Raw genomic sequence first — 41,403 nt, 5'->3', positions numbered from 1 at the left:
GCCCGTTCCGGTCGGGGCCACGATCGCGGCAGCGGATGCCCCGCCTGCCCGCGCCGCCGTCAAGGCCGCGCCCGCAGCACGCCGGGCCGCGACCATCGTGCCCGCAACGCCCGCGGCGGCGCAGCATCCGGGCCTGTTCGATTTTGACGAGCCGGAATTCGGAGAGTCCGAAGACGACCTGAGCACGGTCACGGTGACGCTGTCGCCGCTCGAGCTGACCCGGCTGCAGCAGCGGGCCGCCCGCGCCGGCGTGGGCATCGAGGAGTTTCTGCGCGGCCTGATCTGAGCGGCACCGGTGCCGCCAGACGCGGCGTGAGACCATGGACCAATGCCCTTGACACCACTCACCCCTGACGAACTGCACGCCTTCAACCTGCTCCTGACCGAACACCGCACCGAGATCACGGACAAGATCCAGGCGCTCGCCGATACGTTCGCCGGCGTGCAGGGCGCGCGCGGCGACGGATCGACGGATGGCGCCCACGACGCCGAAGCGTCGTCGCTGCGCACCGAGTGGTCGCGCATGTCGAAGTTCCAGGGCGAATTCGAGGTCGAGCTCGGCGCCATCGACCGGGCGCTGGCCCGCGTGGCCGACGGCAGCTACGGGTTCTGCACCCGCGCCGGCGAGCGCATCGGGCAGGAACGCCTCGAATACCGTCCGGCCGCCGAACTCTGCATCGCCTGCGCCCGCCAGCTCGAAAGCTCCCGCCGCCGCTGACCCCCAGGCGCTGAACCCCAAGGCGCTGAACCCCGAGGCGCTGACCCCGTCGGCAGCTAATCCGAGTCGCTGATCCCCTGCTGGGCCAGGCTCGCCGAGTACTCCTCGATCAGGTGATCCGCGGTCAGGTAGGCGAGGGCCTGGATGGTCTCGTTCGGGTTATAGCCGCCGTAGCTGACGAATTGGCCGCCGCCGACGGCGTAGAGGCCGGCGCATCCGTGCACTTCGCCGTAGGCATCCGTCACCGAGGTCGCCGGATTCTCGCCCATCCGATGCACGCCCACGTCATGCGTGGAGAGGTGGTACGGCGGCCGCGGGGCGTCCATCCAATAATCGGTCGCCCCCATCTCCCGGGCGATGTGCTGCTTGTAGCGGCCCAGCAGGGCCACCGAGTTGGCATCGTGGTCTGTCCAGTCGTGGGTTACCCGCAACGCGGGTTGCCCCCAGCGGTCTTTCACGAGGGGGTCCAGGTCGCAGAAATTCTGCGGGTGCGGAAAGTTCGTCGTCTGCGAGTACATGCGGTGCATGAAGCGGTAATTGTCGCGCATCCAGTGCTTGAGGTCGAGGCCGAATTTCTTCACCCGTCGATCCATCAGGTGATACGCCTCGATCGGCTGCAGATCGCCGGCCACGCTCATGATCGGAGACCCCCAGAGCACGCCGAGGTCGTTGTCGGGGACCATCTCGGAGGTGAAGTCATCGACCGCGCTCGACGCGTTCGCCGACCCGATGAACGGGTTGGTGGCCACCGGCAGCACCGAGGTGAACCGCCCGAAATTGTGGGTCATGAAGTTCTTACCGACCTGGCCGGTGGCGTTGATGCCGGACACCAACAGCAGGCGCACGTTCTGCAGGGCGTGGGCGCTGAGGATCACCGACCGCGCCGTCGCCTCGCGTTCCGCGCCCGCACTGTCGATGAACGTCACGCCGCGCACCTGCCTGCCGTTGGCCGACCGATTGATGCGCAGTACCCGGCTCAGCGAGAGCAACACCAGGTTGCCGGTGGCCTGCGCCGCCGGAATGCTGGTGATGTGGGTGCCCGATTTTGCGCCGACGTGGCACGGGTAGCCGTGGCAGAAGCCACAGTTCACGCAGGCCGGGCGCCCGCGGTACTCCTCGGAGTTGATCGCCACGGGCTGGCGAAACGGATGCAGCCCCAGCCGGGTTGTCGCTTGAACGAAGGGCACATCGCCGGGGCCCTGGGGCACCGGCGGCATCGGGTAGTCCCGGGCCCGGAACGGATCGAACGGGTTGCCGCCCTCCTGCGGTTCCCCGTTGATATTGCCGCCGCGCCCGGACACGCCCTGCTCGTATTCCACCCGCTCGTAGTACGGTTCGAGGTCGGTGTAGGTGATCGGCCAGTCGGCGAGGGTCGACCCGTCGGGAATGGCGGCCTCACCGAAGCGGTCGGCGATGGCGGTGCGCATCTGAAAGTCGGATTCGCGAAACCGGTACGACGACGCGGCCCCATGCAGGGTGCCGCCGCCGGTCCCGGTGGACGACTGGCCGAAATAAGAAATCGGTTGCCCGAACGGCCCTGACGACCACGGCAGCAGGCGCGCCTGCGCGGTGACGGTCGGTCGCCAGGTGACCGGATCTACCGCGATCGTCGTCAACTGGGATCCGTTCTGGTGATAGCGCATTTCGTCCTGAGTCACGGCAAAATCCTCGGGACCGTGGTCGGCCCCCTTTTCAATGGCCAGCACCCGCAGCCCCGCCTGGGTCAGCTGCTCCGCGATGACGCCGCCCGCCGAACCCATCCCGACGATGATGGCGTCGTAACGTTCGGTCATGGTCGGTCCGCCGGCACGGTGGATCCCAACACGGCAACCGGGTCACCCCCGGCCCCCTCCTCGAACTGGTCGTCATTCTCGGCCGCTGCCGTGCCGTGGCGCTTCTCGTGAATGCGCCGGTACAGGTCGTTCACCGTGACGATCGGCACCTCCGACGCGTTGAACCCGGGCATGAGCTGCTCGTTGGAATATCTCTGTTGAGCCCCGGGAAAGCCGATGAGCGCCCAACTGGCGGCGTCCCGGTTGCCGCCGTAGGCCGGGTCACCGAAGTATCCCTGCACGGTGTGTTCGCGCACGATCCGAAAGAATTGGCCGAGAAAAGCCTGTTCGTCCGCCGTGACGAGCCGGTCAAGCTCCTCCACCACCGCCTCCTGCAAACGACCGTCGAGAAAACGGAACAGGGACCCGAAGCGTGCCTGCGAGTACGCCGACAGGGCGCGCAGCCCGTCGCGGTAGACCGGCTGCAGGTCCTGCAGGTTGCCCGCGAGGGCATGGTCGATGTACTCGGTCACGCCCGCTCCCTTCGCCCCGGGCGAGCCCGGCTCATCGGGGATGATGCGCGCCAGGAGTGCGTCCATGAGGGATGCCTCGGCCGGGGTGAAAAAGAGCAGCGTGTAACCCGACGTGACCGGGGCAGTGGAAAAAGCCATAAGAAGGTGAATCTAAATCACTTAAGATCGGTTTGCAAGCATCCGCTCGGTAATGTCGGCTCCGGCACATTGAAGGGCGTCGGGGCCGGTGCTAGCGTGCCTGCATGGTTCAGGACCAGGTTCTCGGCGGCGCCCGGCCGGACGGCGCCCAACTCTTCGTGCGCTACGCGTATCCGCCCAACGCGCGCGGCAGTTGCGGGCCGCCCGACAGCGACGCGCTGCTGCACTATGGCCAGGCGGGCGTGACGGATGCCGGACTGCGCGAACTCGCGAAGGGTTTCGCCGGCGCGTGGCCCTACCTCGAACTGATCGCCGCGAGCACCGGGATTCGCGATCCGCTCGACCACCGCGTCGTGGAGGCTTACTGGGTGGGCAATCCCCTGCTCGAGCGGGTCGGCATCACGAACATCGGCAACTCCATGGAGGACCGGTTTCGGGCGCGCACCGGGCGCCAGTTTTCCCACCTGATGGAGGGCGTGCTGGCCGGCGGGGTGCCCAACCACAGTTTCCACGTCTTCGAGGTGTACCCGTGGCTCGGCCTGCTGCGCGACGACCGTCGGGCGGGAACGGCGCTGACGGTGCTCGATGGCTGCCGCATCCGCTGGGGAGAAGTCGTGGAGATCAGCGGTGATGAGGCCGTGGTGAAATCTCGACACCTCGCGTGGGACGGGATCTCCCTGACGCTGAGCGGCTCGACGGTGGAGACCGCCCGGCACGCCGTCGCGGGCACCGGGTTCATGGCCGATCTCGCAGTGGGCGACACGGTGTCGCTGCACTGGGACTGGATCTGCGACCGCCTCACGCCGGGGCAGGTGCGGCAGCTGCACGGTTACACCCAGCGGCACCTGCGCATCGCGAACTCCGGCGTCGAGCACCGCGGCACCGCCGTCGCCCTCGACCACACCCTCTGACCCGGCGGCTCTGACCCGGCGGCTCTGACCGCGGGGGCGGGCGCAGTGCGCGGCGACGGATGCTGCGCCCCGCGTCCGTGAAGCACCCAGAGGTCGACCGGGCCACACTTCTCCCGCGCAGCGGCGCAGTACGGCGCTCAGGCGACCGTTGACGGTCCGCAGAAGTCGGCCAACGAGTTGCGCGGTAGGTGCGCCGCTGCGCCGCAGGCACGCCCACCGCGCAGCGGCGCACCTACCGCGCTCGAGCCGCCGAGTGTGCTCACTGCCCCGCGAACGCGGGTGCGTTCGCGGCCGGAGACGCGGCCCGCGCGGCGGACCGGGGGCGGCGGCGGGCGAGCACACCGTGGCGGGGGGCGAAGACCCAGGCGAGCAGGAACGCTGCGGTCAGTACGAGCACGATCGTGCCGCCGGTCGGCAGATCCCACGACCACGACACATAGAGCCCGACCAGAGCGGATGCCGCCCCGATCACCGGCGCGAGCAGCATCATCACGCCGAGCCGGTCGGTCAACAGCCGCGCCGCGGCGGCCGGGGTGATGAGCAGTGCGAGCACCAGGATGTTGCCGATCGTTTGCACCGAGATCACCACGGCGAGGGTCACGAGCACGTACAGCACGATGTCGAGCCAAAACACCTTCACGCCCATCGAACGAGCCATTTCGCGGTCGAGGGTGATCGCCACGAGTTCCTTGTGCAGCAGGAAGGCGACCAGCAGGATCACCAGGCCGGTGCCGCCGACGACGAAGAGGTCTTCGTCGGGGATGCCGGTTATCGATCCGAACAGAAACTGCTGCAGCGACCCGGCGTAGCCCGGCGCCTGCGAGATCACCACGATGCCCAGGGCGAACGCGGCGACGAAGAAGACGCCGATGATCGAGTCCTCCTTGAGGCGCCGGTTCTGCGAGAACAGGGCCACGAGCACCGCGGTCAACACCCCGGCGATGGTGCCGCCGAGCACGAGGTTGCCGCTGATCACGAAGGCGACGGCGAGGCCCGGAAACACGGCGTGCGCGACGGCATCGCCGATGAAGGCCATTCCGCGCAGCACCACATAGGTGCCGATCACCCCGCAGACGATCGACGACATGACGGCGATCAGCAGGGCCTTGGGCAGAAACGACAGGTCGGGATTGATCAGGTCGAGAAAGAAGTCGATCGGGCTCATCGGGCCAGCTCCAGAATTCGTAACAGCGGGCTCGTCTCGCCGACGCCGAAACAGTCCATCCAGACCTGGGCCTCGGTGAGCTCGTCGGGGCGACCGGCGGCGACCACCGTGCGGTTGAGCAGCGCGAGCCGGTCGCAGCTGTAGAGAGCGGATGCCAGGTCGTGTGTGGTCATCAGCACCGCCCGGTCATCGCGGGCGAGCGACATGAACAGTTCCGAGAGCAGTTCCTGCGTGGGCATATCGAGCCCGGTGAAGGGCTCGTCGAGCAGCAGCGTCGACGGCTGCAGCGCGAGGGCCCGTGCCACGAGCACCCGCTGGCGTTGCCCGCCGGAGAGTTCCCCCACCGGACGCTGCCGCAGGTCGTTCATGCGCACCCGGTCGAGAGCATCACCGACCGCAGCCCAGTCGGCCTGCTTCGGCCGTCGAAACAGGCCGAGGGCGCCGGTGCGGCCGCTCATCACGACGTCTTCGACGGAGATCGGAAAGTCCCAGGCGAACTCGTGCCGCTGCGGCACATAGCCGACGTTGTTGCGGCCGGCGCGGGTCGGCTGGCCGTTGATGAGCACGCGGCCGGCCACGGTGGGCACCAGCCCGAGAATGGAGCGCAGCAGGGTAGTCTTGCCGGCGCCGTTCGGCCCGATCAGGCCGACCAGTTCGCCGCGAGCGACCTGCAGGTGCACGTCGTCGAGCACGAGCCGACCGCCGAGCTCGACGGCCACCCCCTCGACCCGCACCGCGGCATCCGTCGACCGGGCTCCGGGCGAAGCCGCACCAGTCGAGGCGGCCCGTGCCGGCTCAGCCCCGGCAGGATCAGCCCCGGCAGACACAGCCTCGGCAGTCGCCGAACGGGCAGACGCCACGTGGGTCACAACCACGCCGGTCACCGGGTCGCCCGAGCGGCCAGCGCGAGGCGCTTGGCGCGGTTGCCGCGCAGCACCACGAAGGTCAAGCCCACGATCAGCAGTAGGGCGACGAGCGCGATCACGGCGATCAGAATCACGGTTGTCGATGACGCTTCATCGGCGGGTTCGGCAGCGGTATCGGCGGTCGAGTCGGCCGCGTCTGCGGTGTCGGCGGCGGCATCCGATTCGGTACTGACCAGGCTCGCGTCCAGCGCGGCCTGCGGGTCCGTGGCGTCGCCGACGGCGAAGCGCAGCGACTGGGTGTCAGAGGCCGTGCTGCCGTCGACGAGGTCGGCGTCGATGCGGAACTCGGCCAGGTAGACGCCGGGCTCGGTGAAGACCCAGTTGGCGTGGGTGTGCGTGTTCACGTCGACCCAGACCGAGGCCGGTTCGGTGCTGCGGGAGTCCCAGAGCACCTCGGGCTCGCCGAATGTGCCCGACTGCAGGTAGACGACGAGCGCGCCGGGGCCGTCGACGCCGGCCAGCGACAGGGTCACACCGCGGTCGATGGTGTCCATCACCTCGGGATCCTGGGTGTTCCAGCCGACCCAGGCCACGTCGGGGTTCTGCGTCTGCGGGATCACCGACACCGATTCCCCGGCCGGAACGCCGAGAAAGGCGTAGGCCGGATCCTCGGGCACGGGCAGCAGGGCGGCATCCGTCAGCTGGATGACCGTCTGCGACGCCTGGCGCCACACGGACTGGGCGGCGGCATCCGCCTTCGCCGCATCGTCGTGCACGAGCAGGGTGAACGTGCCGTCGATGATGCGCGGGCCGAGGTCGATGTGGCCGCGGCTCAGCACGGCGGTGTCGGTGGCAACGGTCTGGCCGGAGTCAATGCTCTGGTTCAGCGGGTCGTCGAGCGGGTCGGTGGTCGTGGCGGCGGCGGATGTCGCCGCCGCCCCCCCGAGGACGATCAGCAGCACGGTCGCGGCCGCGAACGGCAGGCGCCGGGAATGTCGGGTGTGAAGCACGTGGGTCCTGAACTTTCTCAATATCAAGGTGGGTAAGCGGATGCGCGCGGGCCTCAGCCCAGGCACCGCAGCAGGCTGTCGGCGTTGAAGCGCATCATCTCGACGTAGCTCGTGACGGTGGCATCGAAGGTGTCGCCGTAGATGGTGCACACCTCGATGCCCTGCTCGCCCGCGACCTCGGTGAGGGTCGAGGCGCGGGCGACGAGGTTGGGTTCGAGGAACACCGCCGGCACGCCGAGGTTGCGGATCGTCTCGGTGAGTTTGCGCCGGTCGGCCAGGCTCGGCTCGGTCGCCGGGTTCGGGGTGACGAATCCGGCCACGTCGAGCCCGTAGGCATCCGCGAGGTAGGCGAAGGCGTCGTGGGTGGTGACGAGCTGGCGATCGGCCGCCGGAATCGTGTCGATCGTGGCCTGCAGGTACCCGTCGAGCTCATCGAGTTCGGCGAGGTAGGTGTCGGTGTTGTCGCGGTACTCCTTGGCGCCGGCCGGGTCCTGCTCGGTGAGGGTGTCGCGCATCAGCTCGGCGTAGGCCATCACGTTGCGCACGTTCTGCCACAGGTGCGGGTCGATCTCGCCGTGCACGTGTTTGCCGAGCACGGCCTGCGGCAGCTGGTAGATCTGCGCCCCGGCCTCACCGAGAAAGTTGAACTGCGACGACGCCGGAATCTCCGCGATCGCCGTGCTCGGCACCTCGATGACGACCTCGTCGGCGGCGTACACCGTCTGGGTGCCCTCGCCGCCACCCTCCGCGTCGTACTGCACGTACAGCTCGTCGGTGTCGAGGTTGGCGGTGAAGTCGGCGTGGCCGAGATCCAGAATCGTGTGGTCTTCGGCGACGTCAGCGGGGTTGATGCCCACGGCGAAGGTGAACGTCTCGGTCGCCAGTTTCACCGGCTTCGCGTTCTGGTCAGCCTGCAGCCGGGTTTCGAGCGTCAGTTCGTAGCGGCCCGGTGCGGTGAATACCCAGGACATGTGCGTGTGCGCGTCGACCGGCAGCCGGGCGGTGTCGCCCCGGTATCCGGTGGCCTGGTCGAAGCCGTCACTCGAGTCGAAGTACACCTCGGGGTCACCGAAGGTGCCGGTGAGGTAGCCGAAGACGTCACCCGGCCCGGTGACCGCGGTCGCGCTCACGAGCACGTCCGAGGACCGGGTCGCCCCGTACTCGGTGCCGTCCCCGGCGGCCCGCAGGCCGAGCCAGACCGTGTCGAGCGACACGTTCTCGACGAGCGGGATGATCTCGGCCGCATACTTCACGGCCCCCTCGGCGAGCGAGATGTTCGGCACGCCCTCCCGCAGGTTGGCGTCGAGGGTCTTGATAATGCTGTGCTCCTCGAGCAGCATGTAATTGCTGAAGGCGACATCCGCCGTGACCACGTTGCGCACGTCGCGCAGGGACGGTTCGTAGGTGTGCGGATCGGCACTGTCGGGCACGAGCGAGGTGACACTGACCCGGTCACCGCCCACGTGCTCGGCGACATCCCGCAGGATGCCGGTCGTCGCGATGACCTGCAGGTCGGCGTCGGACTGCGGGGTGGCCGTGGTGGCGCATCCGCTGCCGCCGATCAGCACGGCAGCGCCGACCAGCAGCGCGGCGGCCCGTGCTGCTGGTCGAATTCGTGCCACGGTCATCAGTGGTCTGCGCCCGCGCTGGTCGGCAGGGCGCTCCAGCGGCGTTGACGCTGCCACAGGATTCCGCCGGCGGCCGCGCCGAGCACGAGCAGCAGCCCGAGGCCGAGCAGCAGGGCCGGTACGGGGTTGCCGGCGGCGAGGGCGGCCAGCGGGTCGCCGCTCACGTCGTCGATCGTGTCGACGGATGTCTCGGCCAGCTTTCTCTCGGCGGCCTCCGCGGCCGCCTCGGCCTCGACCTGGGCCGCGGCGAGCACCGCCGCGTCTTCGAGCGCCTTCAGCGAGGCAGCCTCGACGGCCGCCGCGTCGGCGGCATCCTCTGCTGCAATGGTCGAAGTGAGGAGCGCCGCGTTCGAGACCACGCCGCAGCCGCCGGTTCCGGCGAAGGCGGTCGCGGGGTCGACGTCGCCGACGGCGACGGTCAGCGTCTCGGTGTCGCGGCTGACCTGCCCGTTGGCCAGTGTCACGGATTGGGTGAAGGTGAGGTGGTAGGTGCCCTCGGCGCTGAACGCCCAGTTGCCGTGCACGTGCTTTCCGAGGTCGACGCTGTGGGTGCCGCCGTTCGCGAAGACGACCGACTTCACCCCGCCGAACTCGCCGTTCAGGTAGACGTTCACGCTGCCGGGGCCGTCGACGGCGTCGAGTGAGAACGACACCGGGCTGCTCGCCTGAGCGGCGTTGAGGGATTCGGTGTTCCAGCCGAGCCAGACCAGGTTGGTGTTCTGGGTCTGCGGAACCTGCCAGATGCTCGATCCGACGGTGCCGATCGAGGAGTACCCGGCGGGCAGGGTCACCCGCGACGACGGCTTCAGCCACAGCACGACCTGCGAGGGTTCCCGCCAGACGGTGGACTGGGTGCTGCCGTCCTTGATGAGCGATTGCAGCCGTCCGTTCACGAGCCGCGAGGCATAGTCGACGTGACCGGCCGAGAGAATGGTGCCGCCGGCCACGCACTGAGTCGCGGCCTGGGCCTGTGAGGCCGGCGTCGTGACCGTCGGCGCGGTCGTGCCGGTGCCGATGCCAGCGCCCGTATCGCCGGAACCGGCGCCCGCGTCGACATCGGTGCTGCCGTCATCGGGTTCGCCGGCGCCGGGGTCCTCGGTGTTCGGAGTGCCCGCGAAGCAGTCGGCAGGGTCGATGCCGGTCACGTCGACCTCGCCGACCGCGAAGGCCAGCACGAAGTCGTCGACCGCGGCTGCGCCGCCAGCCAGTGTTGTGGACCGAGTGAACGCGAGGCAGTAGCTGCCCTCGGCGCTGAACGCCCAGGTGCCGTGGGCGTGCGTGTTCTTCGGGATGACATAGCTGTCGGCGCTCGTGAGGCCGTCGCGGGTGTTGAAGCGCACGTCGACACCGCCGATGACGGTGGAGCTCGCCTCGTAGAGGGCGAATTCACCGGGGCCGGAGGCATCCGTCAGCGCCCAGTCCACACCGGTCTGGGTGCCCTCGACCGCGATCTGCTCGGTCGACCAGCCGGGCCAGAGCAGGCCCTGCTGCTGGGTCTGCGTCACCTGCCAGAGGGGGTCGCCGCGCTCGCCGAGAAACGCATAGTCGCCGCTGCCTGGAGCGGATGTCTGCGCGCCGGGCAGCACCTGCAGCACCGTCTGTTCGGGGTCGCGCCAGAGGGCGTCGCTGGATTCGGTGGTGTCCTTGATCTGGGTCTTCAGCGCGCCATCCACGAGCGCGTTCTTGTTCAGCACCGAAGCGATGTCGACGTGTCCGTCGTTGAGGATCACGGCGCCGGAGTCGGTCAGGGTGCCGTTGGGCACGTTCCAGTCGATCGGGTCGGGCTCGGACGAACCGTCGTCGTCGCTGGCAGCTTGCGTCGGCTGCTGGCCGTTCGCGCAACTGGTGAGGCCGGTCCGGTCGACGTAATCGGCGTCGTCCGGGTCGATACTGCCCGCCACGAAGGTGAGGGTGGTCGACGCGCTGCTGGTGGTGCCGTCGACCGCGGTCGTGGAGAAGGTCAGCGGCACACAGTAGACGCCGGCCTCGGTGACGTCCCACCAGACTCCGTCGCTGCGGGACATCGCCGAGAGTGTCGTGCTGCGCGGGCCGCCCGGGGCCGAGTCGAGGGCCGCCGTCTTTCGATCGCCAAAGTTGGTGAAGCTGAACTCGCCGGGGCCGGCCACGTCACCGAGGTCCATCGTCACACCGGTATCGACCCCCAGGGCGCTCGGCAGCACCCCGGTCGTGTCGATCACCAGGCCGGGAAAGTACCGGCCCGCGGATTGTCCATACCGCGAGGACGTCGTGGAATCCCAACGCCAGGTATCGGCGAAGCTCCACGAGCTCGTCGAGATCACCAGGTCGTCGGCCCGACGATTGCTGGTCGAGCCCACCGAGTCGCTCGCCGTGCTGGCCACCAGGTCGAGGCCGCCGTCGGCGAACAGGTCCAGCGAGATGTCGCCGTCGGTGGCGAGGTAGACATCCGTCGTGTCGATCGCGGGTGCGCTCTTCTGCGCAACCGGCGGCACCTCGAGATTCTGCAGCTCGCAGGGCACAACGGTCGACGCATCGACGTCACCGACGACGAGCGTGAGGATTCCGGAGTCACTCGAGCGATGTCCGTCGGCCATGATGGCGCTCGACGTCAGGTTCAGGCAGTACACGCCCTGGGCGGTGAAATCCCACTCGAAGTGCGTATGCCGGTTCACCGGGTCTTCGAAGGACTGCGGCAGCTCACGGGCGGTATTGATCGGGGTTTTCGAGCGGTCGTGCGGAGCAGTCCAATCGCCCTGCAGAATGACATCGGCGTTGTCCGGCTGGCGCACACCGTCGACCCAATAGTCGGTGAGCGTGGTCGTGATCGGGGAGATGACGGCGTCGCCGTCGACGTCTTCGGTGTTGAGTCCGGGCCAAACCCATTCCTCGGCTCCGCCGGCTCGAGGAAAGTGCCAGTACTCGGTACCGACCGGCCCGATCGCCGTCAAGTCCATCGCGTCGGTCGGCTCGGGCACGGTCTGCATGGGCTTTGTACGAGCAAGGACGATGTTGTCAAAGGACGCATAGTAGCGTTCCCGGTCGAGTCCGAAGCTCATGGCGGTGGCAATTTCGCCGTCGACGAGGTGCACGCGATAGTCGATGTGCCCGTTCTGGTGGATGAAGTGGGTTTCGACCTCGGGTTCTTCCTCGTCTTCTTCGATCACGTCGGGCAGATCGGTATCCAGCGCGCACGGCACCACGGTCTCGGGCAGATCCCCCACGTAGAAGGTGAGGGTGTCGGTCGCCGTCTTGACGCCGTTCGCCGTCGACGTCAGGCCGACGGTCACAGAGACGCAGTATCGGCCCGGGTCGCTGAACGACCAGCCGGAGTAGTGGGTGCGAACCGCCTTGCTCCACTCGGTCACCGTGGTCTGCGCGCTGGTACCGAAGCGGCTGCTGTCCCAGACCTCTTCGGTCGACATCGCATCGGTCACCCGCACTATTCCCGGCGCGGCAGCGGCAGCACCGCCGGTCACGCCGCTGAGAACGGCCGTTCCGCTCAACATCGGCAGGTCCCAGGTGAAGGACACATTTCGCCCGCGCCCGGAGATACCCTGCTCCATACCGAGCACCACGCGGGCATCGTCACCCCGCGTATAACCGTTCAGGTCGGGCACGATCGATGGGGTCGCCCACCGACCGCTGTCAGCATCGAGTTCGTCGTTGCCGAGGTGGATGATCGTGGAGTCGAACGCCGACCAGGGCTGCACCCCGAAAACGCCCTGCGTGCGGTCTGAGATTCCCAGGTCGATGTGATCAAAAGTTCCCGCGGCGACCTCGGCAGAGGCGCTGAGCTGCGGAGCGATGGCGAGGTTACCGGCCGACAGCACCACGGGCGCTTCGGCCGTCTCGGTCTCGGTCGAGCTGTCGTCGGCAGTGACGGCGGATGCCATCGTTGATGCGTAGGTGGTCGCCGCGCTCACGTCGTCACCGCCGTCGATTTCGCTGTCGGTCTCGATCTCGGTCTCGATCTCGATCTCGGTGTCGATCTCGGTGTCGTTGTCGTTCTTCCCGGCAACGCTGACGGATGCGTCATCGCCCGTCGTGACTTCGACCTCGGTCTGGTCTGCGGCCGACTCGGTGACCGCCGAGTCAACGATCTCCGGGGTTGCCTCTGCTGCGGCAGCGTCAGCGGCCACCGCTGCTGCTGCAGCTGCAGCTTCGGCCTCGGCTTCGGCTTCGGCTTCGGCGGCAGCATCCGCTGCGGCACCCACGCTGAACTGGTAAGTCGTGGCGGCCGTCGCGAGCGAGTCGGTGACGCCGGCGGCGTCGGTGACGGGCAGCGCCGCGTCGAAGGTTATCGTGTAGTCGCCGTGGGCGCTGAACGCCCACAGCCCGGTCAGGTCCGAGGTGCCGTCGAGCGACAGCGTCACGGGGGCCGCGTCGCCCGTGGGCAGCGGCGCGGTGCCGAGCAGAACGGTGCCCGCGGCATCCGTCACCGAAACGGATGCTCCCTCTGGCCCGGTCACGCCGGTCAGGTTCACGTCGGCCGCGCCCGCAGCGGTGTAGCCCGCAGGCAGCGCGAGGTGTGCGGCGCTGAACAGGCCGGTCACGGCCGACACGTCGTCGACGACGAGCAGCGTGTCGGCCGGGTCGACGGCCATGGCCGTGCCGTGCGGGTCACTCGACGCGGGCAGAATACCGAGGCGCAGTGGCGCGTCGACCGTCGTGTCGATCGTGGTGTCGAAGACGAGGTCCAGCAGGGTCGCACCGTCGGCGGGCACGGCGGTGAGAGCATCGGAAGCCGAATCGGTCGCGACGGCGTCGGCCGTCTCACTCGCCGCGGCGGGCGACGTCACGAGCAGGGAGGCGAGCAGGGCGAGAACCGTGGTGACGGCAGCGGCAGCGGTGGGCCGGCGAACGTGGGGGTGCATGGATGCTTTCCACTCCCCCGCTTGCGGACGGAGAAGATGTGTCGAAGTCTGTGTGTCATGGAGACCGGGCGGTGGCCGGACGAACGCGACGCGAATAAAGAGAACGAGAATCGTTATCGTTAACGGCGCAAGCCCCTACTGTAGCGCTACACGCATTGCCGCCGGGCACCATCTGTGCCCGGTGGCAGTGTGCAGAGGGTTCGAACTAGCCGACGACGAAGGTGAACGGGGTCAGATCGGCCGCGAGCCCGTTGCCCTCGGCGGTGAAGTCGAAGGTGTAGGTGCCGGCCTTCTCGAAGGTCCAGGTCGCGTGCTCGTGGAAGGCTTCCGGGGCATCAAGCGCATTGACGGTGAAGTCCTGCACATCACCGGTTCCGTCGAAGAAGATGTCGCTGCTGGACTGCTGCTCGACCAGGAACGTCGCTCCGGCCGATTCACCGGCGGCCGGCACGAAATCCCAGTCTTCGAGGGTGACCGAAATCTGATCGCCGTACCCGAAGATGCCGGATTCGATCAGGTCGCCGGAACCGGAGAACCCGGCGAACAGCACGCCGTTCGCATCCGCCACGTCGGGGTTCTCGGGAAGCACGAAGCCACCGAGAGCAGGAGTGTCAGTCACCTCGAACTGCGAGTCAGCCGCGGCATAGACGCCCTCGGCGTAGGCCGGGTCGCCCTCGTTTCCGACGAAGAGTCCGAGACCGGCACCGGCACCGGTCGAATCGAAGCCCACGTGGACAACATCGACGTGGCCCTCACTGAAGGAATAGTTGGCGGCGGCACTCGCGCCGGTCGCGGCGGTCAGCGTGAGCGCGACCGCACCGGCGAGGGCGGCGCCGCCCAGCACGCCGCGACGGCGGGACCGAGTGACGGACGACGGCGCGGTGGCAATGTGATGGCTCGAGGCTGCGGAAGGAGCGTTGGTGGGAAGTGTCGAGATGGAGATGATGGTGCCTTTCCAGTGGCGTGCGCGGCTCGGTCGCCGCGCTTAGTGAGAACGTTTCTCGTTAAGCCACGCTACACCCGCGCCGCCCGCGCCCCAAAATCGCCCCGGGCATCCGCTCACCTAGTTCGTGTCGAGGTCTGGACCAGTGGGTGAATCCGAGCCACTCGCGCCGTCAGGGTCGGCGCGACCGAGCATCTCGAGCCCCTCCTGGGCCTCACCGGCGGCCGTCTCGTCGACCACCTCGAGGGCGAAGCCCATGTGGATGACGACCCAGCTGCCCACGTCGAAGGCTCCGTCGTCGAGCAGGCCGACATTGATGCGCCGCGGCACTCCGGCCACGGTCACGAGGGCCAGCTGGTCGCCGAACCCTTCCACGCGTTCCACGACGCGCCCCGGAATTCCCAGGCACATTATTCGCCTCCACTCTCTTGGGTCGTGAATCCTGTCAGGTCAGCAGCCAGCAACGCGCGCACCGCGGCGAGCGCTTCGGGAACGGATGCGGCGACCTCGTCGCTCAGGCCCATCCCCTCCTCGGTGTCCCCGGCCACGCAGCCGACGAGGTAAGTGAGCGGCAGCGTACCACCGAGCGCGTGCAGTCCGTCAAGGGCCGCGAGCGGATCCATACTGTGGGCATCCGGGGCGTTCACGCCTCGGCCGGACCGGCCCGCCACGTCTTCGGGGCGAATCTGCAGCACCCGGATGTCCCCGGCCGCCGCCCGCGCGCCACGCGCCGGTAGCGCATCCACGAGAACCAACCGGTCGACGCCGTCGAGCAGGTCGTAGACCAGGTGCATGCCCCGAATGCCGTAGTCCACGACGCGCACGCCCGGCCGGGAGGCGGCGGCATCCGTCATGAGCTGACGGGCCACCTCGGGGCCGAACCCGTCGTCGCGCAGAAAGATGTTGCCCACGCCGGCGACCAGGACGCGCGCCGCCACTACATCTCACGCATCTTCAGATAGCGCTGAATATCGGGAATCGAACGCATACCGACCACCACGGCGACCGCTGCACTCGCAATGAGCGCGAAGACCGTCACGCCTCCGATGAATTTCATGACCTTCCTTTCTGCTGAAAATCCGCGTCGGGAGGCTCGAGGGGCTCGAGCTCGTCGGGCGCGAAGTAGAGGTAGCGGCCGAACCAGTCGTGCAGGTCGGCCGCGGGATCGATCTCGAGCGTGACCGCGACGTGGGTGCTGCCGTCGACATCGAAATGCACCCCGGCGACCCGTGCGGTCTCACCGGCGGAGAAGAGGTCCTGCGCATCCGCATTCCGGCGCGGGTGCAGGCGCACCCGGCTGCCGCGCGCCACGGGCACCCCGTCGATGACGACCACGTCCTGGTCGGGCCGTACACTCTCGTCGGCCTCGGGGCTCCACCAGGGCACGTCCCCCGGGTCTTCGATTTCGAACGCGGCCGTGCCCTCGAAGGCACGGGGGCTGCGCAGCGCTCCGTGCAGCTGCTCGAGTTCATCGGCGGTCATCGACTCGCAGCGGTCGATGATCGCCGCGGCTCGTGGGTCGGTGACCCGCGCCTCGGCTTTCTCTTCCTCCGTCAGCGTCAGCACCCGCAGGGTCAGGATCTCGTCGATCTCGGTCGAATCGAACAGGGCCACAGCACTCTCGGGGGCGACCGAAGGATGGTCATAGAGAATGATCGGCGACGCCAAAAGCACGTCGTCCTGCCCTTCCGGCCCCGCGAGCACGGGCCAGCAGCGCTCGTGCACACACTCGGCAGCGGATGCCTGTGCTTCGACGGGCGGGTCGAGCACCGACATGAAACCCGCGTTTTCGCAGGTCACCAGCAGATGCGTGCCGATGAACGAGGTGGCGACGGCATCCGCTTTCATAGACGGAACGCCCACCGCCACGTTTTCGACCGCGACCCGCAGGCGCAGTAGCCGGTCACCGCCGGCATCACCACCGGGCAGCGCCTCGGCCTCCAGACGCAGCGAGCCGCTCAGCGCTCGGCGACGACGCACCAGCCGACCCGGTGCCGCACCGGGCCGGCCAGATTTTTCGGAGGAGCCCGACTCGGCAAGCCACTCCAGGTCTTCGCCGGCCGGAACCGACAGGGGCACGGTCAGCCCGCGTTCCAACTGTTCCAGCGCGAAAGGGCCGAGTTCGAGCTCGCACGGCACGGCCTCGTCCCAGCTCAGCCACCGCGCTCCGTGCACCTGCAGCTCGGCAACGGGCTCGAAGTCGTTTCCGTCAGCCACGGCCCGTTCCACCGTGCGGGTTTGCAGCTGCAGAAAGCGCACGCAGACCGAAACGGTGACGGCGACCGACCGGGCAGCGGATGCCGGCGGCGCGACCCGCAGCAGGGTATCGGTCAGCATGTGGGGTTCTTCGCCGACTCCGGCTGCGGCGGCGCCGGGAGGGCCGAGGATGCCGAACTGCCAGCGGGCCTGGTTCTTCTGCGCCGACGCGCGGTAGGGGTAGAGCAGGTAACCCTCGTAGAGCACGGCGTCGGCCACGGCGCGAGCGAGGGTGAGGCCAGGGTGTCGGCCGCCGGTCATGAGCGCACCTCCCGACCCGACACGTGCTGCCGGCTCGGAGAATCCTGCGCCTGGGCGCCGGCCAGCAGGGTGGCGATCGCCGCTTCCCACGAGGTCAGCCCGAGCGAGGCCTTGTAGTGGGCGAGGTCGCCGAGCACGTCCCGGTCAAGACGGATCCAGCCGGCGTTCGGAAAATAGCGGTCCATCAGGTCGCGCCACACCAACACGGGCAGCGCGTACGAGGCTTCACAGTTCCACGGCACCTGCTCGACCGCGAACCCGGTCGCGCCGGTCATGGACACAGCGCCCTTCGTGAACACGCTGCCCGAGAACAGCAGTTCGAGCGGCACCGTGCTGCCCCGCAGGGCGTGCAGGTACTTCGCGGCGGCCACGTCGAAGTCATAGGTGCACACGAGCGGCAGGTCGACCTCGGTTTCCCCGGTGAAGCCCGACACCGTCGTGCTGCACTGCAGCCACAGAAACGACCGCAAGGTCGAGGTCCACCGGGCCCGTTCACCGAACAGGTCGAGCAGCCCGGCCTCCTCCTCGGCATCGTAGGCACGCCGTTGCGGATGAATGCGCACCTGCGAGCGCAGCGCGATCGCGTGCACGACCGCCCCGGTCGACTCGGTCACCCGCAGCCGCGCGGTCAGCTGCGGCGCGGCGGCATAAGGCTCGGCCGCGATATCGAGCACGCTGAACCCGAGGTCAAGCATCCGTGGTCCCCCTGCTCGGTCGAGCCGGTGCCTGGACACCCGTCGCGAGGCCAGCGGATGCCGCCCCGGCCGGTGCCGGCCGGCTGCGCGCCTCCACCCGGTCGAAGAAGGCGGTCAGCTGGGCGCGCGCCTCCTGGCCGCCGTCGAAACCGCGCCACACCCGCCGCAGCGCGCCGACGAGTTCGTAACAGGCGTCGATGGGCACGAGGTAGCACTCGAACTGCCCGGAGCCGACGCCGACCCTGGCACCCCCGCCGGCACCCCGCGGCCCGACCCCGTCGGCGCCGGGCGCCCGCACCAGCAGCGCTTCGGTGTCGGGAGCCACGATGTCCAGGCCCGGGTTGCGGGCCCGCACCGCGTTCCACGCGCCGAGCGGAAGCTCAGACTCGGTTGCCCCGGCCGGCCCCGGATAGAACGCGATCGTCTGCTCGGCCTGGGCATTGTCGAAGAAGAAAGCGAGCCCCACCGGAATCTCCAGTTCGTCCCACTGGCCGGCCCCGAGGTCGAAGTCGGTGAAGCGGCGGTAGCGGTCGGGCACCGAGCGGTAGCGCAGGTGCGCGGTGGCGTCGGTGAAGAGCAGGTAACAGGGCCGGCAGGTGCACAGCATGGCGCGGCTGTCGATGTCGACGACGTGCTGGTGCGGTTCGCCAATGGGTTCCCCGCACATCTCGCAGCGCGGCCCCGGGTCCACGGTCGGGCGGGTGCGGGTGATACGGCGCAGCACCGCGAATGCGGACTCCACCCCTGCTCCCCCGCTGCCGGCGTCGCTCACGAGGGCACCCCGCCGGCCAGACTGGGCATCTGGCTGCTGGGCATCAGGCTGCTCGGCACCGCCACGCTCGGCACCCCTGCGCGCAGCAGCAGCGGCAGTGGGTCGAGGTGCACCCCCTTGTCTTCGATACAGGCCCCGGCGCCGCGCACGTCGAAGTGCTTGCGGCAGGTCGGGCAGCGCAGCAACCCGCCGCCGGCGGGTGCGGCGAGCGCCCGCTGCAGGGTTGCCCCCGCCATCGAGGCCGCGCAACGCGGGCAGTAGTCCCGAAACACGAACACCTCAGCGCTCGTGCGGGTCGCCAGAATCGGCACCCCCGCCACGATGAATCCGGCCACCTCCCCGGGGTCGAGGTCGGCAAGCTCGGGGACGGGCTCCCAGGAACCGCCCGCATCCGCGCTCGCGGGAACGGGTTCCGGGGCATCGGCCAGGCGGATGCGCAACGCCTCCACCGGGATCACCGCCGCCACTTTCGCGGGTTGCTCCACGTCAATGCGGGTGACCTCGGGGGCTGCCCGTTCGATGGCGTCCTCGACGGCGAGCTTCAGGGTGACCGACGAGGAGGGGCATCCGTTGCAGCTGCCGAGCAGCCGCAGCCGCACGACCCCGTCGTCGCTGAGGCCGAGCAGTTCGACGTCGCCGCCGTGCGAGCCGAGGTAGGGGCGCACGCTCTCGAGGGCGGCGGCGACCCGGGTCGGGGCGTCCTGTGGATGCAGGCCGTGCACCAGCAGCAGCCCCGAAATCAGCTCATCGGAGACGAGGGCATCAACGATCGACGACGCGCCGGGTGCGTGCGTGCCGGGCGCGGCGTCGAGCGCGGATGCCTCGGCCCGGCCGATGCGGGCATCCGTCTGGCGGGCGTCCGTCTGGCGGGCGTCCGTCTGGCTCGCGTCGGATTGGCTGGCAATCGTGAGCACGTGTTCGAGTGCTTCTCCGTAGAGGTCGGTCACCTGACGCACGAGGTCTTCGGCGCGCTCCCGGGCCAGCATGCCGCCCGCCCCGAGCGCATCGATCAGCGTCGCGATGCCGGTGGCACGCACCTCGCCCATGGCTACTCGCCGGTCAGCGTCTGCGTCGGGGAATGCAGCAGGTCGAGGGTCTTGCCCTCGCCGAGGTACATGTGCACCCCGCACGGCAGGCACGGATCGAAACTGCGTACGGTGCGCATGATGTCGATGCCCTTGAAGTTTTCCCGGTCATTCTCCTCGAAGATCGGCTGGCCCTGCACGGCGTCTTCGTAGGGGCCGGGGGTTCCCGAGGAGTCCCGCGGGCTCGCATTCCACGGGGTCGGCGGGTAGGGGTGGTAGTTGGCGATCTTGCCGTCGCGAATCACCATGTGGTGGCTGAGTACACCGCGCACGGCCTCGGTGAAACCGCAGCTGACGGCCTCGTCAGGCACCTCGAATTTCTCCCAGGTCTTGGTGCGCCCGGCCCGAATCTCGTCGAGAGCCTTCTCGGCGAAGTGCAACGCCGCCGCGGCCGCGTAGGCCTGAAAATAGGTGCGCGCCCGGTTGCGTTCGAGGGTGTTGCTCCACTGCGGAATCGTCCACTCGAGGCTGACCGGCCCTTTCAGGGCGGTCTTGGGCAGCTCGATCTGCACGCTGGTGCCGGTGGCCTTGAGGTAGCCGATGTCGACGAGCCCGGCGAGCGCGGTCGTCCAGAGCCGGGCGAGCGGGCCGCCGCCGGTGTCGAGGGCGAGGTTGTCGGTGCCGTCGAACCAGCGCGGCGACATCACCCAGCTATATTTGTCGTCTAAGTCCCGGCGCTGCGGCTGGGGGTTGGTGTGCTGGTTCCACGGATGCCGGCGGTCGACGGGGTTACCGAGCGGGTCCTTCGTGACGAACATCTCCTGCCCGGTCCAGTCCTGGTAGTACGACGAGCCGAGCATGATGCGGATGCCGAGGTTGATGCGCACGAGGTCGGTCGTGACGAGCTTGCCGTCGACGACGACACCGGGGGTGACGTACATCTTGCGGCCCCACTCGGTCATGTCCTTGTATTCGAAGTTGCAGTACTCCGGGTCCTGGAAGGCTCCCCAGCAACCGAGCAGGGTGCGCCGCAGCCCGACCTGTTCGTAGCCGGGCAGTGCTTCGTAGAAGAAGTCGAAGAGGTCGTCGTGCATCGGCACGACCTTCTTCATGAATTCGACGTAGCGCATCAGGCGGGTGATGTAGTCGGTCATCAGCTGGATCGTCGCGACCGTGCCGACTCCGCCGGGATACAGCGTCGACGGATGCACGTGCCGGCCTTCCATCAGGCAGAACATTTCGCGCGTGGAGCGGCTCACCTGCAGTGCCTCGCGGTAGAACTCGCCCGTGAAGGGGTTGAGGGTGCGCATGATGTCGGCGATGGTGCGGTAGCCGTGGTCACCCTCGTGCGGGGCGCGGGTGTTCTCGGCGAGCGCGAGAACCCCGGGGTTGGTCTCCTTCACCATCTTTTCGCAGTAGTCCACGCCGACCAGGTTCTCCTGGAAGATGTTGTGGTCGAACATGTACTCGGCCGCTTCGCCGAGGTTCACGATCCACTCGCCGAGGTTCGGCGGTTTCACCCCGTAGGCCATGTTCTGGGCGTAACACGAGCAGGTGGCGTGGTTGTCGCCGCAGATGCCGCAGATGCGGCTCGTGATGAAGTGGGCGTCGCGCGGGTCCTTGCCCTTCATGAAGATGGAATAGCCGCGAAAGATCGACGAGGTGCTGTGGCACTCCACCACCTCACGGTTGTTGAAGTCGATCTTCGTGTAGATGCCGAGGCTCCCCACGATGCGGGTGATGGGGTCCCAGTTCATCTCGACGAGGGAGTCATCCCCCGGCGCCGAGTGTGCGGGGGTCGGGATGGTCGAGGTCATTGCTGGCGCCTTTCTCGTGGCCAGGTGGGGCGAGATGTGTCGGGGGTGTTCCGTCAGGGGTGCGGCTACCAGGTGCGCACGGCACCGCTCAGAAGTTTGTTGCCGGGCTGGCGCCAGCGCGGTTCCTTGTCGAGCGTGGTGCCGGTGATCTTCCTCAGCGCTCGAATGGTCGTGCCGTAGGGCATGATCGCCGTCGTCGACAGTTTGCCGCCGGGCGGTTCGTCCATGAAGGGCATGAATTTGTCGGGAAAGCCCGGCATGGTGCAGCCGATGCAGATGCCGCCCACATTCGGGCAACCGCCGATGCCGTTCATCCAGCCGCGCTTGGGCACGTTGCACTTGACCACCGGCCCCCAGCAGCCGAGCTTCACGATGCACTTGGGTGAACCGTATTCGGTCGCGAAGTCGCCCTGCTCGTAGTAGCCGGCCCGGTCGCATCCTTCGTGAACGGTGTGGCCGAACAGCCAGGTCGGCCGCAGGTTGTCGTCGAGCGGGATCATCGGCGCCTGCCCGGTCGCCTGGTAGAGCAGGTAGGTGATGGTTTCGGAGAGATTGTCGGGCTGGATCGGGCAGCCCGGCACGCAGACGACCGGGATGCCGGCCTTGCTGGTCCAGCCGTAGCCGAGGTAGTCGGGCACCCCCATCGCGCCGGTCGGGTTGCCGGCCATCGCGTGGATGCCGCCGTAGGTCGCGCAGGTGCCGGCGGCGATGATCGCCGTGGCCTTCGGGGCGAGTCGGTCGAGCCATTCGCTCGTGGTGATCGGCTGCCCGGTGTCGGGATTGTTGCCGAAACCGCTCCAGTAGCCGCCCTCGGCGTGCAGTTTCTCGTTCGGGATCGAGCCCTCGACGATCAGCACGAACGGTTCCAGTTCGCCACGGTCGGCCTTGCGGAACCACTCCAGAAAGTCGTCGGCGCCGTGTTCTGGGCCGCACTCGAAGTCGATCAGCGGCCAGTGCATCGCGATGTGCGGCAGGCCGGGCAGGGCACCGAGCGCGATCTCCTCGACGCTCGGCTGGGTGGCCGCGGTGAGGGCGACGGAGTCACCGTCGCAGCTGAGGCCGGCATTGATCCACAGCACGTGGATCAGGGCCTCTTCGGCGGGGGTCGCGTCGGTGCGCTTGGCAGCGGGATCAGTAGTGGGTGTAGTAGTGGGCATCGGTGTCTCCTGGGTTCGCCTCGCCGCGGGTTGCGTCGCCGCGGATTGCGCCGGACGGGCGCGTCAGCCAGTGGTACCAACCGTCGAGGCCTGCGCCCGTCGTGGCCGACACCACCAGCACGTCAACATTCGGATTCAGTTGTCGGGCCTGGCTCGCGCACCGCTCGACATCGAATTCAACGTAGGGAAGCAGGTCGCTCTTGTTGATCACCACAAGATCGGCCGCCGCGAACATGTGCGGGTATTTTCGGGGTTTGTCGTCGCCCTCGGTGACCGAGACGATGACGACCTTGGCCGCTTCGCCGAGGTCGAACAGGGCCGGGCAGACGAGATTGCCGACGTTTTCGATCAGCACCGTGCATCCGGGGTCAGGGTCGAGGGTGTCGAGCGCGTGCCGGAGCATGTCGGCGTCGAGGTGGCAGCCCGCTCCGGTGTTGACCTGCACGACCGGCACTCCGGTGGCGCGGATGCGGTCGGCGTCGATCGAGGTCTCCTGGTCACCTTCGACGACGGCGAACGGCATCCGCCCACCGGACGCGGTGAGGGCAAACTCTGTGAGGGCGCACTCGGTGAGGGTGCGCACGAGCAGGGTGGTCTTGCCGGAGCCGGGTGAACTCATAACGTTCAGCGCACGGATGCCGCGGCCCTCGAGCCAGCCCCGGTTGCGGGCCGCGAGCAGGTCGTTGTGGGCGAGCAGGCTCTGCTCGAACAGCACGGTCTCGGTCGGGTGAACATCGGAATCGTGGCCGTGCGGGTGGGAATGCGGGTGGTCGTGGGGGTGGCTGTGAGGGTCGTGGGCGGGATTGGCGATCAGTGTGAGGCCGGTCACGGATCTCCCGTCGACCCGCACTCCGGCGTCGTCGTTACAGCCACACGTTGAACACACGGTTGTCCCTTCCTAACCGGCAGCCTCGACGGCGGCCAGTTGCACGGCGACCAGGTCGAGCTCGCGGCCCGCCGTCACCTGAACGTCGGCGCTGCCACACGCGCACAGCAGAAACTGGTCGACCAGGCCGGAATCGAGCCCGTAGGTGCGACAGCGGATGCGGCCGGCCGGCTGCTCGAGAATCAATTCGGCCCCCTCGAGAGCGGTGTTGGCCGCGGCGATCTCGAAGCTGAAGCGGAGGGCATCCGCCAGAACGCCCGACAGTTGCCCGATCCGCAGGTGAACGGACGCGACAGTGCGCTCGCCGGTACGGTCACGGATCGTGTCGACGAGGCTGGACGCAATCGACAGTTCATGCACGGTATTCCACCTCGAAGAAACAATGTAGACCCGGGTCTCGGTCCTCGCAATGCCGGATTCGGGCCGTATCGTTCGGCGGCCGTCGAACCGTTGACAGTGCCCGGGATCGGGCGGATGCTGTCTGGAATTCCGCTTCCGGCACTGCCGCGCCCACCCGCGCCCACCAGGAGGATCTTGATGACGACACCGGAAACGACACCCCCCGCAGCGGCCCTCCTCAGCAGACGCACCGTGCTCGCCGGATTCTTTCTCGTCGGAGGCACGGTCGTGCTCGCGGCCTGCACCGATTCCTCGGCCACGCCGGCCGTGCCGAGCGGATCGGGGAGCCCGACGCAAATCGAGGTGACCGACAACCGCGGCACGGTGCTCACCTTCAACCAGGCCGTGACCCGGGTCGTGACGATTCCGATGCCGTCGGCGTCGCTGATCGTGGCCGTCGACCGGTCGGCGCAGCACCTGGTCGGCATGCACAATGCCTCCTGGATGGCGATCAAAGACGGCATCCTCGGCCAGTTCTTTCCGGAGCTGCTGAAACTTCCGCACGACATCGCCACGAGTGATTTCACGCCCAACGTCGAGAGCATCCTCGATCTCGAGCCCGACGTGGTGGTGCAGTGGAGCGACTCTCCCCTGGTGGAACCCCTCGAAAACGCCGGTCTCACGGTCATCGGTCTCACCAATAACGGCACCCAGGAAGACGTCGACTCCTGGGTGCAGATTTTCGCCACGATGCTCGGAAAACCCGAACGCGCCACGGAGATCAAGGCGCGCAGCGATGGTGCCCTCGCCCAGGTGCAGGCCGACGCCGCCGCACGCGCGCAGCCTGGCCCGAGCATCCTCTATTTCAACCGGTTCACCGAGGGTCTCAAGGTCGCCGGCGCGAACACCTACAACGATTTCTACATCAAGCTCGTGGGCGGCACCAACCCGGCGACGGGCGATGCCCCCGCCCCCGGAACCGGCATGGTCGGCGTCGACCTGGAGCAGGTGCTGACCTGGAACCCCGAGGTGATCCTGCTCGGCAACTTCGACGGAGCGATGCCCGACGACATCTACTCGAATCCGGCCTGGTCGGGGGTTCGTGCGGTCACCAACCGGCGCGTCTACAAGGTACCGCTGGGCGGCTACCGGTGGGACCCGCCCGGTCAGGAGTCCCCGCTGATGTGGACCTGGCTGGCGGACATCGCCTTCCCTTCCCTCAGCACGAGCACCCTGCGCGCCCAGATCACAGCCGACTATCCGTTTCTCTATGACCACACCCCCACCGACGCCCAGATCAACACCGTGCTCTGGATGGATGTGAACGACCGGTCCTCCAATTACCAGCAGTTCCATGCTGGATGAGAGCCATGCCCGGATCGACCGGCGCCGCGCGCCGCGCGAGCACCGCGGCCCCGGCCGCGCTCCCACGCCGGAACGCGTTCGCACCCTGCGCCCGATTCTCATCTCCCTCGGCGCACTGCTGACGGTCGCGCTGCTCGCGCTGACGCTCGGCCGCTTCGATGTTCCGTTCGGCCACGTCGTGCAGATCCTGCTCGGCACCGACCCCGGGGGCGCATTCGGGGGTGAGGACATTCCGCCGACCGAACACAACGTCGTGCTGCTGGTGCGGATGCCGCGGGTGCTGTTGGCGGCGCTGGTCGGCGGCGGTCTCGCCCTCGGTGGCGCCGCCCTGCAGGCGATCTTTCGCAACCCCCTCGTCAGCCCCGACATCATCGGGGTCTCGGCCGGGGCATCCTTCGGCGGGGCCCTCGCGTTGCTGCTCGGACTCGGCCCGGTGATGCTCGTCGGTGGGTCGTTCGCCTGCGGGCTGCTGGCCCTGGTGCTGGTCTTTCTGATCACCTCGGGCCGCGGCGGCACCCCCGTGCTCATGCTGGTGCTCGGCGGGGTGGTGACCGGGTCATTCTTCTCCGCGCTCGTCGCCCTCGTGACCTACCTCGCCGACCCGTTCACGACGCTGCCGGCAATTGTCTTCTGGCTGCTGGGCAGCATCGCGGGGGCGACTCCCGGACAGGTGCTCGTCGCGGTCGGCCCGATCCTGCTCGGCACGGTCGTCGTGCTGGCCCTGCGCTGGCGCATCAACGTGCTCTCGCTCGGGGACGACGATGCGGCGGCGCTCGGGGTGCGTCCGCGGCGGCTGCGCTGGGTGGTGCTCGCATCCGTCGCCCTGATCGTCGCCGGCGCGGTCGCGGTCAGCGGCGTGATCAGCTGGGTGGGCCTCGTGATTCCGCACCTCGCCCGCATGTGGGTCGGCCCCGACAACCGCGTGCTGCTGCCGGTGTCGGTTCTGCTCGGCGGGGCCCTCCTCATCGTCGTGGACACGGTCGCGCGCTCGCTCACCGCCGGGGAGATTCCGCTCGGCGTGCTGACGGCGCTGATCGGGGCGCCGGTGTTCTTTGTGCTGCTGCGACGCCACCGCGACCGGATTTGGGACAGTGCCTGACGTCGCCCCGGTCCTGCTCGAGTTGCGCGAGGCAGGGTTTGGGTACCCCGGGCAGCCTGCGGTGTTTCGGAACGTGACCCTCCAGGTGGCGGCCGGATCGGTCACGGCGGTGCTGGGCCCGAACGGCAGCGGCAAGACGACCCTGGTGCGCTGCGCGGCCGGGTTGCTGCCGGTGCAGCAGGGCAGCGTGCGCCGGCGCGAGGCCGTCGGCTTCGTGCCCCAGGCCCGCGGAACGTCGTTCGCATACCGGGCCTTCGACATGGTGCTGATGGGACGGGCCCGGCACGTGCAGCTGTTTCGCAGCCCGGGGGCCGGCGACCGGGCCGCCGCCCTGTTCGCAATGGAACGGGTCGGCATCGCGGCCCTGCGCGACCGGTCTTTTCCGACCCTCAGCGGCGGGGAACAACAGCTCGTGCTGATCGCCCGGGCCGTTGCCGCCGAAACCAACCTGCTGATCCTCGACGAGCCGTCCACCGGGCTCGACCTGAAGAATCAGGTGCGGGTGCTGCGGCTGCTGCGCGAACTCGCCGCCGACGGCATTGGAATGCTGCTCAGCACCCACGACCCCGACCATGCCCTCTACCTCGCCGACACCGTCGTGCTGCTGCACCCGGGCGAGGCGCAGCAGGGGCCTGCGGCAGAACTGCTGACCGAAACCAGCCTGTCGGCGCTGTACGGAGTGCGGGTCAGCGCCGTCGACTACCTCGATTCGGGTGCTGAGGCGACCCGTGCGGCGGTTCCGGCCCCGCGCCGCACGATCGTCACCCACTACGACGATTCCCCGGCCGCGCGGCACGGTGAGGGCGCCCCATGAACGCCGCGCGGTGGCAGCGGATGCGACGGGCCCTCAGCCGGGGCGAGTGGGCCTCGCTCGGGGGAATGGCCGGTTGTGTGATTCTCCTGCACCTGATCGGCTGGGGAGTACTGATCGCCCTCGTCGTTCCCCAGCAGCTGAGCATTGGTTCGGCCGGGCTCTTCGGGGTGGGAATCGGGTTGACCGCCTATACGCTCGGGCTGCGGCACGCCTTCGACGCCGACCACATCGCGGCCATCGACAACACCACCCGCAAGCTCATGAACGACGGGCGCCACCCGCTCTCGGTGGGCTTCTGGTTTTCGCTCGGCCATTCGACGATCGTCTTCGGGCTGTGCGCGCTGTTGGCCGCGGGCATCCGTGCCCTCGCCGGGCCGGTCGAGGAGGACTCGTCGACCCTGCAGTCGGTGCTGGGCGTGATCGGAACCGGCATCTCCGGCTCGTTCCTCTACCTGATCGGCATCATCAATCTCGTGATCCTGCTCAGCATCGTGAAGGTCTTCCGCCGCATGCGCCACGGCGAGTTCGATGAGGCGGCGCTCGAAGACCAGCTCGCCAACCGTGGTTTCGCCAACCGCATCTTTGGCCGCGCCACCCGGGTCGTGACCCGGCCCTGGCAGATGTATCCGATCGGCCTGCTGTTCGGCCTCGGTTTCGACACCGCGACCGAGGTCAGCCTCCTGATCCTGGCCGGCGGCGCGGCGGCTTTCGTCCTGCCCTGGTATGCCATCCTGACGCTGCCGATCCTGTTCGCGGCCGGCATGAGCCTGCTGGATTCCCTCGATGGCATCTTCATGAACTACGCCTACGGCTGGGCGTTCACCAAGCCCGTGCGCAAGGTCTATTACAACCTCGTGATCACGGCCGTGTCGGTGGCGGTCGCGCTCGTGATCGGATCGATCGAACTCCTCTCGATCCTGGTCGACCAGATCGGCATCGTCTCCGGTCCGCTCTACGCGATCGGCTCACTCAACCTCGAAAACGTCGGTTACGTCATCATCGCGATCTGCGTGCTCGCGTGGATCATCGCGTTCGCCGGCTGGCGCCTCGGCCATGTCGAGGAACGTTGGTCGGCGGCCGTGCGCCCCGCGCCCACTGATACGGATTGAGCGTCAGAGGGCGAGGTCAGCCAGCAGGGCGGCCAGCACGAGTTCTTCATCCACGGCGAGGCCGACGGATGCCATGGCTTCGGCGAGGTCAGCATCCCACGGTGTTTCCACGCTCGCCGCGCTGACCCCCGGCAGCACGAGCAACGCCGGCAAGGCGCTCCGCTCCGCACACGCCGCGGAGTAGTCCGCGGCGGAAAACCGCCAGGGGGTCCACGCGACCCGTTCGGCGAGGGCCCGGGCGACGCCGATTCCGCTCCAGTCGAAATCGCCGTGGAAGCGCAGGGCAGCGCCGTCGGCCACGAGCCGCTCGAGCAGCCGAATCGCCGCCGCCCCGGGCTGGCCGTTCAGGCAGACGAGCGGCGCCGAGGTCGCGCCGAGCGCGTCGGCGGCGGCCGCGACAACGGCCGGGTTTTCACAGACGAAGACCACCGGCGGCACCGTGCCGAGCTCGTCGGCGAGAAGCTGCCGCAGGGTGAGCACGACCGGCTGACCGGCCTCGGCGAGGGCCGCGAGGGCGCGTGCAGTGGGTGACGTGTCACCGCCAGGCAGGCCGAGAACGAGCACGCTCGACGAGAGCTCGTCGAGCACGACGCCCACCGAGTGCCACGCCTCGCGGCGCCAGCGCGCGGAGTCGGCCGAGGCATCCGTCGGCGACGACGTGGGCACCGGCCCGCGCAGGGCGTCCGTCGCGGTCGCTGCACCGCCCGTCTGCTCGCCGGAGCGTGCAGCGGAGGGCGAGCTGGCGAGGGCCGAACCCAGTGCGCTCGCGAGGCCGACGGCGAGGGTGCCGAGCGGGGTGTGCACGTCGAGGGCGTGGGCGTCGTGCACGGTGCGGGACGCGAAGGCGCCGAGGGATTCCCCGCTCGTCGGCAGGGCGCCGGCCACGGTGGCGAGTTGGGCGGCGAGGGCCTGCGCGCCCGCGGCCGTCGGGGCAGCCCGGCGCAGGGCACCGGTGCGGATCACCCGATCGGCCCAGCCGGAGAGCTCGGGCCGTCCGAGTCGGCGCAGGGTGTTCGCGGCGGCCTGCCAGGCGTCGCGTTCCCCGGCCCGTTCGAGCGGGTCGACGACCGTGCCGGTGAGCGCGACCACGGCCGCGGCGAGCCCGGCCGGCCAGAGGCCCGACCGGCGCAGCACGTCATCGAGGGTGTCGAGCGAGACGGATGCCGAGGTGCCGGCTCGCACGGGCCGATTCAGCAACCGCGCGACCGCGGCGCGCTCCCCCGCCGATGCCTGTGGTTTGGTGACCGTTCCGGTGAGCTGCCCGGTGCTTTCGAGGCGGGTGCGCAGCCGGGCGAGCAGCCACGCGAGTTCGGGGGTGCCGAGGGTTCGGCGCAGAGTGGCGAGGTCAGCGGTGCTGGGGTTGATCGGGGTCACCCCTCCTGTTTATCAGGTTCGTCGGGAACGGGCCGGGATTGGAGCGGGACGCGCGGCGCGCGCAGCCTACTTGGAGGTCGCCCTGGCCGCGGCCTTGGCAGCGTTCCGGGCCGCGTTCTTCGGCGGCAACAGCGTGTTGGCCTCTTCGAGGGACATACCGTTGGTCTCCGGCACCTTCGTCATGACGAACCAGAACGACAGGGCGGCAAAGAGGGCGTACATGCCGTAGGTCAGAGGCAGCGAGGTATCCGACATGGGCGGGAACGTGACCGTGATCAAAAAGTTCGCGATCCACTGGGCGGCTGCCGCGAGGCCGAGGGCCTTGGCCCGAATCGTGTTCGGGAACATCTCGCCGAGCAGCACCCAGACGACCGGGCCCCACGAGGCACCGAAGGAGATCACGAAAACGTTGGCGGCGACGAGGGCGATCGGGCCCCACGCGCCGGGCAGGCTGAGCTCGCCGTCGACGGTGATCGACTGGCTGAAGGCGATGGCCATGGTGGCCAGCGACGCCGTCATGCCGACCGAGCCGAACAGCAGGATCGGGCGGCGGCCGACACGGTCGACCAACGCGATCGCGATGAGCGTGACCAGGATGTTGGTGACCGAGGTGGCCACCGAGATGGCGTGGGAGTCGCGTTCCTGGAAGCCGACGGCCTCCCACAGGGTGGTCGAGTAGTAGAAGATCACGTTGATGCCCACGAACTGCTGGAACACCGACAGGGTGATTCCGACCCAGACGATGGGCTTCAGGCCGAAGCTCGAGCCGCGCAGCGACCCGGTGGTCTTTGCGCGGCGATCGCCCTCAATCGACGCGCGCATGTCACGGATCTCCCGGTCGACGTCGCCGTCCGGCCAGACCTTGTTGAACACGGCTCGGGCATCCGCTTCCCGATCTGTGAGCACCAGGAAACGCGGGGATTCCGGCAGCAGGAACGCGATCACGCCGTAGACGATGGCCGGAACGGCGCCGATCAGGAACATCCAGCGCCAGGCTTCGAGGCCGAACCAGAATTCGGCGTCCGCTCCGCCGGCGTTGTCGGACAGGGTCGCGTTGCTGAGCAGCGCGGTGAAGATACCGATGGTGATGGCGAGCTGCTGCAGCGAGCCGAGGCGCCCGCGCATGTTGCGCGGCGAGATTTCAGCGATATAGGCCGGGGCGACGACGGATGCGAGGCCGATCCCGATTCCGCCGAGCACCCGCCAGATGATGAGGTCGACGACACCGAAGGCGAAGCCCGAGCCGAGTGAGCTCAGCAGAAAGACGACGGCGCCGATGATCATGACGGGGATACGGCCGTAGCGGTCGGCGACTCGTCCACCGAAGAAGGCGCCGAGGGCGGCACCGAGCAGGGCGCAGGCCACGGCGAACCCGGTCAGGGCGGCGTTCAGGCCGAACTCCTGCTGGATCGCGTTGACGGCGCCGTTGACCACACTGGAGTCGAAGCCGAAGAGGAAGCCACCGAAGGCACCGGCGATCGCGAGGGCGATGACCTTGCGGTTCGTGGACGGTTTGAGGGTTTTCTCGCCCGACGAGGGGGTTTGTCGGGGCGTGGTGGGCGTGTCCTGTGTCATTGCGGTCCCTCGGGTTCATGAATATGCAACCTGCCGAGCCTACGCCCGAAAGGGGGCATGCAGAAAATTGCCCGGCGCACAAGCCCTTATCCGCGCAGCGAGGCCCCCGCTAGGCTGCGGTGTTCGCGGAACCCGTCTGGTGTTGGTTGTGCAAGGAGCGTCATGAAGCTGATCCCCTCAAAGTTGTTGAGCCGCAGGCGTCAGGACAGTCCCCTGCTCCCGCCCGGACAGTCCGTGACCGACGACCTGCCGGTGCGCTCCTCGGGTCCGATTCCGAGCATCCGTCGTCAGGACTGGGAATTTCTGATTCGCACCGAACGCCACCGGGACCATCGCTGGGACTGGGCTGAGTTTCAGGCTCTGCCGCAGGAGGACGTGACCGTCGATATCCACGGCGGCACGGGCTGGTCGAAGCTCGCAACGCGCTGGCGGGGCGTCTCGCTCGACGTGTTGCTCGACGGCGTGACGACCCGCACCGAATTCGCCATGGCACACTCCTACGGTGGTTATACGACCAACCTGTCCCTGGCCGATCTGCGCGGCGGCCAGGCCTGGATCGCGCACCAGGTCGACGATGAGGACCTGACCCCGGAACACGGCGGCCCGGCACGCCTGATCGTGCCGCACCTGTATTTCTGGAAGAGCGCCAAGTGGGTGCACGGGCTCGAACTGATGCGGCGCGATGAGCCGGGCTTTTGGGAACTCAACGGATACCACATGCGCGGCGACCCGTGGCAGGAAGAGCGTTATTGGTAGCGAAGCCGGGCGACGCGGGTCAGGCTGCGAGCCAGCGGCCGCCCACGCGTTTCGTGAGGGTCGACGAGCGAGGCTCGGCGAGGGTGCCCGTCACCTCGAGCACGTGGTCGGCGATTTGAGCGGCGATCTCCCGGTCTTCGGCGGTGAACCGCACGATCAGGCGGGCAGAGCCCGCGACCACGGCGAGGTCGCTGGCCTCGACCGTCGTCAGGTCGGCAGCGGCCGCCGCGGCGGCGGGCAGCACGGCCGCCGGGGCGATGCCGGGGCGCAGTGCACCGATGGCGATGGTCACGCGGAACGAGGGCATTTGCCCAGCGTAGGCGCGTCGGCGACAACGGATGCCGGCTCGCCTGGGAATCCCAGCCGCGCGCGCTAGTCTCCTCGGCATGAGCAGGTTTGCAGACAGTTGGCGTTCACACCTCTTGACCACGCTGTCGGGCAAGAATGACGGCCGCCCGCCGTGGGTCGGCAAGATCGAACTCGGTGATGACCTGGGCTTCTTTGGTCCGGGATCGGCATCCTGGGCGGTGCACGGCGGTATGGCGACGATGGTCGCCGGCATCCGCGCGCTGCTCATGCAGACGCTGCACCCGGGGGCGATGGCCGGCGTGCACGACTGGTCCCGGTACCACGAAGACCCCCTCGGCCGATTGTCGGGCACGATCCAGTGGCTCGTCACCGTGACCTTCGCCGACACCACACTGGCCGAGCGGGAATCGTCGAGGGTCGCGCAGTTCCACGAGCGTGTCGCGGGCACCTACCTCGATGCCCAGGGCGTGGAGAAGCCGTACCACGCGGGTGACGCCGAACTGTTGTCGTGGGTGCACGTGGTGTTCACGGACGCGTTCCTCGCCTGCGAGACGGTGTGGGGCTCCCCGATCCCGGGCGGCGCCGACCAGTACGTGCGGGAGTGGGCGAAGGCCGGCGAGCTTGTGGGAGTGGCCGACCCACCGCGCTCCGAACGCGAGTTGCGGGCGCAGCTCGAGGCCTTCCGCGCCGCCGGGGTGCTCAAGAGCGACGACCGCGTCGCCGAGGCGGTGCGCTTCATCCGCAACCCGCCGTTGCGCCCCTCGATGAAGCCGTTCTACCGCATCATGTTCGCCGGTGCCGTTGGGTCGCTGCCGGCCGAATACCGACGGATGCTCGGACTCCGCAAACCCCGCTGGCCCGCCGTCTGGGCGACCGGCGTGGTGCTCGGTCTCGTGCGCACCCTGCTCGGCAGCTCGTCGTCATCGGAGGACGCCGCCCGGGTGCGCATCGCGCGCCTCGAAGCAGCTGCCGCCGCTGCGTGACGCCGTCCCACCCCGGGCGCTCTCCGCGACCCGCCCGAGTGGGCGCAGATAGCCCCTTGCCAGCCGCGAGTGGGCGTAAATGGCCCCTTGAATCGGCGGGAAGGGGCCATTTGCGCCCACTCGCGGCACCGACGTCTCGCTCAAGGGGCGTTCTGCGACACCTCACGCACGGACACCACACGCACGGACACCTCCCGCACGGAGTGTCACAGAACGCCCCTTCGAGGCTGCCGCGCGAGGATGATCGTAGCGGCGACCGCGGCGAGCGCGTACAGAGTCACGGCGATCGTGAGGGTGGTGGCATCCGGTCGCACGATGGACTGGCCGGCGAGGGCTTGGCCGGTCAATAACACGAGCACTCCGGCGTACAGGGCGATCAGCACCCCGAGCAGTCGGGCGCGCACCGCGGAGGACTGGAGGCGGGGCATCCGTCGGGCGAGAAGTTCGAACAGAACGGCGGCGAGCGGCAGCAGCTGCAGGGCGTGCATGCCCACGAAGTGCGGGATGCGCAGGTCGCCGGCCACGGTGCTCCAGCCGAGGATCGGCAGGCCGGGCCCGCCGTCGGCCAGGCCCACGGTGTGGGCGCCGGCGATGCCCTGGAAATCGTCGAGCTGCTCGGCGGTGGGCCCGGTCATGAGATAGCCGAGGCCCATGCCGATCACCGCGATCACGACGCCCGCACGGATCGCGAGGGTGCGGGCCCGGTCGCCGAGCCGCGCCCGCATCAGCAGCACCGCCACAACCAGCGCGGCCACCCAGACGACCGCAATCGAGGTCGCCATGATCGCCCACATCGTGGTCGCGAACGGGGTGGCCACGTTGAAGTGACTCGTCGTTCCGGCCAGAGCCGCACCGACGATGATGATCATCTCGACGAGCAGCAGCACGGCCGAGACAGTTCCGGCCCACCACGCGAGGCGGCGGCCGCGCTGCAACTGCCCGATCAGCCAGGACAGGGTCACGGCGTAGATCGTGATCGACAGGGCAAATTTCAGGGGCTTCGACCAGAGCAGCAGCCCGGTGACCGTGCGCGGGTCGGCGATCAGCCCGATCACCGCGACGGCGGCCAACACGGTCATGGCGATTGCCAGCCCGAGCAGCGGGCGGTGCCAGGGCACGGCGCTCAGGCCGGACTCGGGGCGAGGAACGACGGCACGGGTCAGGGTGACGGATGAGTCGGAGCGTGCACGCGACATGGTGAGTCCTTACTCACGGGCTTTCGGCCAGGGACGGGTGATGATGAGCAGCACTGCCGGGCTGGTAGCGCAGGGCGGAGACGTGTTCCTGCGCCGTGCGGCGCAGGCCCGAGAACAACGCATCACCGAGCACGGTGCCCACGACGACGGTCTCGGCTTTCCCTTCCCGGTCGGGGATGGCATCGATTTCGTCGAGATCCGCCTCGGCGATCAGCAGGGCGGCGGCGGCGTAGCGTTCAACCCAGCCGCGCGCGGAGAGGTGCCCGATGGCCTCGAGGGAGGCAATCACCTGCGCGGCGGCCAGGCGGCCCGGATTGTCGGGCGAAACGAGCCATCCGTCGGTGACGCTATCGACGCGGGCCAGGGCGGATGCCGGCACGCTCGCGGGGTCGATGTGCTCCGAGACCGCGGCTTGCGCGACGCCGAAGATCTGCTGCAGCGGCTGCTCGGAGTCGAGAGCGTCGAGCACCCGATGGGCCTCCGCGACCGAGAGCCCGCCCACGTCGAGCAGGCCGCGGATGAGGCGCAGGCGCCGCACATGCTGTTCGGTGTAGTCGGCCTGGTTGGGCGAGGTGCGCTCCCCCGCGGGCAGCAGGCGCTCACGCAGGTAGAACTTGATGGTCGCCACGGCGACGGCGCTCACCGTGCTCAGTTCGGCCATTTTCATGTGGATAGTGTAACTATCCGATAGCGCCGCTGTCTAGAGATTCGTGATTAAATCTCACTCCTCCGGGGTGAAGAAGGCGGTCACGGCCGCGGACAGCGCCGCCGGGTCATTCACGTGGCACAGTTCGCGAGCGGAGTGCATCGACAACAGCGGCACCCCGACGTCGACGGTGCGAATGCCGAGCCGGGTCGCGGTGAGCGGCCCGATGGTCGATCCGCACGGAACGGTGTTGTTGGACACGAATTCCTGGTACGTGACGCCGGCGCGCGCACAGGTGCGTGCGAAGAGGGCCGCGCCCACGGCATCCGTCGCGTAGCGCTGGTTGGCGTTGATCTTGAGCAGCGGGCCACCGCCGAGCACGGGCAGGTTCGCCGGGTCATGGCGTTCGGAGTAGTTGGGGTGCACGGCGTGGCCGGCGTCCGCGGACAGGCACCAGGATTCGGCGTAGGCGCGCAGGCGGTCGGTCACGGTCGCGCCGAGGCCGGCACCGATGCGGGTGAGCACGTCGTCGAGCAGGGGGCCGGCGGCGCCCGACCGCGAGGCGGAGCCGATCTCTTCGTGGTCGAAGGCCGCGAGCACGCTGATGACGGGGGCGGTTTCGTTCGAGACCTCGCCGTGTGCCTCGTGCTCGCCCGGGCCCTCGTTCTCGCCGGGGAACGCCGCGTCGCCGGCCAGGATCAGTGCAAGCAGTCCGGCGTGCACGGAGGTGAGGTTGTCCATGCGGCCGGCCGCGAACAGCTCCCCGCCGAGGCCGAACGTCGCCGGCGGCGCGGTGTCGGCCGTGAGCAGGTCGTAGCCGGCGATGTCGCTGCCGGCCAGGCCGGCGAGCCCGGCAAGGTGCCCGACGAGGTCGGCCTGGGCCACGTCACCCACGCCGAAGACGGGGTTGAGGTGGCGCTGCCGGTCGAGGGTGAGGCCGTTGTTGACCTCGCGGTCGAGGTGCACGGCGAGCTGGGGAATGCGCAGGAACGGCCCGGTGCGTACGAGATGCTCGGTGCCGTCGTGGGTGACGAGGCGGCCGGCAAGCTCCAGTTCGCGGTCGAGCCAGGAGTTGAGCAGGGGCCCGCCGTAGACCTCCACGCCGGCCTGCAGCCATCCGTTCGATCCAATGGTGGGTTTGGGCTTCAGCTTGAAGCCGGGCGAGTCGGTGTGCGCCCCGAGAATGCGAAACGGGGTCGTCGGGCCGGCGCCGGCGGGCTGCACCCAGGCGATCAGGGCGCCGTCACGCACGATGTAGTGCCGTCCCGGCTGCTCAGCCCATGCCTCAGCCTCGGCGAACCGGCTGAAGCCGGCGAGGTCGAGGCGGCGGGCGGCTTCGGCGACCGCGTGGTACGACGACGGCGAGGCGTAGATGAACCGGGCGAAGTCGTCAATGTAGCTGGGGGTGGCATCCATTTCCCCATCCAACCACCTGAACGGCGGATGCCCACGGTCGCCGCGCATCACCGGTCCGGCCCCGCAGCTGCCCGGCCAGCGTCCCGCGACCATCCGTTAAGCTTGAACCGACGACTCGAGGGGGACTTATGTCCGACACGCCCGCGCCCCGCGCGCATCCGCCCGGTTGGTATGCCGACCCGATGGGCTCGCCCCGGCAGCGCTGGTGGGACGGCACCCGCTGGACCGATGACCTGCACGACCCCGCCCTGGAGGTCTACGGCGTGAGCGCCCCGGCCGTGCTCGGGCCGACCACGCCGGTCTATAACCCGCTGATCTGGGCCATCGCCGTGCTTCCCCTACTCACGCTCATGGCCTCGTCGTCGGTCGACCTCACGGCGACGCTACAACTGGTGCTCGATGACGCCACGGCGCCGACCAGCCCGGAGGAGGTCACGTCGAACCTCGTGTCTTTCGGCGTCTATGCCGCCACCGTCGTGATGGCGTTCTTCGACCGGCGCCAGCTCCTGAAAATCGGCGTGACGAAGCCGTTCCACTGGGCGTGGGCGTTTCTCTGGTCGGGCGTGTATGTCTTCGGCCGTTCGGTGATCGTGAGCCGCCGCGCCGGCCGCGGCATGACGCCGGCCTGGGTCTGGTTGGGGATTTTCGTCGTCTCGCTGATCGTCGGAGTGACCCGCATGGTCGACGCTGTCAACGAGGTGTTCCCGAACGGGAGCATCCCGACCTAGGCTCACCGGGCGATTAGGCCGAGGGTACGGCCGCAACCTCGACCTTGAGAGCGGCGCGTGCGAAAGCGGCGCCGCCGACGGTGACGGTCTCGGTGCGACCGAAGCCGTGTCCGGACTCCTCGAAGACACCGAGACGGGTCAGCAAGCGCCATTTCGGAGCGATGATCTCTTCGGCGGCGTCCTCGCCCGACACGCCGAATTCGGACACCGCCCAGCCGATCGAGCCGAGCCCGCGAGCCAGCACCTCGAGGTACTCCGCGCGGTGATCCAGCGTTCGCGTGGCGACGTAGAGCAACAACAGCCGGGTGGCATCGCTCACTCCCGCGGTGCGGCTGTGATGGATCGTCGCCGCCAGGTAACGCCACAGTTCGCGCGGCGATTCGGCGAGGGTGCGGCCGCGTGCGGTGAGCAGCAGGGTTCCCTTGCTCACCCGCAGCAACCCGACGTCGCGCAGGTGCACGCGCAGTTCGCGCAGGGGGCGAATGTGCACCTCGCGGTTGACCTCGATGGGCCACCCCCAGTCGAGCTCGAACGACGCCTCGATGACGACGGCCGGCGGCAGGTGGCCGGCTTTCGTCAAGCGGATGCCGTCAGTCCCGACCCGACGCAGGATCCACTGCACGGGTACGAGCATGCGCACCATGGCGCGCTGGTTGAGCAGGATCGGGTCGCTCACCCGTGCCTGGCCGACCAGCTGCCGAAAACCCGGAACCAAATCGGGGAGCATTCGCGTCTCGAACTCCTGGATCACGTTCACCCTTCGAGCCTACCGAGGGAATCGGTCAGCCGCCGCTGCATCCGCTGCCCGTGCCTCCAGCGAAAGCAGGACGATCTGCGCCGGTCTCGGCGTACGCAGGACGATTCAGCGCATTTTCGGCGCCGTGTCCTGCATTCACCACGGCCCCACGACTGAGCGTCGGCGACAGTGTCGGTGGAATCTGGCACGCTGGAAGAATGACCGACACCCGCGCATCCGCTCTCGAAATTCTGCGAACCCTCGTCGGAAACGACGACGCCGATTTTCATGAGGGCCAGTATGAGGCCATCGAGACCCTGGTCGACCAGCGCCGCCGAGCGCTTGTGGTGCAGCGCACCGGGTGGGGCAAGTCGGCGGTGTACTTCGTCGCCACGCTGTTGCTGCGCCGTCAGGGCGCGGGGCCGACCATTCTGGTGTCGCCGCTGCTCGCGCTGATGCGCGACCAGGTCGCCGCGGCGGCCCGCGCCGGGGTGCGCGCCGTGTCGATCAACTCCGCGAACCCGCACGAGTGGGCCGACGTGATGCGCGCGCTGCAAGCCGACGAGGTCGATGTGCTGCTGGTCAGTCCCGAGCGCCTGAACAACCCGAGCTTTCGCGACGAACAGCTGCCCGCGCTCATCAACCGGGTCGGGCTGCTCGTCGTCGACGAAGCGCACTGCATCTCCGACTGGGGGCATGACTTTCGCCCCGATTACCGCCGGCTGCGCGACCTGATCGCGCAGATGCCGGCCGGGGTTCCGGTGCTCGCCACGACCGCGACGGCGAACAGCCGGGTCGTGACGGATGTCGCGGAGCAGGTCGGTCGGGTCGCTCCCGGCGCTCCGACCAGCTCCGGCGCGGGCGGTACGGCCGAGGTCGTCACGATTCGTGGGCCGCTCGCCCGCTCGTCACTGCGGCTCGGCGTGCTGCGGCTGCCCGATTCCCGTGCCCGGCTGTCGTGGCTGCTGAGCCACCTCGCCGAGCTGCCGGGCAGCGGCATCATCTACACCCTCACGGTGTCGGCCGCCGAGGACACCGCCCGGCTGCTGCGGGAGGCCGGCCACGAGGTGCGCGCCTACACCGGCCAGACCGACACCACCGAGCGGGAGGAGAGCGAGGGCATGCTCAAACGCAACGAGGTGAAGGCCCTGATCGCCACGAGCGCGCTCGGGATGGGCTTCGACAAGCCCGACCTCGGCTTCGTGCTGCACCTCGGGGCCCCGTCCTCCCCCGTCGCCTACTACCAGCAGGTCGGCCGCGCCGGCCGCGCCACCGAGAACGCCGACGTACTGCTGCTGCCGGGCGTCGAAGACGAGGACATCTGGCAGTACTTCGCGACCTCGTCGATGCCGAGCCAGAATAAGGCCGAATCGGTGCTGAACGCTCTAGCCGAAGCCGGTGCTGCGCTGTCGACCCCGGCGCTCGAGGCCCGGGTCGACCTGCGCCGCTCTCCCCTCGAGCTGCTCCTCAAGGTGCTCGACGTCGATGGTGCCGTGCAGCGCGTGAAGGGCGGCTGGATCGCAACCGGGCAGCCGTGGGCCTACGACGCCGAACGCTACGAGCGCATCGCCGCCGCCCGGCAGAGCGAGCAGCAGGCGATGCTCGAATTCGAACGCACGAGCGCCTGCCGCATGGAGTTTCTGCAGCGCGCCCTCGACGACGACACCGCCGTACCCTGCGGCCGTTGCGACAACTGCACCGCGCCGTGGTACCCGGTGGACGTGCTCGATTCCGCGGCCGCCGCGGCGGCGGCCGCGCTCGACCGGGCTGGTGTCACCATCGAACCGCGCGCGCAGTGGCCCACCGGGGTCGCAACGCTCGGCGTCAACGTGAAGGGAAACATCACCGTCACCGAGCGGCTCGCCCCGGGCCGGGCCCTCGCCCGGCTCACCGACCTCGGCTGGGGCGGCCCGCTGCGCGAGGTCTTCGCACCGGGGGCAGCGGATGCCCCGGCCAGCCAGGCCATGACGGCAGCCTGCATCCGGGTGCTCGCCGACTGGACGTGGGACGAACGACCGGCGGCCGTTGTCGCGATGCCGAGCCGCACACATCCGCTGCTGATCGATTCCGTGGCCCGCGCACTCGCGCAGGTCGGCCGGCTGCCCTATCTCGGCACCCTCGAACCGGTGAACGGCGGGCCAACCGGCACGAGCGGCGGCAACAGCGCCTACCGCCTCGCGGCGGTGTGGGAGCGGTTCGCGGTCGACGACGACCTCGCGGCCGCGCTTGAGACGGCCGCGCCCGACGGCTTCGCGGGCAAGCCGGTGCTGCTGATCGATGACCTGGCCGACAGCCGCTGGACCCTCACCGTCGCCGGGCGGGCCCTGCGCCGGGCGGGCGCCGGAGCCGTGCTGCCCTTCACCCTGGCCCTGCGAGCGTAGGGCTGGACGTGATGCTCGGGCGGGCGCGGCGGAATATTCGGCACGGTGCCCGCCTTGTTAGTCTGGGGAGTTGCCATTCGGCGATTTTCCGTACGCACGCTGTCGCACTGTTTACGCACCTACGTCAAAGGCATCCACTCACTTATGAAGTTGAACCGCACCACGCTCAGAATCGCCTCGGCAGTACTTCTCACCGCGACCGCCGTCGCGCTGACCGGATGCTCTACGGGCGGCACGACCGATGATTCGCTCAGCAGCGTCATGGACTCCGGCGTGCTGACCGTGGGCACCGAGGGCACCTACCGGCCCTTCTCGTTCCACGAAGACGGCTCGGGCGACCTGACCGGCTACGACGTCGAGGTCATCGAAGCCGTCGCCGCCGAACTCGGCGTCGAGGCCAGCTTCGAGGAAACCCAGTGGGACGGCATCTTCGGAGGGCTGACCTCCGGCCGGTTCGACGTGATCGCCAACCAGGTCTCGATCACCCCCGAGCGTATCGACTCCTACGCCTTCTCCACGCCGTACACCTACTCGACCGGCGTCATCGTCGTTCCCGAGGACAACACCTCCATCACCTCTTTTGACAGCCTTGACGGGCTGACCACCGCCCAGTCACTCACGAGCAACTGGTACACCCTCGCGACCGAGAGCGGCGCAACCGTCGAAGCCGTCGACGGCTGGGCCCAGTCCGTGGCGCTTGTCGAAGAGGGCCGCGTCGACGCGACCATCAATGACAAGCTCACCTTTCTCGACTACCAGAAGCAGACCGGCGCCGCAGGCCTGAAGGTCGCCGTCGAGACGACCGACCGCTCCGAGAGCGCCTTCGCCGTCGAGCTCGGCAGCGACGCGCTCGCCAGCGCGATCAGCGAGGCCCTGGCCACACTCAGCGCCGACGGCACCCTGGCCGAGATCAGCGACACCTACTTCGGCGCGGACGTCAGCCAGTAGCCCCGGATCGGCATCCGCTCACAGGAGACCCAAGAAACTGATGAATCGCGCGCATGAATGAGTCCAGCTGGGAGCTGTTCGTCAGCTCCCTCGGCCCCCTGGTGCTCGGGGCGATCACCGGAACGATTCCGCTCGCGCTGAGCTCGTTCGCGATCGGGCTGGTCCTCGCGCTCGCGCTGGCACTCATGCGCCTGTCCCGACAGCGCTGGATCTCGAACATCGC

General features: G+C 68.8%; 39 protein-coding genes (1 of these 39 cut by a window edge). 13 read left to right on the top strand and 26 right to left on the bottom strand.

Annotation, left to right across the window (positions count from 1 at the left end; genetic code table 11):
• Nucleotides 1–286, top strand: a 286-nt coding sequence (locus D6T64_RS22595) for a hypothetical protein (protein WP_158594838.1), incomplete at its 5' end; no start/stop codon positions are given.
• A gap of 42 nt (nt 287–328) precedes the next feature.
• Entirely contained in the window at nt 329–718 is a 390-nt protein-coding gene (locus D6T64_RS09990; RefSeq protein WP_119973584.1) for a TraR/DksA family transcriptional regulator, read from the top strand.
• Nucleotides 719–774: 56 nt separating this feature from the next.
• Here D6T64_RS09990 and D6T64_RS09985 read toward each other — a convergent pair whose 3' ends face one another.
• Together D6T64_RS09985 and D6T64_RS09980 are read right to left on the bottom strand one after the other, a co-directional pair.
• Nucleotides 775–2,511 carry a GMC family oxidoreductase gene (locus tag D6T64_RS09985; protein ID WP_119973582.1) on the bottom strand — a complete coding sequence of 579 codons (1,737 nt, stop codon included), beginning with the start codon at nt 2,509–2,511 and terminating at the stop codon, nt 775–777.
• Nucleotides 2,508–3,161 carry a gluconate 2-dehydrogenase subunit 3 family protein gene (locus D6T64_RS09980; RefSeq protein ID WP_119973580.1) on the bottom strand — a complete coding sequence of 218 codons (654 nt, stop codon included), beginning with the start codon at nt 3,159–3,161 and terminating at the stop codon, nt 2,508–2,510. The genes D6T64_RS09985 and D6T64_RS09980 overlap by 4 nt, the downstream gene beginning before the upstream one ends.
• Nucleotides 3,162–3,265: 104 nt before the next feature.
• Here D6T64_RS09980 and D6T64_RS09975 point away from each other — a divergent pair, with 104 nt between their 5' ends.
• Nucleotides 3,266–4,072, top strand: a complete 807-nt coding sequence (locus tag D6T64_RS09975; RefSeq protein ID WP_119973577.1) for a DUF6390 family protein — start codon at nt 3,266–3,268, stop codon at nt 4,070–4,072.
• Nucleotides 4,073–4,331: 259 nt separating this feature from the next.
• Here D6T64_RS09975 and D6T64_RS09970 read toward each other — a convergent pair whose 3' ends face one another.
• From D6T64_RS09970 to D6T64_RS09895, 17 genes are all read right to left on the bottom strand, one after another.
• Nucleotides 4,332–5,237 carry an anchored repeat-type ABC transporter permease subunit gene (locus D6T64_RS09970; RefSeq protein WP_119973574.1) on the bottom strand — a complete coding sequence of 302 codons (906 nt, stop codon included), beginning with the start codon at nt 5,235–5,237 and terminating at the stop codon, nt 4,332–4,334.
• A complete protein-coding gene (locus tag D6T64_RS09965) occupies nt 5,234–6,121 on the bottom strand; it encodes an anchored repeat-type ABC transporter ATP-binding subunit (RefSeq protein WP_233550895.1) in 888 nt (295 codons plus the stop codon). The genes D6T64_RS09970 and D6T64_RS09965 overlap by 4 nt, the downstream gene beginning before the upstream one ends.
• Nucleotides 6,118–7,113: a choice-of-anchor M domain-containing protein gene (locus D6T64_RS09960; RefSeq protein WP_233550894.1), complete on the bottom strand. Its 996-nt coding sequence runs from the start codon at nt 7,111–7,113 to the stop codon at nt 6,118–6,120. The genes D6T64_RS09965 and D6T64_RS09960 overlap by 4 nt, the downstream gene beginning before the upstream one ends.
• A 53-nt stretch (nt 7,114–7,166) precedes the next feature.
• On the bottom strand, nt 7,167–8,735 hold the full coding sequence (locus D6T64_RS09955) for an anchored repeat ABC transporter, substrate-binding protein (RefSeq protein ID WP_233550893.1): 1,569 nt from the start codon (nt 8,733–8,735) through the stop codon (nt 7,167–7,169).
• Between the two features lie 5 nt (nt 8,736–8,740).
• A complete protein-coding gene (locus D6T64_RS09950; RefSeq protein ID WP_119973567.1) occupies nt 8,741–13,594 on the bottom strand; it encodes a TIGR03773 family transporter-associated surface protein in 4,854 nt (1,617 codons plus the stop codon).
• Between the two features lie 205 nt (nt 13,595–13,799).
• On the bottom strand, nt 13,800–14,438 hold the full coding sequence (locus tag D6T64_RS09945) for a hypothetical protein (RefSeq protein ID WP_119973565.1): 639 nt from the start codon (nt 14,436–14,438) through the stop codon (nt 13,800–13,802).
• A gap of 219 nt (nt 14,439–14,657) precedes the next feature.
• Nucleotides 14,658–14,948 carry a HypC/HybG/HupF family hydrogenase formation chaperone gene (locus D6T64_RS09940; RefSeq protein WP_119973562.1) on the bottom strand — a complete coding sequence of 97 codons (291 nt, stop codon included), beginning with the start codon at nt 14,946–14,948 and terminating at the stop codon, nt 14,658–14,660.
• Complete coding sequence (locus D6T64_RS09935) at nt 14,948–15,475, bottom strand: hydrogenase maturation protease (RefSeq protein WP_119973560.1); 528 nt, start codon at nt 15,473–15,475, stop codon at nt 14,948–14,950. Before D6T64_RS09935 ends, D6T64_RS09940 begins: the two co-directional genes overlap by 1 nt.
• A complete protein-coding gene (locus D6T64_RS23645; protein ID WP_377011093.1) occupies nt 15,475–15,594 on the bottom strand; it encodes a DUF6893 family small protein in 120 nt (39 codons plus the stop codon). Before D6T64_RS23645 ends, D6T64_RS09935 begins: the two co-directional genes overlap by 1 nt.
• Nucleotides 15,591–17,054, bottom strand: coding sequence for a hypothetical protein (locus D6T64_RS09930; RefSeq protein ID WP_119973558.1), 1,464 nt, complete (start codon nt 17,052–17,054; stop codon nt 15,591–15,593). The genes D6T64_RS23645 and D6T64_RS09930 overlap by 4 nt, the downstream gene beginning before the upstream one ends.
• Nucleotides 17,051–17,749: a DUF6084 family protein gene (locus D6T64_RS09925; RefSeq protein ID WP_119973556.1), complete on the bottom strand. Its 699-nt coding sequence runs from the start codon at nt 17,747–17,749 to the stop codon at nt 17,051–17,053. Before D6T64_RS09925 ends, D6T64_RS09930 begins: the two co-directional genes overlap by 4 nt.
• Complete coding sequence (locus D6T64_RS09920) at nt 17,742–18,521, bottom strand: DUF5947 family protein (RefSeq protein ID WP_199719089.1); 780 nt, start codon at nt 18,519–18,521, stop codon at nt 17,742–17,744. The genes D6T64_RS09925 and D6T64_RS09920 overlap by 8 nt, the downstream gene beginning before the upstream one ends.
• Nucleotides 18,518–19,567, bottom strand: coding sequence for a NifU family protein (locus tag D6T64_RS09915; protein ID WP_119973551.1), 1,050 nt, complete (start codon nt 19,565–19,567; stop codon nt 18,518–18,520). The genes D6T64_RS09920 and D6T64_RS09915 overlap by 4 nt, the downstream gene beginning before the upstream one ends.
• A gap of 2 nt (nt 19,568–19,569) precedes the next feature.
• Nucleotides 19,570–21,363 carry a nickel-dependent hydrogenase large subunit gene (locus tag D6T64_RS09910; protein WP_119973549.1) on the bottom strand — a complete coding sequence of 598 codons (1,794 nt, stop codon included), beginning with the start codon at nt 21,361–21,363 and terminating at the stop codon, nt 19,570–19,572.
• Between the two features lie 65 nt (nt 21,364–21,428).
• Nucleotides 21,429–22,520 carry an NADH-quinone oxidoreductase subunit B family protein gene (locus tag D6T64_RS09905; RefSeq protein WP_119973547.1) on the bottom strand — a complete coding sequence of 364 codons (1,092 nt, stop codon included), beginning with the start codon at nt 22,518–22,520 and terminating at the stop codon, nt 21,429–21,431.
• Nucleotides 22,495–23,349, bottom strand: coding sequence for a hydrogenase nickel incorporation protein HypB (gene hypB, locus D6T64_RS09900; RefSeq protein WP_233550891.1), 855 nt, complete (start codon nt 23,347–23,349; stop codon nt 22,495–22,497). Before hypB ends, D6T64_RS09905 begins: the two co-directional genes overlap by 26 nt.
• Nucleotides 23,350–23,418: 69 nt before the next feature.
• Entirely contained in the window at nt 23,419–23,766 is a 348-nt protein-coding gene (locus D6T64_RS09895) for a hydrogenase maturation nickel metallochaperone HypA/HybF (RefSeq protein WP_119973542.1), read from the bottom strand.
• Between the two features lie 177 nt (nt 23,767–23,943).
• On the opposite strand from D6T64_RS09895, the gene D6T64_RS09890 reads away from it, so the two are divergent.
• From D6T64_RS09890 to nicT, 4 genes are all read left to right on the top strand, one after another.
• Nucleotides 23,944–25,110, top strand: a complete 1,167-nt coding sequence (locus D6T64_RS09890) for an ABC transporter substrate-binding protein (RefSeq protein WP_119973540.1) — start codon at nt 23,944–23,946, stop codon at nt 25,108–25,110.
• Entirely contained in the window at nt 25,100–26,209 is a 1,110-nt protein-coding gene (locus tag D6T64_RS09885; protein ID WP_119973537.1) for a FecCD family ABC transporter permease, read from the top strand. Before D6T64_RS09890 ends, D6T64_RS09885 begins: the two co-directional genes overlap by 11 nt.
• Nucleotides 26,210–26,282: 73 nt before the next feature.
• The gene (locus D6T64_RS09880; RefSeq protein WP_233550890.1) at nt 26,283–27,023 is read left to right on the top strand and encodes an ABC transporter ATP-binding protein; all 741 of its coding nucleotides are present in this window, start codon (nt 26,283–26,285) and stop codon (nt 27,021–27,023) included.
• Nucleotides 27,020–28,132, top strand: coding sequence for a Nickel transporter NicT (gene nicT / locus D6T64_RS09875; RefSeq protein WP_119973535.1), 1,113 nt, complete (start codon nt 27,020–27,022; stop codon nt 28,130–28,132). Before D6T64_RS09880 ends, nicT begins: the two co-directional genes overlap by 4 nt.
• A gap of 3 nt (nt 28,133–28,135) precedes the next feature.
• Here the strand turns inward: nicT and D6T64_RS09870 are convergent, their stop codons facing one another.
• Nucleotides 28,136–29,506 (bottom strand): TIGR02679 family protein, encoded by a 1,371-nt coding sequence (locus D6T64_RS09870; protein WP_199719088.1) that lies wholly within the window; start codon nt 29,504–29,506, stop codon nt 28,136–28,138.
• Between the two features lie 66 nt (nt 29,507–29,572).
• Nucleotides 29,573–31,081: a sugar porter family MFS transporter gene (locus D6T64_RS09865; protein WP_119973533.1), complete on the bottom strand. Its 1,509-nt coding sequence runs from the start codon at nt 31,079–31,081 to the stop codon at nt 29,573–29,575.
• A gap of 162 nt (nt 31,082–31,243) precedes the next feature.
• Between D6T64_RS09865 and D6T64_RS09860 the strand changes: the two genes are divergently transcribed.
• Nucleotides 31,244–31,837, top strand: coding sequence for a molybdopterin-dependent oxidoreductase (locus tag D6T64_RS09860; protein WP_119973531.1), 594 nt, complete (start codon nt 31,244–31,246; stop codon nt 31,835–31,837).
• A 19-nt stretch (nt 31,838–31,856) separates the two neighbouring features.
• On the opposite strand, the gene D6T64_RS09855 is transcribed toward D6T64_RS09860, so the two are convergent.
• Entirely contained in the window at nt 31,857–32,144 is a 288-nt protein-coding gene (locus tag D6T64_RS09855; RefSeq protein ID WP_119973529.1) for a hypothetical protein, read from the bottom strand.
• Nucleotides 32,145–32,223: 79 nt separating this feature from the next.
• Here D6T64_RS09855 and D6T64_RS09850 point away from each other — a divergent pair, with 79 nt between their 5' ends.
• Nucleotides 32,224–33,129 (top strand): oxygenase MpaB family protein, encoded by a 906-nt coding sequence (locus tag D6T64_RS09850; RefSeq protein WP_119973526.1) that lies wholly within the window; start codon nt 32,224–32,226, stop codon nt 33,127–33,129.
• A 206-nt stretch (nt 33,130–33,335) separates the two neighbouring features.
• Here the strand turns inward: D6T64_RS09850 and D6T64_RS09845 are convergent, their stop codons facing one another.
• The 3 genes from D6T64_RS09845 to D6T64_RS09835 are packed head-to-tail and all read right to left on the bottom strand — an operon-like array spanning nt 33,336 to nt 36,387.
• Nucleotides 33,336–34,325: a hypothetical protein gene (locus D6T64_RS09845; RefSeq protein ID WP_233550888.1), complete on the bottom strand. Its 990-nt coding sequence runs from the start codon at nt 34,323–34,325 to the stop codon at nt 33,336–33,338.
• A gap of 13 nt (nt 34,326–34,338) precedes the next feature.
• A complete protein-coding gene (locus D6T64_RS09840; protein WP_119973524.1) occupies nt 34,339–34,992 on the bottom strand; it encodes a MerR family transcriptional regulator in 654 nt (217 codons plus the stop codon).
• A gap of 54 nt (nt 34,993–35,046) precedes the next feature.
• A complete protein-coding gene (locus D6T64_RS09835; protein ID WP_119973521.1) occupies nt 35,047–36,387 on the bottom strand; it encodes a M18 family aminopeptidase in 1,341 nt (446 codons plus the stop codon).
• 128 nt (nt 36,388–36,515) lie between these two features.
• On the opposite strand from D6T64_RS09835, the gene D6T64_RS09830 reads away from it, so the two are divergent.
• Complete coding sequence (locus D6T64_RS09830; RefSeq protein ID WP_119973518.1) at nt 36,516–37,115, top strand: DUF2510 domain-containing protein; 600 nt, start codon at nt 36,516–36,518, stop codon at nt 37,113–37,115.
• A 13-nt stretch (nt 37,116–37,128) separates the two neighbouring features.
• Here the strand turns inward: D6T64_RS09830 and D6T64_RS09825 are convergent, their stop codons facing one another.
• Nucleotides 37,129–37,872: a hypothetical protein gene (locus D6T64_RS09825; RefSeq protein WP_119973516.1), complete on the bottom strand. Its 744-nt coding sequence runs from the start codon at nt 37,870–37,872 to the stop codon at nt 37,129–37,131.
• Between the two features lie 197 nt (nt 37,873–38,069).
• Here D6T64_RS09825 and D6T64_RS09820 point away from each other — a divergent pair, with 197 nt between their 5' ends.
• The 3 genes from D6T64_RS09820 to D6T64_RS09810 all read left to right on the top strand — a co-directional run.
• Entirely contained in the window at nt 38,070–40,232 is a 2,163-nt protein-coding gene (locus D6T64_RS09820) for a RecQ family ATP-dependent DNA helicase (protein ID WP_119973513.1), read from the top strand.
• Nucleotides 40,233–40,376: 144 nt separating this feature from the next.
• Nucleotides 40,377–41,180, top strand: a complete 804-nt coding sequence (locus D6T64_RS09815; protein ID WP_119973511.1) for an amino acid ABC transporter substrate-binding protein — start codon at nt 40,377–40,379, stop codon at nt 41,178–41,180.
• A gap of 53 nt (nt 41,181–41,233) precedes the next feature.
• A protein-coding gene (locus tag D6T64_RS09810; protein WP_119973509.1) for an amino acid ABC transporter permease crosses the window boundary here: on the top strand, nt 41,234–41,403 show its 5' portion. 499 nt of this gene lie beyond the right edge of the window; 170 of the gene's 669 nt are visible here — the first part of the coding sequence; the start codon lies at nt 41,234–41,236; its stop codon lies off the right edge, out of view.

The organism is Cryobacterium melibiosiphilum, assembly GCF_003602235.1.
GTDB classification, from domain to species: Bacteria; Actinomycetota; Actinomycetes; order Actinomycetales; family Microbacteriaceae; genus Cryobacterium; species Cryobacterium melibiosiphilum.
The sequence above is the reverse complement of the archived record's forward strand: the minus strand, read 5'-3'. Positions and strand labels throughout refer to the sequence as shown.

Coding starts and splice junctions, on each gene's coding strand:
- D6T64_RS09925 (WP_119973556.1), bottom strand. CDS start 17,749: ATGCTTGACCTCGGGTTCAGCGTGCTCGATATCGCGGCCGAGCCTTAT.
- D6T64_RS09970 (WP_119973574.1), bottom strand. CDS start 5,237: ATGAGCCCGATCGACTTCTTTCTCGACCTGATCAATCCCGACCTGTCG.
- D6T64_RS09885 (WP_119973537.1), top strand. CDS start 25,100: ATGCTGGATGAGAGCCATGCCCGGATCGACCGGCGCCGCGCGCCGCGC.
- D6T64_RS09980 (WP_119973580.1), bottom strand. CDS start 3,161: ATGGCTTTTTCCACTGCCCCGGTCACGTCGGGTTACACGCTGCTCTTT.
- D6T64_RS09990 (WP_119973584.1), top strand. CDS start 329: ATGCCCTTGACACCACTCACCCCTGACGAACTGCACGCCTTCAACCTG.
- D6T64_RS09905 (WP_119973547.1), bottom strand. CDS start 22,520: ATGCCCACTACTACACCCACTACTGATCCCGCTGCCAAGCGCACCGAC.
- D6T64_RS09930 (WP_119973558.1), bottom strand. CDS start 17,054: ATGACCGGCGGCCGACACCCTGGCCTCACCCTCGCTCGCGCCGTGGCC.
- D6T64_RS09820 (WP_119973513.1), top strand. CDS start 38,070: ATGACCGACACCCGCGCATCCGCTCTCGAAATTCTGCGAACCCTCGTC.
- D6T64_RS09910 (WP_119973549.1), bottom strand. CDS start 21,363: ATGACCTCGACCATCCCGACCCCCGCACACTCGGCGCCGGGGGATGAC.
- D6T64_RS09835 (WP_119973521.1), bottom strand. CDS start 36,387: ATGGATGCCACCCCCAGCTACATTGACGACTTCGCCCGGTTCATCTAC.
- D6T64_RS09890 (WP_119973540.1), top strand. CDS start 23,944: ATGACGACACCGGAAACGACACCCCCCGCAGCGGCCCTCCTCAGCAGA.
- D6T64_RS09865 (WP_119973533.1), bottom strand. CDS start 31,081: ATGACACAGGACACGCCCACCACGCCCCGACAAACCCCCTCGTCGGGC.
- D6T64_RS09985 (WP_119973582.1), bottom strand. CDS start 2,511: ATGACCGAACGTTACGACGCCATCATCGTCGGGATGGGTTCGGCGGGC.
- D6T64_RS09850 (WP_119973526.1), top strand. CDS start 32,224: ATGAGCAGGTTTGCAGACAGTTGGCGTTCACACCTCTTGACCACGCTG.
- D6T64_RS09950 (WP_119973567.1), bottom strand. CDS start 13,594: ATGCACCCCCACGTTCGCCGGCCCACCGCTGCCGCTGCCGTCACCACG.
- D6T64_RS09840 (WP_119973524.1), bottom strand. CDS start 34,992: ATGAAAATGGCCGAACTGAGCACGGTGAGCGCCGTCGCCGTGGCGACC.
- D6T64_RS09855 (WP_119973529.1), bottom strand. CDS start 32,144: ATGCCCTCGTTCCGCGTGACCATCGCCATCGGTGCACTGCGCCCCGGC.
- D6T64_RS09860 (WP_119973531.1), top strand. CDS start 31,244: ATGAAGCTGATCCCCTCAAAGTTGTTGAGCCGCAGGCGTCAGGACAGT.
- D6T64_RS09940 (WP_119973562.1), bottom strand. CDS start 14,948: ATGTGCCTGGGAATTCCGGGGCGCGTCGTGGAACGCGTGGAAGGGTTC.
- nicT (WP_119973535.1), top strand. CDS start 27,020: ATGAACGCCGCGCGGTGGCAGCGGATGCGACGGGCCCTCAGCCGGGGC.
- D6T64_RS09845 (WP_233550888.1), bottom strand. CDS start 34,325: ATGTCGCGTGCACGCTCCGACTCATCCGTCACCCTGACCCGTGCCGTC.
- D6T64_RS09975 (WP_119973577.1), top strand. CDS start 3,266: ATGGTTCAGGACCAGGTTCTCGGCGGCGCCCGGCCGGACGGCGCCCAA.
- D6T64_RS09815 (WP_119973511.1), top strand. CDS start 40,377: ATGAAGTTGAACCGCACCACGCTCAGAATCGCCTCGGCAGTACTTCTC.
- D6T64_RS09915 (WP_119973551.1), bottom strand. CDS start 19,567: ATGGGCGAGGTGCGTGCCACCGGCATCGCGACGCTGATCGATGCGCTC.
- D6T64_RS23645 (WP_377011093.1), bottom strand. CDS start 15,594: ATGAAATTCATCGGAGGCGTGACGGTCTTCGCGCTCATTGCGAGTGCA.
- D6T64_RS09830 (WP_119973518.1), top strand. CDS start 36,516: ATGTCCGACACGCCCGCGCCCCGCGCGCATCCGCCCGGTTGGTATGCC.